56 protein-coding genes and 2 pseudogenes (2 of these 58 only partly in view) are annotated in these 57,280 nt (G+C 65.0%); 26 read left to right on the forward strand and 32 right to left on the reverse strand.

Annotated features, from left to right (window positions below; all coding sequences use genetic code 11):
• Positions 1–41, forward strand: the 3' end of a protein-coding gene (locus P8R42_07820; protein MDG2304553.1) for an acyl-CoA dehydrogenase family protein. The gene continues 1,123 nt to the left of window position 1, outside the view; only the last 41 of its 1,164 coding nucleotides appear in the window; the start codon falls outside the window, past its left edge; it ends in the stop codon at positions 39–41.
• Here the strand turns inward: P8R42_07820 and P8R42_07825 are convergent.
• The 5 genes from P8R42_07825 to P8R42_07845 all read right to left on the reverse strand — a co-directional run bounded on the left by P8R42_07825 (position 38) and on the right by P8R42_07845 (position 2,287).
• Positions 38–181, reverse strand: coding sequence for a hypothetical protein (locus tag P8R42_07825; GenBank protein MDG2304554.1), 144 nt, complete (start codon positions 179–181; stop codon positions 38–40). The two genes, P8R42_07820 and P8R42_07825, sit on opposite strands and share 4 nt — an antisense overlap.
• A gap of 3 nt (positions 182–184) precedes the next feature.
• Entirely contained in the window at positions 185–385 is a 201-nt protein-coding gene (locus P8R42_07830) for a response regulator (protein MDG2304555.1), read from the reverse strand.
• A gap of 170 nt (positions 386–555) precedes the next feature.
• The gene (locus tag P8R42_07835) at positions 556–1,146 is read right to left on the reverse strand and encodes a YceI family protein (protein ID MDG2304556.1); all 591 of its coding nucleotides are present in this window, start codon (positions 1,144–1,146) and stop codon (positions 556–558) included.
• 99 nt (positions 1,147–1,245) lie between these two features.
• Positions 1,246–1,842 (reverse strand): hypothetical protein, encoded by a 597-nt coding sequence (locus P8R42_07840; protein MDG2304557.1) that lies wholly within the window; start codon positions 1,840–1,842, stop codon positions 1,246–1,248.
• Positions 1,796–2,287, reverse strand: coding sequence for a hypothetical protein (locus tag P8R42_07845; protein MDG2304558.1), 492 nt, complete (start codon positions 2,285–2,287; stop codon positions 1,796–1,798). The genes P8R42_07840 and P8R42_07845 overlap by 47 nt, the downstream gene beginning before the upstream one ends.
• Before the next feature lie 115 nt (positions 2,288–2,402).
• Between P8R42_07845 and P8R42_07850 the strand changes: the two genes are divergently transcribed.
• Positions 2,403–3,068, forward strand: a complete 666-nt coding sequence (locus P8R42_07850; protein MDG2304559.1) for a DUF2270 domain-containing protein — start codon at positions 2,403–2,405, stop codon at positions 3,066–3,068.
• A 146-nt stretch (positions 3,069–3,214) separates the two neighbouring features.
• On the opposite strand, the gene P8R42_07855 is transcribed toward P8R42_07850, so the two are convergent.
• Together P8R42_07855 and P8R42_07860 are read right to left on the reverse strand one after the other, a co-directional pair.
• Positions 3,215–3,442: a SlyX family protein gene (locus P8R42_07855; GenBank protein ID MDG2304560.1), complete on the reverse strand. Its 228-nt coding sequence runs from the start codon at positions 3,440–3,442 to the stop codon at positions 3,215–3,217.
• 7 nt (positions 3,443–3,449) lie between these two features.
• Positions 3,450–3,917 carry a hypothetical protein gene (locus tag P8R42_07860; GenBank protein ID MDG2304561.1) on the reverse strand — a complete coding sequence of 156 codons (468 nt, stop codon included), beginning with the start codon at positions 3,915–3,917 and terminating at the stop codon, positions 3,450–3,452.
• A gap of 147 nt (positions 3,918–4,064) precedes the next feature.
• Between P8R42_07860 and P8R42_07865 the strand changes: the two are divergent.
• The 3 genes and pseudogenes from P8R42_07865 (at position 4,065) to P8R42_07875 (ending at position 4,950) form a co-directional block, all read left to right on the forward strand.
• Positions 4,065–4,160 (forward strand): annotated as a pseudogene (locus P8R42_07865) (hypothetical protein).
• Between the two features lie 71 nt (positions 4,161–4,231).
• Positions 4,232–4,498 (forward strand): PhzF family phenazine biosynthesis protein, encoded by a 267-nt coding sequence (locus P8R42_07870; GenBank protein MDG2304562.1) that lies wholly within the window; start codon positions 4,232–4,234, stop codon positions 4,496–4,498.
• 44 nt (positions 4,499–4,542) lie between these two features.
• Positions 4,543–4,950, forward strand: a complete 408-nt coding sequence (locus P8R42_07875) for a hypothetical protein (GenBank protein ID MDG2304563.1) — start codon at positions 4,543–4,545, stop codon at positions 4,948–4,950.
• Positions 4,951–4,966: 16 nt separating this feature from the next.
• Here P8R42_07875 and P8R42_07880 read toward each other — a convergent pair whose 3' ends face one another.
• Positions 4,967–5,149 carry a hypothetical protein gene (locus P8R42_07880; GenBank protein ID MDG2304564.1) on the reverse strand — a complete coding sequence of 61 codons (183 nt, stop codon included), beginning with the start codon at positions 5,147–5,149 and terminating at the stop codon, positions 4,967–4,969.
• Positions 5,150–5,173: 24 nt separating this feature from the next.
• Positions 5,174–5,677, reverse strand: a complete 504-nt coding sequence (locus P8R42_07885; GenBank protein MDG2304565.1) for a hypothetical protein — start codon at positions 5,675–5,677, stop codon at positions 5,174–5,176.
• Between the two features lie 275 nt (positions 5,678–5,952).
• On the opposite strand from P8R42_07885, the gene P8R42_07890 reads away from it, so the two are divergent.
• Positions 5,953–7,500, forward strand: coding sequence for an AMP-binding protein (locus tag P8R42_07890; protein ID MDG2304566.1), 1,548 nt, complete (start codon positions 5,953–5,955; stop codon positions 7,498–7,500).
• A gap of 247 nt (positions 7,501–7,747) precedes the next feature.
• On the opposite strand, the gene P8R42_07895 is transcribed toward P8R42_07890, so the two are convergent.
• The 6 genes from P8R42_07895 to P8R42_07920 all read right to left on the reverse strand — a co-directional run bounded on the left by P8R42_07895 (position 7,748) and on the right by P8R42_07920 (position 14,510).
• Entirely contained in the window at positions 7,748–9,334 is a 1,587-nt protein-coding gene (locus P8R42_07895) for a carboxyl transferase domain-containing protein (protein ID MDG2304567.1), read from the reverse strand.
• A 3-nt stretch (positions 9,335–9,337) separates the two neighbouring features.
• Positions 9,338–10,939, reverse strand: coding sequence for an AMP-binding protein (locus tag P8R42_07900; protein ID MDG2304568.1), 1,602 nt, complete (start codon positions 10,937–10,939; stop codon positions 9,338–9,340).
• A 102-nt stretch (positions 10,940–11,041) separates the two neighbouring features.
• Positions 11,042–11,560, reverse strand: a complete 519-nt coding sequence (locus P8R42_07905; protein MDG2304569.1) for a thrombospondin type 3 repeat-containing protein — start codon at positions 11,558–11,560, stop codon at positions 11,042–11,044.
• Positions 11,561–11,592: 32 nt separating this feature from the next.
• Positions 11,593–11,748, reverse strand: a complete 156-nt coding sequence (locus P8R42_07910; protein MDG2304570.1) for a hypothetical protein — start codon at positions 11,746–11,748, stop codon at positions 11,593–11,595.
• A gap of 21 nt (positions 11,749–11,769) precedes the next feature.
• On the reverse strand, positions 11,770–11,925 hold the full coding sequence (locus tag P8R42_07915; protein MDG2304571.1) for a hypothetical protein: 156 nt from the start codon (positions 11,923–11,925) through the stop codon (positions 11,770–11,772).
• A gap of 200 nt (positions 11,926–12,125) precedes the next feature.
• On the reverse strand, positions 12,126–14,510 hold the full coding sequence (locus P8R42_07920; protein MDG2304572.1) for a TonB-dependent receptor: 2,385 nt from the start codon (positions 14,508–14,510) through the stop codon (positions 12,126–12,128).
• 398 nt (positions 14,511–14,908) lie between these two features.
• Between P8R42_07920 and P8R42_07925 the strand changes: the two genes are divergently transcribed.
• The 4 genes from P8R42_07925 to P8R42_07940 all read left to right on the forward strand — a co-directional run bounded on the left by P8R42_07925 (position 14,909) and on the right by P8R42_07940 (position 21,094).
• On the forward strand, positions 14,909–16,525 hold the full coding sequence (locus P8R42_07925; protein MDG2304573.1) for a hypothetical protein: 1,617 nt from the start codon (positions 14,909–14,911) through the stop codon (positions 16,523–16,525).
• Positions 16,526–16,817: 292 nt separating this feature from the next.
• On the forward strand, positions 16,818–18,791 hold the full coding sequence (locus P8R42_07930) for a sulfatase-like hydrolase/transferase (protein MDG2304574.1): 1,974 nt from the start codon (positions 16,818–16,820) through the stop codon (positions 18,789–18,791).
• A 168-nt stretch (positions 18,792–18,959) separates the two neighbouring features.
• Positions 18,960–20,207, forward strand: a complete 1,248-nt coding sequence (locus P8R42_07935; GenBank protein ID MDG2304575.1) for an LLM class flavin-dependent oxidoreductase — start codon at positions 18,960–18,962, stop codon at positions 20,205–20,207.
• Entirely contained in the window at positions 20,204–21,094 is an 891-nt protein-coding gene (locus P8R42_07940; protein MDG2304576.1) for an SDR family oxidoreductase, read from the forward strand. The genes P8R42_07935 and P8R42_07940 overlap by 4 nt, the downstream gene beginning before the upstream one ends.
• A gap of 109 nt (positions 21,095–21,203) precedes the next feature.
• Here the strand turns inward: P8R42_07940 and hrpB are convergent, their stop codons facing one another.
• On the reverse strand, positions 21,204–23,549 hold the full coding sequence (gene hrpB, locus P8R42_07945; protein MDG2304577.1) for an ATP-dependent helicase HrpB: 2,346 nt from the start codon (positions 23,547–23,549) through the stop codon (positions 21,204–21,206).
• A 77-nt stretch (positions 23,550–23,626) separates the two neighbouring features.
• On the opposite strand from hrpB, the gene P8R42_07950 reads away from it, so the two are divergent.
• The 4 genes from P8R42_07950 to P8R42_07965 are packed head-to-tail and all read left to right on the forward strand — an operon-like array spanning position 23,627 to position 28,055.
• On the forward strand, positions 23,627–25,702 hold the full coding sequence (locus P8R42_07950; GenBank protein ID MDG2304578.1) for a sulfatase: 2,076 nt from the start codon (positions 23,627–23,629) through the stop codon (positions 25,700–25,702).
• 34 nt (positions 25,703–25,736) lie between these two features.
• A complete protein-coding gene (locus tag P8R42_07955; protein MDG2304579.1) occupies positions 25,737–26,216 on the forward strand; it encodes a hypothetical protein in 480 nt (159 codons plus the stop codon).
• Positions 26,217–26,226: 10 nt separating this feature from the next.
• Positions 26,227–27,150 carry a class I SAM-dependent methyltransferase gene (locus tag P8R42_07960; protein MDG2304580.1) on the forward strand — a complete coding sequence of 308 codons (924 nt, stop codon included), beginning with the start codon at positions 26,227–26,229 and terminating at the stop codon, positions 27,148–27,150.
• Positions 27,147–28,055: a fatty acid desaturase gene (locus P8R42_07965; protein ID MDG2304581.1), complete on the forward strand. Its 909-nt coding sequence runs from the start codon at positions 27,147–27,149 to the stop codon at positions 28,053–28,055. The genes P8R42_07960 and P8R42_07965 overlap by 4 nt, the downstream gene beginning before the upstream one ends.
• Before the next feature lie 15 nt (positions 28,056–28,070).
• On the opposite strand, the gene P8R42_07970 is transcribed toward P8R42_07965, so the two are convergent.
• The gene (locus tag P8R42_07970) at positions 28,071–28,670 is read right to left on the reverse strand and encodes an acyltransferase (protein MDG2304582.1); all 600 of its coding nucleotides are present in this window, start codon (positions 28,668–28,670) and stop codon (positions 28,071–28,073) included.
• Positions 28,671–28,793: 123 nt separating this feature from the next.
• Here P8R42_07970 and P8R42_07975 point away from each other — a divergent pair, with 123 nt between their 5' ends.
• Both P8R42_07975 and P8R42_07980 read left to right on the forward strand, forming a co-directional pair.
• A complete protein-coding gene (locus tag P8R42_07975; protein MDG2304583.1) occupies positions 28,794–30,425 on the forward strand; it encodes a glycosyltransferase family 39 protein in 1,632 nt (543 codons plus the stop codon).
• Between the two features lie 452 nt (positions 30,426–30,877).
• Positions 30,878–33,538, forward strand: a complete 2,661-nt coding sequence (locus P8R42_07980) for a CehA/McbA family metallohydrolase (GenBank protein ID MDG2304584.1) — start codon at positions 30,878–30,880, stop codon at positions 33,536–33,538.
• 94 nt (positions 33,539–33,632) lie between these two features.
• Here the strand turns inward: P8R42_07980 and P8R42_07985 are convergent, their stop codons facing one another.
• Together P8R42_07985 and P8R42_07990 are read right to left on the reverse strand one after the other, a co-directional pair.
• Positions 33,633–35,126 carry a GMC family oxidoreductase gene (locus P8R42_07985; protein MDG2304585.1) on the reverse strand — a complete coding sequence of 498 codons (1,494 nt, stop codon included), beginning with the start codon at positions 35,124–35,126 and terminating at the stop codon, positions 33,633–33,635.
• A complete protein-coding gene (locus P8R42_07990) occupies positions 35,120–35,401 on the reverse strand; it encodes a hypothetical protein (protein ID MDG2304586.1) in 282 nt (93 codons plus the stop codon). The genes P8R42_07985 and P8R42_07990 overlap by 7 nt, the downstream gene beginning before the upstream one ends.
• A 322-nt stretch (positions 35,402–35,723) precedes the next feature.
• Between P8R42_07990 and P8R42_07995 the strand changes: the two genes are divergently transcribed.
• Positions 35,724–35,879: a hypothetical protein gene (locus tag P8R42_07995; GenBank protein MDG2304587.1), complete on the forward strand. Its 156-nt coding sequence runs from the start codon at positions 35,724–35,726 to the stop codon at positions 35,877–35,879.
• A 75-nt stretch (positions 35,880–35,954) separates the two neighbouring features.
• Positions 35,955–36,392, forward strand: coding sequence for a DUF4976 domain-containing protein (locus P8R42_08000; GenBank protein MDG2304588.1), 438 nt, complete (start codon positions 35,955–35,957; stop codon positions 36,390–36,392).
• A 15-nt stretch (positions 36,393–36,407) separates the two neighbouring features.
• Here P8R42_08000 and P8R42_08005 read toward each other — a convergent pair whose 3' ends face one another.
• The gene (locus tag P8R42_08005) at positions 36,408–38,018 is read right to left on the reverse strand and encodes an FAD-dependent oxidoreductase (GenBank protein ID MDG2304589.1); all 1,611 of its coding nucleotides are present in this window, start codon (positions 38,016–38,018) and stop codon (positions 36,408–36,410) included.
• 71 nt (positions 38,019–38,089) lie between these two features.
• Here P8R42_08005 and P8R42_08010 point away from each other — a divergent pair, with 71 nt between their 5' ends.
• The gene (locus P8R42_08010; protein ID MDG2304590.1) at positions 38,090–39,388 is read left to right on the forward strand and encodes a pyridoxal phosphate-dependent aminotransferase; all 1,299 of its coding nucleotides are present in this window, start codon (positions 38,090–38,092) and stop codon (positions 39,386–39,388) included.
• On the opposite strand, the gene P8R42_08015 is transcribed toward P8R42_08010, so the two are convergent.
• A complete protein-coding gene (locus P8R42_08015) occupies positions 39,385–39,636 on the reverse strand; it encodes an ATP-binding protein (protein ID MDG2304591.1) in 252 nt (83 codons plus the stop codon). The genes P8R42_08010 and P8R42_08015 overlap by 4 nt on opposite strands.
• Positions 39,637–39,958: 322 nt before the next feature.
• Between P8R42_08015 and P8R42_08020 the strand changes: the two genes are divergently transcribed.
• On the forward strand, positions 39,959–40,759 hold the full coding sequence (locus tag P8R42_08020) for a ZIP family metal transporter (GenBank protein MDG2304592.1): 801 nt from the start codon (positions 39,959–39,961) through the stop codon (positions 40,757–40,759).
• Between the two features lie 10 nt (positions 40,760–40,769).
• Here the strand turns inward: P8R42_08020 and cysK are convergent, their stop codons facing one another.
• Positions 40,770–41,726 carry a cysteine synthase A gene (cysK, locus tag P8R42_08025; protein ID MDG2304593.1) on the reverse strand — a complete coding sequence of 319 codons (957 nt, stop codon included), beginning with the start codon at positions 41,724–41,726 and terminating at the stop codon, positions 40,770–40,772.
• A 143-nt stretch (positions 41,727–41,869) separates the two neighbouring features.
• On the opposite strand from cysK, the gene P8R42_08030 reads away from it, so the two are divergent.
• Positions 41,870–42,292 carry an SDR family oxidoreductase gene (locus P8R42_08030; GenBank protein ID MDG2304594.1) on the forward strand — a complete coding sequence of 141 codons (423 nt, stop codon included), beginning with the start codon at positions 41,870–41,872 and terminating at the stop codon, positions 42,290–42,292.
• Positions 42,293–42,407: 115 nt separating this feature from the next.
• Positions 42,408–43,451, forward strand: a complete 1,044-nt coding sequence (locus P8R42_08035; protein ID MDG2304595.1) for a radical SAM protein — start codon at positions 42,408–42,410, stop codon at positions 43,449–43,451.
• Here the strand turns inward: P8R42_08035 and P8R42_08040 are convergent, their stop codons facing one another.
• The 5 genes from P8R42_08040 to P8R42_08060 all read right to left on the reverse strand — a co-directional run bounded on the left by P8R42_08040 (position 43,452) and on the right by P8R42_08060 (position 48,573).
• Positions 43,452–45,941, reverse strand: coding sequence for a cytochrome C (locus P8R42_08040; protein ID MDG2304596.1), 2,490 nt, complete (start codon positions 45,939–45,941; stop codon positions 43,452–43,454).
• 253 nt (positions 45,942–46,194) lie between these two features.
• Positions 46,195–46,350: a hypothetical protein gene (locus P8R42_08045; GenBank protein ID MDG2304597.1), complete on the reverse strand. Its 156-nt coding sequence runs from the start codon at positions 46,348–46,350 to the stop codon at positions 46,195–46,197.
• 84 nt (positions 46,351–46,434) lie between these two features.
• Positions 46,435–46,638, reverse strand: a complete 204-nt coding sequence (locus P8R42_08050) for a hypothetical protein (protein MDG2304598.1) — start codon at positions 46,636–46,638, stop codon at positions 46,435–46,437.
• Between the two features lie 19 nt (positions 46,639–46,657).
• Positions 46,658–47,506, reverse strand: coding sequence for an alpha/beta hydrolase (locus P8R42_08055; protein MDG2304599.1), 849 nt, complete (start codon positions 47,504–47,506; stop codon positions 46,658–46,660).
• A 56-nt stretch (positions 47,507–47,562) separates the two neighbouring features.
• Positions 47,563–48,573, reverse strand: coding sequence for a hypothetical protein (locus P8R42_08060; GenBank protein ID MDG2304600.1), 1,011 nt, complete (start codon positions 48,571–48,573; stop codon positions 47,563–47,565).
• An 80-nt stretch (positions 48,574–48,653) separates the two neighbouring features.
• Here P8R42_08060 and P8R42_08065 point away from each other — a divergent pair, with 80 nt between their 5' ends.
• Positions 48,654–49,346 (forward strand): hypothetical protein, encoded by a 693-nt coding sequence (locus P8R42_08065; GenBank protein ID MDG2304601.1) that lies wholly within the window; start codon positions 48,654–48,656, stop codon positions 49,344–49,346.
• A 4-nt stretch (positions 49,347–49,350) separates the two neighbouring features.
• Here the strand turns inward: P8R42_08065 and P8R42_08070 are convergent, their stop codons facing one another.
• A complete protein-coding gene (locus P8R42_08070; GenBank protein MDG2304602.1) occupies positions 49,351–50,067 on the reverse strand; it encodes an SDR family oxidoreductase in 717 nt (238 codons plus the stop codon).
• Between the two features lie 98 nt (positions 50,068–50,165).
• Between P8R42_08070 and P8R42_08075 the strand changes: the two genes are divergently transcribed.
• The gene (locus P8R42_08075; GenBank protein MDG2304603.1) at positions 50,166–51,233 is read left to right on the forward strand and encodes a 2OG-Fe(II) oxygenase family protein; all 1,068 of its coding nucleotides are present in this window, start codon (positions 50,166–50,168) and stop codon (positions 51,231–51,233) included.
• 116 nt (positions 51,234–51,349) lie between these two features.
• Positions 51,350–52,201 carry a YiiX/YebB-like N1pC/P60 family cysteine hydrolase gene (locus P8R42_08080; GenBank protein ID MDG2304604.1) on the forward strand — a complete coding sequence of 284 codons (852 nt, stop codon included), beginning with the start codon at positions 51,350–51,352 and terminating at the stop codon, positions 52,199–52,201.
• Positions 52,202–52,211: 10 nt separating this feature from the next.
• Here P8R42_08080 and truA read toward each other — a convergent pair whose 3' ends face one another.
• Positions 52,212–52,952, reverse strand: coding sequence for a tRNA pseudouridine(38-40) synthase TruA (gene truA, locus P8R42_08085; GenBank protein ID MDG2304605.1), 741 nt, complete (start codon positions 52,950–52,952; stop codon positions 52,212–52,214).
• A 71-nt stretch (positions 52,953–53,023) separates the two neighbouring features.
• Between truA and P8R42_08090 the strand changes: the two are divergent.
• Positions 53,024–53,746 (forward strand): annotated as a pseudogene (locus P8R42_08090) (pseudouridine synthase).
• Positions 53,747–54,515: 769 nt separating this feature from the next.
• On the opposite strand, the gene P8R42_08095 reads toward P8R42_08090, so the two are convergent.
• From P8R42_08095 to P8R42_08105, 3 genes are all read right to left on the reverse strand, one after another.
• The gene (locus P8R42_08095) at positions 54,516–55,364 is read right to left on the reverse strand and encodes an SDR family NAD(P)-dependent oxidoreductase (GenBank protein ID MDG2304606.1); all 849 of its coding nucleotides are present in this window, start codon (positions 55,362–55,364) and stop codon (positions 54,516–54,518) included.
• Between the two features lie 12 nt (positions 55,365–55,376).
• A complete protein-coding gene (locus P8R42_08100; protein ID MDG2304607.1) occupies positions 55,377–55,739 on the reverse strand; it encodes a glutathione S-transferase N-terminal domain-containing protein in 363 nt (120 codons plus the stop codon).
• A 555-nt stretch (positions 55,740–56,294) separates the two neighbouring features.
• Positions 56,295–57,280, reverse strand: partial view of an efflux transporter outer membrane subunit gene (locus P8R42_08105; GenBank protein MDG2304608.1) — the 3' portion only. It continues 616 nt past the right edge of the window; the window shows 986 of its 1,602 coding nt (coding positions 617–1,602); its start codon lies beyond the right edge, outside the window; its stop codon occupies positions 56,295–56,297.

The raw sequence follows: 57,280 nt of genomic DNA on the forward strand, positions 1-57,280 counted from the left end.
ACGCGAAGCCCTCGTTGGGGCTCGAACCCGCGCCTTTCTAAGATCCGCAGGAACCAGCGGGCTCTTCGGGTGTGTCCGTCTCCCGACGGCCAAGCACCTCGGTCACCTCCCGCGCAAAGGTCTCGGCCCGGAACGGCTTCACGAGAAATCCACTCACGACGAGTTTGGTGCCGTCCGCCACGGCCTACTTGGTGCCGACCCCGGCGAGCACGATGACGGCGACGTCGGGGCACGCCGAGTCCGCGGTGCGCAACGCCGAGAGAACCTCGGTTCCCGTCATCCCCGGCATGGACAGGGCGAGATCGATGAGATCCTGACCGATTCGTTCCGGGGCCTCGCGGCCATCCCGGGCCTCGATGACCTCAGGCGACCTTTCGCAGCGCACGCTTCACCACTTCAACGCCCTCACTTCACGAGGCGAAGTGCCGCCGGACGTCACCCTGAGTGACGCAATCTCCACCTCTCGTCGCTCGAGTGACGGCTTCGGGCAACGAACCACGGAAGTTCGCGCAAACCGAACTCCGCGCATCCAACGGGCCGCACGTCGGAAACCGCTCAACCGGCCGGCAACTCCGCGCGGAACGTCACCGGGATCTCCTGCCCAATTGACATCGGATTGACCGCGCTGTGGGGCTGGCCCACACCGAAGTCCATGCGGTCGAGGACCAACTTCCCTTCGACGATCGGCGGGCTGGTGGAGACGACAGCGAACTTCCCCTCGACGGACTTCGCGACACCGTGGATCTTCACATCGAACGTCGCATCGTAATCCTTTCCACTGCCTGCCCCGTCGCCCTTTCGCACGTTGTGCACGCGGACGGTCGCCGTCGAGAACTTCTCGACCTCGAAGAAGTCGGGGTTGCGAAGGTGGTCATCCCGCTTCTGGTTGTCGGTATCCAGGCTGGCGACGTCGATCTCGATCTCCACGACGCCTGCCGCGGGATCGTTCGGATCGATCTCGGCCTTAACGATCTTCCACCTCTTGAACTCACCATTCGCCGTGGCGATGGTATTCTCTCCGACGAAGCGGACATATCCCGGAGGGGCATCGTCTGCGGCGCGCACGGCAGACGCCAACCCGAGAACGGCAAACAGCGAAACGAGGAAACACGACAAGGCGCAACGGACGGTGCGAGTTGAGGTCATGACGTCCCGACATATCCGTCCGGAACGCCGCCCGCAAAGTCACCACATCACGCGGCTCACCGATCTCGGCTCGAGAGGTCCGGATCCCCTCCAGGTTCCTTACCCCGCGGGCGGTGCGTGAAACGCGGCAGGGACCTCGTCTGCCGCCACGGCCATCAGATCTGCCGCCGTCGTCGGACCTTCGGAATACGCCTGCTCCCCCGCGCCTAACCCGTCTTCATCGAACGTGAAGAGGACGGCCGTCCGCTTGGTGAGTTGGTAGACCGCGGCCTCGTCGTCCACGTCGATTCCGAGAATCGGCTTCACAAGGTTGCCGGGGTAAAGCTGATGAACGAGGCCCTCGATCAGGAGGGCATCATCCCCCACGATGAGCTTCTCGCACTCGAAGTGGATGAGATAGATGTTCGCGTCGATCAGCCCGCGGTAGTGAACCTCCAATTCCTCGTACGACTGCGGCGCACCGAACGTGGAGCCGTAGGCCGCGTACTCCTGTTTCTTACGCGAGCAGGACTCCATCAAGGCGTCGTAGTTCCCCGCGGCTTCGGCCTCCGCATGCGCGATGAAGTTCTGCAGGACCTGCCGCCGCCGGGGCTCGTGGATCGACTCGAGATGGCGGCGCGCGACCTTCGCGACGGCCATCGTGTCGAACTCACTCATCGGGATCGGCTTGTTCTCGAGGATTTTTCCAACGTACATCACAGGCTCCTTGGGCGGTGAAGGGATGGGGCGAACGGCGACTAATAGATGTCCCCGTCCTGAGACTGGACCACGACGCTTTCGTAACCGAACTTTGCGATCTCCTCACGCCCCACTCCTGATCGCTGACGCTCAGCGGCGTGAACTCCGTATAGTAGTAAAGCACGGTGGCCGTGGGCTTCACCTTCTCGAGGATGCCCGCGAGCTCTTCGGTCGAGGTGTGACACGCCTGCACGTGCTCGGCGCTGACCGGCGCCTTCGCGTCGCACGGATTCGACTTCGGATCGAAGCTGTACGCTTCGTGAAAGAGGATGTAGACCCCCGCGTACGCCTCCTCCATCCCCTCGGTATGATCGAAGTGCCGATGCATGAGAAACAGTCGCGTCAGGTTCTTTGCCTCGAGCTCGGGCACCGGTGTGCCTCCGACGCGTGCGAACTTCTGCATCGACCCTTCCGTTCCGGCCCTACGCCGGCTGCCGCGACCATCGCGCGGGACTAGTCCGAGTACTAAGACGCCTCGCCTCTTTCCCCTCCACCCCCAGAGACGGTATGACGAACGCGTGACGTCGAACGAACCCTACGCGAAGGATCGCGCCATGATCCTAACCCACTACTACCGCGCGATGGTCGGGCGCGCCGACACGTGGCGCATGCGGATGGACGCAACGACCAACTGGGCCATCGTCACGACGGCAGCCGTGATCTCATTCGCCCTCGGCAACGGCGCCGTGCCGCACTACGGTATCTTCATCGCGTCGCTCATGACGATGACCTTCCTGGTCCTCGAGGCGCGACGGCTGACCTTCTACCACCTATGGCAGCAGCGCGTGCTGCTGATCGAGAAGGGAATGATCCGCCCCGCCCTGTTCGCAGGCGCTCCGGAGGACCTGCCCGCGTCGACGATGGGCGACGACGAGTTCCGCCGAGCCCTCGACCCGCACCTCGGGTGCACCATCCCGACCATGCGGCTGTCGAAGGCGGCAGCGCGGAGGATGCGGCGCGTTTACATCTATCTGTTCGGCGTGCAGCTGATCGCGTGGATGCTGAAGCTGGTGTCCGACCCCACGCCCGCGACGTCCTTCAGCCAGATCACCGATCGGGCCCACGTCGCCGGGCTTCCCGGCATCGCGCTGTTCGCGATCGTCGGGGGGTGCTTTGCAACGGCGGTGATCGTCGCCGTAACGCAGGGACGGCGAGACCGGAAGCCTCACACTGCCGCGAGCTGAGCAGCCAGCGTTCAGCCGTATCCAACGCCCTCCCCACCGAAATCGGTGCGACCGGACACGAAAACCTAATTGCCCCTCACGTAGATCGCGTTCGCCCGATCCGACTCGCCGCCATCGGGTGATGCCGACCCCGCTCGAACTAGTGCTCAGTAGTGGGGCGGCGGCGGTTCCTCGTCGGGATCCGCCGTCGTAGGCGACGGAGTATCGAACCCCTCAGCGAGCCTCTTCACCTCCGCCTGCAGCTCGTCGACCTGATTCTGTTGGCGAATCACGACCGAGTTGAGCTCTTCGATGGTCTGCTCCTGGTGCAGGATCTTGCTCTCGAGGATCTGGAACCGCTCGTCGACCTCGTCGGAGATCGGCTGATCGGACACGCTTCGCCTATGCCCCGTCCCCCGGCGTATCGTCGCCGAGGCAGATGCCTTCCTTCTGAACCTGCTGGAGGAACACTCCACCGATCACGAAACACGGTACGCCGTCGGCCTGTGACACCTGGCTGCGCGTTTTCTCGTCTGAGCAGCTCGCCTGGCAACCCTCGAGGACACCAGCCAACTCTTTTTCCGAACACACTTCGGAGATGAGCTCACACTCGCAGATCGCCGCGCACACCTCCTTGCAACGCTCGATCTTGCAGACCGTGGAACGAGAACAATCGCGGTCGTCGCAGTCCGACTTGCCATCGGCATCGTCGTCCTTGCCGTCGTCGCAGACCGTCTCTTCGGTCGGCGGCGCCGGCTTCGCCGGCTCGGCGGGCTCCGCCGCCGGAGGCGATGCCTTTTCCGCGGTCGGCTCCGGGCCGGAGCAACCGACCAGCCCCCCGCTGAGGGAGGCGACCAGGAAGACGAGCATTGTGGACGTGACTAAGCGTGGCATAGGCGGAGATGTCTCAATTCTGGCGCGCCGTGTCCATCCCGGGGCCTCGATCCCGCGCCGGCTACGGACGACCCTGAAAAAGTGTCGGTGGACCGCGGTAATCTGCGGGTCTAGGGCCTTGGGATGGACTTCCAGATCGTCGACGTCTTCGCCGAACGCCGCCGCTACGCGGGCAACCAGCTCGCGGTCGTGTTGAGCGACGAGCTCCCGGACGAAGCCATGCAGGCAATCGCCGCAGAGATGGGTTTCTCGGAGACAAGCTTCATCGGCGAGGCGAACACGGAGGGACAGTGGCCCGTCCACATCACATCCACGCCCGCATGTTCGCGCCCACAAACGGCGTCGGCGAAGACCTCGCGACGGGCAGCACTAATGCCTGCCTCCCGCAGTACATCGGAACGCACTCATTCCTGCCGACTCCCGCGGGGGGCGTGTACCGAGTCGAGCAGGGGTATGAGGTGGGCCGTCCCTCGCTTCTTAGACTACAACTCGCGCCCAGGTTGGAGATTGGCGGACGGGTCTTCAAGACGGCGCGCGGCGCGCTCACGAGGGAATGACTCGAGCTCGCTCCTCGAACGATTCGGCGATATGGTTACGCCCCATGGCGAGACCCGTCCGTCTGATCTGTTCGATCCTGCTGGCCACCTGGATGTCGGTGGGGTGCACCGACTCCACGCCACGAGGCCCGGTCGGCGTTTCCGACGGCGCGACGCCCGTCCCGCACGGCGAGTTCAACGGCACTTTTCTATTCGCCCATGACCCTGGCCAGCCCGGCTTCGAGGTGACGCTCGAGCCCGATGGGAGTGCCTGGTCGACCGCGGCCGGTCCCGGCACGAAGACGCGCGGACGCTGGCGCCTCGTGGACGGCGTTGCACGAATTGAATGGGCCGACGGGTGGCGCAACGAGCTGCTGCGCTCCAGCCACGGCTGGACGCAGATGACCTGGGCGCCGGGCACGGCGGACTCCACTCCTCCGGTGAAAACCACAACCGCCTCCAAACTCCGCTGAGCGCCGCCCCCGGAGGCTATCGCGCGTTCAGGTCGTCGTCCTTCCAGTATTTGGTGCCGGTGAGATCCGCCGCCCCCATCAGGCCCTTCTCGGTGATCTGGAATACCGCGAGGCCGTTCTTAAAGGTGGCGCCAAGATTGGCGCCTACATCGGCAGCCACCAGAGAACCGCCACCGCCGGCATCCCAACCGTCGTTCACGAACTGCTGGAATCGGGCGCGGGTCTAGAAGAGAAACACCACCTGGTACCACTGCGCCCCCATCCCAACGTTGATGCCGCCGGTGGCCATCTGCATGTAGGTCCGCGTCCCCGCGGCCCTCTCGACCGCAACGCCCGCGCCGAACGCGGTCCCGATCATGAAGGACGTCTTGCGACTATCGAACACCGCGTAGCCGAAACTGTCCTCGTAGAGTCGCTTCACCTTCAGCTTGTCGACGATCCGCAAGCCGAATTGATCGACAACCGGGTGATCCGTCGGAAACGATTTCTTACCGGTGAGCTTGTAGCGGAGGTACTCGCTCGAGGCCGCGACGCCTCCGACCGGAAGCGGACCGATTGGGACATTGGGCCGCATCGACACATCGCGCACTTCGCCGAGGAGCTTTCCTGCCGGGACGCAGGGCTCGATACTCTTCTTCGCGATCTTGCCGTCGAAGGAGCCGAACTGCGACGTCTCGACCTGAAGCTGGGCCCTGATCCGGGCGGAATCTCGAATGCCGAAGCACATCAGATGGTCGGCAGCGCCCGAGTTCCGGGAACAGGTCCCGGAAGCACAAAACGGCGCGCCCAAATCGATGCAATCGGCGTGGGAGGCACAGGACGGATTCGTCGCCCCGCAGCTTCCTCATCGTCGGGGCGACCTGGGCCGTAAGTGTCCCGGTCAGTGAGCCGACCTTTTCGGTGGCGGCCCCGAGCGGGGTCGCGATGGAGAATTGGCGCGTTATGATGCCCGGCGTGAGCTCTTCTACGACGCCCAAATCTTCGCTCTTCGATCCCGTGCTGATGCCGCATCTCATCATCAGCGGCCTCGAACGGTATGACGATCGCCCCTGCCTCCACCTCGGCGAGACGACAGCCACCTACGCGGAGGTTCGCGCTCGCGCGAGCCAGTATGCGCAGGCCCTCCAGTCCAAAGGGCTCGGGGTCGGATCCCGCGTCGCGGTGATCTCCGCGAACCGGCCGGAAGTGCTCTACAACATCGCCGCGATGCAGGTGACCGGTTGCTGCGGCACGGCGTTGCACCCGATGGGCTCGCTCGACGATCACGCCTATGTTCTCGAGGACGCGGAAGTCGAAACTCTCATCTTCGATCCGCGACTCTTTGCGGAACGGGCGGCCGAGTTGGCCGAGCGGGTGCCGCGACTGAAGAACCTACTCGCGTTCGGCCCCTCCCAAGTCGGGGAAGACTACGCGGCCCTCGCGGACAGCTTCACGCCGAAGCGACTCGTCGCACCGAACGTCGGCGCCGAGGACGTCGGCTCGATCGCGTTTACCGGTGGGACGACGGGCAGACCGAAGGGCGTGCTCGCGACGTACCGCGGCGCCGCCGCGATGACGATGGCGCAAATGGCCGAGTGGGAGTGGCCCGAAGACTGCCGGGTGTTGATCCCGACGCCCCTCTCGCACGCCGGAGCCGCGCTCTTCGTGCCGACGCTGCAACGCGGCGGTGCTCTCTACGTGATGGAAGGCTTCACACCGGACGAGTTCTTCGACACGATCGAGGAGCACAAGATCACGGCGACTTTCCTCGTACCCGTGATGATTTACTATCTGCTCGATTCCCCACGCGCCGCGACCGCGGACATGTCGAGCATGCAGACGATCTTCTACGGCGCCTCGCCGATGAGCCCCACCCGCCTGAAGGAGGGACTCGAGAAGTGGGGCCACGTATTCTTCCAGATCTACGGCCAGGCCGAAGCGCCGATGGTCCTCAGCCACATGAAGAAGGCCGACCACGACCCCTCCAAGCCGAATCGACTAGCCTCTTGCGGTCGGCCGTCGCCCTGGGTGACGCTCGCCCTACTCGACAACGACAACGAGCACGTCGCGGAGGGCGAAGCCGGTGAGATCTGCGTGCGTGGGCCGCTCGTCATGAAGGGCTACCACGGGATGCCCGAAGCCACGGCCGAAGCGTTCGCAGGCGACTGGCTCCACACCGGAGACGTCGGCCGACTCGACGAAGACGGCTTCCTTCACATCGTCGACCGCAAGAAAGACATGATCGTGAGCGGCGGCTTCAACGTCTTCCCCAAGGAAGTGGAGGACGTGATATCGGCGCACCCCGATGTCGCGCAGGTCGCGGTCATCGGCGTACCCGACGAGCGCTGGGGCGAGTCCGTCAAGGCGGTCGTCGTCGTACGACCCGGAGCCGAAGGTTCCGAAGAGCTCGCGGGCGCGCTTATCGCCGCGGTGAAAGACGCGAAAGGCTCCGTGCAGGCGCCGAAGTCCGTCGACTTCCGCGACTCGATTCCGCTCTCCGCGGTCGGCAAGCCCGACAAGAAGGCGCTGCGAGGCATCTACTGGGGCGACCAGGCGCGCGGCGTGAACTAGTACACCGTAAGCGACATGGCATGTCGCTTACGATGCACTAGACCCCGTGTCTCGCGTTGAGGTCGACCGCGCCGAGATACTCGGCGATCGCGCGGTCGGACCACGAGCCATCCCCGTTCCACCCTTCGTAGAACCCGCAGCGGCCGCCGTGCCTGCGACATTGATGTTCTCCTTCGCGGTCAGAGGGAACGCCGCACAGTGGCCCCCAGGTCGTCGCCGGAGGCGATCGGCAGTTTCGGCCGGTGGCTCAGATCGGCGAGATCGGCCGGACGCGGGGCGGGCTGCGGTCCGCTCGGCGGCGCGGGCACGAGTCGAACGTCTCGATCAACAGGCGCCGCGTGTCCCGCGGATCGATGACGTCATCGATGCCGAAGCCGCCGGCCGCACCCAAGGCGTCGGTCTGACTGCGAATGCGATCGACCATCGCCTGACGCGCCACCTCGGGATCTTCCGCGGCCGCGTACTCCTTCTTGTACGCGACGTCGACTGCACCTTCGATCGACATCGCGCAGATCTCGGCCGTCGGCCACGCAAACGCGGCGTCCGCATCGAACGCTCGACCGCCGCCCATCGCGTAATACCCACCGCCGTATCCTTTGCGAAGAACGACCGAGACGCGAGGCACGGTTGCGATTCCCATCTCGAAGAACAACCGACCACTTCGACGACCGAGGCCGGTGTCTTCTGCCGCGGAACCGATCGACATGCCAGGAATGTCGATCAGCGACACCAACGGCAATCCGAACGCGTCGCAGAGCCCGACGAAGTGCGCGGCCTTCTCGCAAGCCGCCGCATCGAGGACGCCGGCCTTATGAAAGGGCTGATTCGCGAGGATGCCGACCGGTCGTCCACCCAGCCGCGCGAAGCAGGTGAGGATGTTCTTCGCGAAGCCGGGCTTCAACTCGAAGACACTTTCCGCATCCGTGAGGATCGAGACGACCTTCCGCATGTCGTAGACCTTGCGGCCGTTCGCCGGAACGATGTCGAAGAGCCGGTCGTCGCGACGGTCCGCGGGGTCGTCGCACGCAAGGATCGGTAACGGGTCGCCGGCGTTCTTCGGCAAGTAGGAGAGAAACTTTCGGATCGCCGCGAAGCACTCTTCCTCGGTGTCGACGGCGAGATCGGCGATGCCCCGTTGGTCCGCTTGCCGTGCGGCGCCACCGAGGTCCTCCTTCGAGATCTCCTCACCAATCCCGGCCTTCACCAACGCCGGGCCGGCGATGCCCATCGTGGACTTCCCGCGGATCATCACGACGAAGTCGGCCAACGCCGCGTACGCCGTCGGACCGGCGAAGCCCTGCCCCATCACGGCGACGACGTTCGGAACCCAACCCGAGAGTCGGCTCAGGTCATGAAAAACCGGGGACGCCGCGGCGAAATGCGCAGCGTTCATACCGTCCTGGATGCGATGGCCACCGCCCTCGAGGAGCATGACCATCGGCAGACCGCGATCGGTGGCGCGCGCGATGAGCCGCCCCATCTTCCGGTCGGCCACCGCGCCGATGCTGCCTCCGTAGACGGTGAAGTCTTGCGCGAGCACACACGCCTCGCGCCCATCCAGCATACCCGTGCCTGCAATGGCCCCGTCCGCCGGTGCGATGAGATCGCGATTGAGCTCGTTGCTGCGATCGGGTTGGACGAGGGCACCGACCTCGCGAAAAGTACCCTCATCGACAAGGGCGCCCAGCCGCTCGCGCGCGGTCGCCAACTCCTGCGTGCGCCGTTTCGCGACGGCCTCGGGGCGCGCGTCATCCATCAACGCCGCTCTCGTGTCTTCGACCTTCTGCCGCAGGTCCTGAGGCGACGGCCCCGGGGCGCTTCGTTCCTTGTTCAATCTCTACCTACCGATCCGCTCGCGCTTGACAGCAATTCCGGCGGCCTCCCGGTCCCACGTATCGGAAGTGACGCCCGCAGCCTTTAATATGTGCTTCTGCACCTTCTGCGTTGGCGTCTTCGGGAGTTCATCGACGATGCGGATGAACCGCGGCAGCATGAAGTGAGCCATGCGCGGCTCCAGGAAGTGAAACAACTCCGTCGGCTCGAGAGTCTTTCCCTCGACGGCCGCGACGACGACCATTACTTCATCCTCACCGAGATCGCTCGGCACGGGAACGGCCGCCGCTTCCCGCACGGACTCGAAGGCGGTGACTTCGTTCTCCACTTCGAAGGACGAGATGTTCTCGCCGCGGCGACGAATCGCATCCTTGATTCGGTCGACGAAGTAGAAATAGCCGTCTTCGTCGTACTTAAAACCGTCCCCCGTATGGAACCAGCCGTTGCGCCACGCCCGCGCCGTGGCTTCCGGGTTCTTGTAGTAGCCGTGGTTCATCCCCCACGGGCGCTCGGTGCGCAGAATCAGTTCACCCGCCTCGCCCGGCGAGACCTCGCAGTCGTTCTGGTCGACCACCCGTGCTTCCACACCCGCTCGGACCTTGCCACACGTTCCGCTCTTCGGCGGGAACGGATCCGAAACCATCGGCGAAGAGATCTCGGTCATGTTGAACGTCGTCCGCATCTCGATGCCGTAGCGACGCCCCACTGCCATCGCGTCCTCGTTCCATGGGACGCAGACGGCCTTCTTCAGTGGATGATCTTTCTCGCCGCTGCTCGGCGGCAGTTTCAAGAGGAACGGGATCATGGCGGCGAGAAGACAGGCCGAGGTCAGCTCGTTGTCCCGCACAGTCTGCCAGAACTCGTCCGTCTTGAAGTAGGCGTCGAGGAAGCACGAGCCCCCGCAGGCGACCGTCATGATGAAGTAGATCGTCCCGCCGGCATGAAACAGCGGCAGGTTGATTAGCGAGCGGTCGTTCGCGTCGACATACCCGTGGGCCTCGGGACCCATCGCGTAACCCTGCAGGTAGGAGGAGAGAACTGCCTTGGACGGCCCCGTCGTTCCCGACGTGAAGATGATGTACTGCGTGTCCCACGGCTCGACGACACAGGGCATCTCGCTCAGACCAACCTCCGGCAGAAGCGTGGCTCCTGGATGAACGGCCAGACCGGGCAGCGATGCTTCGCCGTGCGTGACGATCACTTCGCGCAAGGAGCCGCAATCGATCTCTTCCAGCCGGGGCGCGAGATCCGCGTGGCAGATCATCAGCGTCGCGTCCGAGAGTTGGACGACGTGCTGCAGCAGGTTGGCGCGGTAGGCCGTGTTGAGAGGGACGTAGACGGCGCCGAGATAGTTCAAACCGAACCAGGTGAGGACGGCCTCCCTATTGTTGGGCTGCCACGACAAAACGTGGTCGCCCGGTTGGACGCCTCGGTCCTGAAGCCCCTTCGCCGCACGACGCGTGAGCTCGAGCGTCTCGCGCCAGGTCCACTTCTCACCTCCGCAGAAGAGGATCGCGACATCGTCGGGCTTATCCCGTGCCCAGCGCTCGAGTTGATACGGAAGGACGCAGATCTCTCGTTCGGGTACTCGTGGATCGAAGACCATCGGTGGACAATGAAGGATTCGCCGGGGACCCGCCAGGGCGGATCGTCCCCCACGTGCAGTTCCCGGCTCTTGTGTCCTCCGCCGATGCGTGCGGCTTACGGCTTACAAACCATCTTCCCGGTCGTGTGCACCCGGCAGTTCGTGTTCTCCGCGGTGATGTTCACGTTTTCCTTCATCGTGTAGAAACGAAGCGGCGCCTGGACCGGTCCCGTGAAGCCCTTGTTCTTGAGGCGGATCTTGAAGAGGTAGTCGTCGGGGTTCCGGCTTGAGGGTCCAGATCGTTCCCTTCTTCACGAAGGCCGGCACTTCGATCAGGTCGCATACGTCGCCCTCACCGTCGCCGTCGTAATCTTCCTGACCCGGGTTCGGCGTGAGCGGGCAGTTGTCGTCGGCGTCGGGGATACCATCCAGATCGGTGTCGACGATCGGCGTCTGCGACGTCACCATGACGGTCGCGAGGTGGCCGAGCGTGCTCAAGTCGTCCGTGCTGGTGCCGTATAAGAACCCGGCGTAGTGGATCGGCCCGCCGCCATCGTTCGCGTCGAGGCGCCCCAGGAGAAGGCCCGCGCCGGCCTGAACGGCTATCGGCTCGTCGCGCCGGACGGTGATGCGGCCGCGCATCACGTGATCGACGCTGATCTGGTACCCCTCGTTCAGGGGATCATCGACCGGAACTCCATCTCGTACCCGACGTTGTGCCGGTAGATCAGAGCGAAGTTGGGCGCCCCCGGCTGGACGACCCGCATGTCCTGGAAAAACGCGAAATGGTTCGAGAACTCCGTGACGGCGCCTGCCGTGACCGGGGCCATGGTGGCAAGGACGGCCGAGCTTTACTGCCGAAGGATCCCGTTGCCCGTGTTCTGAGTGACATCGGGATCGCTGAAGTTCGTGACCGACACATTCGTGACCGACAGGGCGACCGAGAGAGACGGAACGGCCAGCACGGCGAGCACCAGAGCGGAGCGGACTGCGGCTCGAGTGGTCATATCGGATTCCCCCTCGGCCGCGTTCGCCGTACGTCATGGATCAGGAGTATCGCAAGTCCGATTCCAGTACCCCCACAGAAGGAAAATCTAATAAAATCAGAGCCCTAGGGCACCCGAGGAGCTATCCCGACGGTCACCGCCGGGTGACCGTCCGAAACGCCGTGCAACAAGCTGTTGCGCCGCACGGGGCCCCGAGGAGGTTAGAACTGGTAGGTCAGCTCGGCCCCCCAGAGCCGAGGAGCCGCGTAGGTCCTCTGGAGGGTTCCGATCGAACCGGCGAGATTGAAGGCCGAATTGAAGTAGGTCTCGTCCGTCAGATTCCGGCCCCAGAGAGCGACCTGCGCCCGGTCGTCCAGGAAGTCGTAGCTCAGCCGCGCGTTCAGCAGGCTGTACCCTGGCTGCGTGGCCTGCTCGAGTTCCGGGCCGACGAACATGTCCCGATCCCGGTAGGCCCACTCGACGCGGGGGGTGAGGAAGCCCGAGAGCCAGCCCTCCACCTCGACCGGAATCGAGTACTGAGCAGCCACGAACGAGTTGTACTCGGGCGAGTTGGGAAGCCGCTCGCCCGAGCGATCCAGGGGCTCCGACCCCCCGAGCGAGTTCGTGGAGTTCGGGAAGGAATCGTACTTCGCATCGAGGAAGCCGAAGTTCGCGGTGATCATCAGGCCGTCGATCGGAATCGCCCGGAGCTCCGCCTCGACGCCCCGGATCCTCGCCTTCGCCGCGTTGAGGGTGAGGGCGCGAACCTCGAGTTCCCCCTCGTCGCCGATCTCCGATTCGAGCTGCGTCCTCTGAATGCCGTCGTACTTGCTTTCGAACACCGCCAGATTCAACGTGACGCGCTGATCGAACCCGATGATCTTGGCACCGATCTCGAAGTTATCGAGCGTCTCCGGCTCGAACGGGAGCAGTCCGAGATCGGCATCACCACCCAGAACCGCATTCAAGCCGCCCCCTTTGAAGCCGCGCGAGTACGTGAAGTAGCCCATCAGGTGATCGAGCTGCGCCGGCGCGAGCCACTCCTCGGGAGCGAAGAGCGCGAGACTCGCCATCGGCGTCCAAGCCGTGAAGATCTTGTCCCCCGTCACGTTGACGAAAACCTGATCCTCTTCGGGAAGGTTCACGTTCCGATTGATTTGCTGACTACCCTTCTTGTCTTCGGTGTACCGGATCCCGCCCGTGACGCTGAGCCAGTCGAGCGGGCTCACCGTGCCTTGAGCGAACAGGGCCCAGTTCCAGTTGTCCGAGATCACCCGGGTGACGTTGTTCTGATTGACGAGGGGAACCTGCACACCGTTGCGGCGATCCGACTTCTCCCAGAAGAGGAAGGCGCCGGTCACGAAGCTGATCTTCTCCTCCCACGCGGACGCCGCGAGCTGCAGCTCTTGCTGAACCTGCTGCGCCGTCCCGGCCCGCCCGTCGATCGGGTCCGCGCCGCCAATGTTCGCGATCTGGATTACCGGGAGCGCCGTTCCGTCTACGTCCCCCGCCGTCGGACTCTTCTGCTGACGCCAACTCGTGATCGACTTCGCCGTGATCTCCTGCAGCGGGCCAAGATCCCCGACGTCGTACGCAATCGTTCCCCAGGCACCCCAAGACGACGTCGCTGCGATCTGGTCGACGTTCGTCGAAATCACACGCGGGCTCGTCTGGCGACAACGGTTGTAGTAGTCCTCGCTGCCCAGCCCTCCCGGCTGGATGAAGACACACTCGCCGCTCGCGCTGTGAGTTTGATCCTTGAACCAGCTGCCGCTCACGTCGATCGTGAGATCACTCGTCGGCACGAAACGCAGTGCGCCGATGAACGAGAGGCCGTTCTCCTCACCCCAGAACTCGTCGAAGTTCTTGTTGTACACGTAGCCGTCGCGATTACGTGAGGCGAAGGTGAACCGCGAGAACAACATCCCATCGATGACCGGAACGTCGAGACTCATGCGCGTGCGGATCTGCCCCATGTTTCCGGGGCGCACCGAAAACAGCGCCTTCAACTCGTCGCCGGGCTTCACCGTCGTGACACTCACGGCGCCGCCCACAGTGTTCTTTCCGAACAAGGTCCCCTGCGGACCGCGCAAGACTTCGACCGACTGGATGTCGACCACGTCGAAGATCGAGCCCTGCGCGCGCGGCAAGTACACGCCGTCGATGTAGAGACCCACTCCCGGATCGAACGACACGCCGACGCCGGAGCTACCGACACCACGAATGACGATCTGGGCGACCTGCGCGGATCCGCCACTCTGGATCGTGAGGTTAGGGACGAGCTGCTGGATCTGGTCGATCCGCGTGACGTTGGAGTTCTGCAACGACGCCATGCTGAGGGCCGTCACGGCAATCGGAGTGTCTTCGAGGAACTCTTCGCGACGCCGCGCCGTAACCGTGATCTCCTCGATCTTCGAGATCGCCTGAAGCGCGCGTCCTTCCTCACGAGCGCCGCTATCGATCTCGCCCAACGCGGTCTCCTCGACCGGAGGCGGCGTGGCCGGCAGCGATCCTTCCACTGCGGCGGGCTGCGCCCCCGCGCGGCCCCCAAGAACCAGGACGAGCGTGAAGGCGAAAGCTCTCAGAGCGCTGTGGAAACGATTCACGAGTCAGATTAATGGCTGATCCCTTGCTGGAATGTAAGCGACAGGAAGCCGCGACGCGGCCGACGCTGAAAAACTCACGCCCGTGGCCTGCGCAACTTCGACCGGCGCTCGATGATCATCACGACGGGCCGCGGTACGATTCTCGATGCCCCACACCTGCCGCTCACCGCGCCAACCGGCGTCACGGTCCAACTCCACGATGTCGCGTCGGGGAATTGCTGGGGCGGCTACTTCCCTGAGACGGCGATCGAACGAAACCAGTCCGGAGGTCTTCCGAGCCACCCCAAGGGGGCCGGGTGCAGTCGTTCCAGCGCTGCGATAGGCTCGGCGGATGAAGGAGGCCGCCCGGATCAACGAAGCCCCGCTCCGTGTCGTCAATGGCAGCCTGCGTGTCTCGGATGAGCGCTAGTCGCTCGGCGCGTTGGGTCGGCGGTTCGCTCGTTTTCCTGTTCGTGCTGGCGCGAGCGCTGATGCTGTTCGAGCCGGCTCTTCTCATCCTGACGCCGGACGTCAAGGAGCACGTATCGATCGCCAACGCCTTCACGCTCGGACAGGGCTTCGTCAACCCGATCCAGTGGTACTTCGCGCTCCCGGGCCCACCGCCGATCCCAGCTGCGGCCACGCGGGCACCCGTGGTGCCCTTGTTGTTGACCGGCGCGTTCAGCACCGGGGCCAACCTTGCGCAGGCGATGTATGCGCACATCGTCTTGGCAGGGTTCGTGGCCATAGGGATGTTCCTGGTCACGTGTCGGTTCACGCGGCCACCGTTGGCCGCGGCGGCAGTCCTCCTGATCGTGACCACCTCGTCCTGGACCGTCGTAACCAATACCGCACTCACGGAGATCACCGGACTCGCAGTCTCCATGCTCGTGATCGCGACGGCCGCTGGCGTCGGTCGCTCGTGGTCCGGCGCGATCCTCTGCGCCGTGGTCACCGTTCTGGCCTGGCTCACACGACCGAATCTTGCACCGCTCGGGTTGGCGGTTGCGGTCGCCGTCGCCTGGGATGTCCGCCGGCCGTCGGCGTTCATTCGTTCCCCCGTACCCGTCTACCTGGTCACGGTGATCAGCTCGATGAGCCTCGTATCCTGGCTGATCACGGCCGGCACGGGACTCCCCCCCTACGACGGCTATCGACATGCGTTCGAACACTTCCCCGAGGCCCGAGCCTTCCGCTACGGGCTCGAGTACGTCGGGGCAGCGACCTTCATCGAGGCCCATTTCGACAAAATCGTTGCGGCCTGCCTCGCGAATGCACGCTCGTTGTCGGCAACGCTCTTCGAATCCGGTCAGTTCCAGTTCGCCGGATGGTGGCTTCTCGCGGGAACGATCTCCGTCCTGAGTGCGCCGTCTCGCTCGACCGTAGAGCAACGAATCCTCGTGCTCGGCGGGCTCGGCTTCAGCACAATGATCGTGCTTTCGTATCCGACGTTCGACCGACTCCGCTACCCGCTGTTCCCGGCGACGTTCGGAATTCTTGCTGGGGCGGGAGCCCTCGAGCAAGCGATCACCTGGTGCGAGAAGCGCCTCCCCGCGTTTCAGCCAGACATGCTGAACCATGGAGCTTGGGCCTGTGTTCTTGCGCCCTCCGTCTGGGTTCTGTTGACCCTCCCGTCGCTGCCGCCCACCATCGTTAGCCCGAACAAATCGCGATCGGTGGACTGCTCGCTGTTCGAACCCGGCACGCTAATCATGAGCGACGAGCCATGGCGCGTCCATTGGATGTGCGGAAACCCGGCGGTGCGGGTGCCGAGTAATTTCCCTTCTGAGGAAGTCCGGCTGCGCTTCCTGGCCGACTACGCACCTCGCTACTTCATTACCTACAGGAAAGTGCTCACGAGCCGTGCGAAAGAAGACCCGGAGCTCCGATTCCTCGGACCGTTCGGCATCGGTTTCGCGTTCGAGTTCACGAACGCCCCCCTCGCGAAGAAGCCAGGGCTCATCGTACGGCCGCCAAGGTGCCGCCTCACCCCATCGGCGCCGGGCTGCGAAGACCCGCCGCCCGCAGAGCCTTGAAACCCGATCCGAGCTAGCTCGAAAAGTGGAAGGACGCATTCCATCCGAACAGCATTGAATTCGTCTCGACCCGCCAGCGGGACTCGAGGACTCCGACCTCCTGATCAGCCTGCGCAATCTCGACCGGATCGCTCTCATCGACAGCAAGCGCGGGAAGGTGCTGTGGAGTTGGGGAGGGCAGCCTGTTCTGGACAGGCAACGTCCTGATCACCGAGAGCGCCAAGGGTCGTGTGTTCGAAGTCACGCCCGCCTGCCGGATGACACCGTAGGTCGGGTTGGCTAGGCTCCTCCGGTGTCCCGACCCGCCCTCAACCCGACGACCCGCACCGTCCGGTTCGTCGGTGCGGTACTGGTATTCGCCGTCGCGGTGACTGTCTCGACGATCGCGCTCGACCCCGCGCGGATCCTGCTCAGCCCCGACGTGATCGAGCACGTCTCAATCGCCAACGCCCTGTCGCTCGGACATGGCTTCGTGAACCCGGTCCAGTGGTACTACTCGCTGCCGGGGCCGCCTCCACTTCCTGCGGCGGCATCGCGCGCCCCTGTGCTCCCCCTGCTCCTCGCCGGGGCGTTCAGCGCCGGAGCCGACCTTCGCGAAACGGTGTACGCGCATATTCTCTTCTCGGCTCTGGTCGCCGTCGGGATGTTTCTGCTCACATGTCGCTTTGCGAGACCCGTTCTGGCCGCCGCGGCTACGATCCTCGTGGTGACGTCTCCGATCTGGGCGATGGTGAGCACCAGCCTGCTCTCGGAAGTCACAGGGCTCGCAGCCTGTCTTCTGATCGTCGCGACGGCGGCCGGCGCCGGCCGCGCTCGAAGCGGCGCGATCGTCTGTGCGCTCGCGACGGTGCTCGCGTGGCTCACCCGTCCGAACCTCGCGCCCATTGCCTTGGCCGTCGCCGTGGCAATCGCCTGGGACGTCCGGCGACCCAGGGCGCTGCTTCGGTCTCCGGTCGCGCTCTACGTTCTCGCGGTCGTCGCCGGAACGGCCGTCGTGTCCTGGTTCTCGACGATCATGACCGGCCTTCCGCCGTATGACGGATACCGTCACGTCTTCGAACACTTCCCGGAGGCGCGCGCCTACCGCTACGGGACCGAGTACGTCGGCACCTTCACCTTCATCCAAGCGCACTTCGACAAGGTCGTGGAGGCCTGTCTCTCCCACGCCAGCCAGCTGTCGTCGGAATTCTTCACGTCGAGCCGGTATCGCTTCGCCGGCTGGTGGCTCCTCGCCGGCGTTCTCTGCGTTGCGCGCTCGCCGTCGCGCGCCACGGTCGAGGAGCGCGTCCTCGCTTTGTCTGGACTCGGCTTCAGCCTGATGATCGTGCTCACGTATCCGGCCTTCGACCACCTGCGATACCCGCTGTTTCCGGCCATCTTCGGAATTCTGGTTGGAATCGGCGCGGTCGAAAGAACACTGCAATGGGTGGAAGCGCGGCGGCCCACGTTCCGCTGGGCGAATTTCGAGCGCCCCTTATGGGCCGGCCTGATCGTACTCTCCGCGGGACTCACATGGACGATCGCCGCGGGATCGCGAAGCATCGCCGCCGCGCCCGAAACGATGAGCCTGGATTGCTCGGTCCTCGCCCCCGGTGAGCTCGTCATGACCGACGAGCCGTGGAGCGTTCACTGGATGTGTGGCAACCCGGTGATCCGCGTTCCGGCCGACCTAATGCTCGATGGGATACGGGATCAGTTCCTCGGTGACTTCGACCCCCAGTACTTCATCGCGTATCGAAAACTCTGGGGACAACGCGCGATGCGCGATCCCGAGATGCGACTCATCCCCACGGCCGGTCCGGAAAAGGTCTTCGAGATCGCTCGCGAGTCACCCCCCGCAACACGAGGACCGATCATCCACCCGCCGGCGTGTCGTCTCGACCCCTCCCCTGCGCCCTGTACGGATCTCGCTGCAGCACCGCCGGCGACATCCCCCAACGTCGTACTCGTCGTGATCGACGCTCTTCGGCGCGATCACCTCGGCATGTTCGGCGACACGCGCCCCACGAGTCCCAATCTCGACGCGCTCGCGCGTGAGGGTGTTTTGTTCACGAACCTCTCGAGCGTCTCTGCCCAGACGGCCCCCGCAGTCTCCAGCCTCTTCACCGGCCGGTACCCATCGGAGAGCGGCGTCCAGCTCTACGCGCGCGACCTGTCCTTCGGAAACGGACGAAAGCGGCCCGTGCTGGACGACTCACTCACGGTCCTTGCCGAATCGATGCCCGACGCGGGATACGCGACCGCCGCGGTCGTATCGAACCCATAGCTCTCTCCAGAGAACGGGTTCGCTCAGGGGTTCGACGAGTTCATCGAAATCGAATGCGGTGGACTGCGGCCGAAGAAGAAGCCCCCGTGCCAGGCCGACCAGGTCTTCGATGCCGCGTGGCCCTTCCTCGAGAAAGGCAAGCAGCCCTTCTTCCTCTACCTCCACCTGATGGACGTCCATAGTCCGTACATCAAGCCGGGAATCACCACTCGAATGTTCGTCACGGAGAAGGGGCGCGACCGCTACCAGAACGGACCCGCGGCGGAGCTGAGCGACGTCGATCGCGAATTCATGATCGCCCTCTACGACGAACTGACGGGGTCGTTCCTCCTTCTTTCCCGACCCGGCGCGATCGGCGCAGCCCGCATCGGCGAGCGACGTTGCTGGCATACGGCGCGTCGATCTGAGAGAGAGCCCCCCATGCATGTCGGATTTGGAACGGTCTTTCAGAGCCAACCCGGAGTCGAGGACCACGTCGTCTACCAGAGAGAGATTGCGGACGCCGTCCGCGCCGAAGCGCTCGGCTTCGATTCGGCGTGGTGCACGGAACACCACTTCGGCGATTACATGCTGAGTCCGGACCCGTTCCAGTGGCTCTCGTTCATGGCCGCGGCAACGACGAAGCTCGATCTCGGCACGATGGTCTCGGTCCTCCCGTGGCACGACCCGATGTGGGTGACCGAAAAAATCGCAATGCTGGACGCGATCTCCGGCGGGCGGGTCATTCTCGGCGTAGGGCGGGGAACCGCTCCGAAGGAGTACGGGCTCTACGGCGTCGACGTCGAGACCAGTCGTGCGCGCTTTGCCGAGTCCGCAAAGATGGTGATCAACGGACTCGAACAGGGCTACTGCGAGTTCGATGGGACCTACATCCAACAGAAACGGGCCGACATTCGCCCGCGACCGTTCAAGTCGTTCCGAGGTCGAACGTACGCGTCGGCCGTTTCACCTGAGTCGTTCCCCCTCTGTGCCGAGCTCGACGTGGGCCTCCTCTTTATTCCGCAGAAACCGCTCGAGCAGCATCAAATCGATCACGAAGCGTATCGCGAGCACTTTCTTCGGCTCCACCAGCGCGAGCCAATCCCGGCGATCTACGTCGGCTGGGTCGTGTGTGACGAGAACGAGAACCGCGCCCGCGAGCTCGCCTACGAACACATCGGCCGGTACTGGGACAGCGCCGTCCAGCACTACGGGATGCAGGTACCCGAATCGATGACCGAGGTCTTCGTGAACGCGCACCCGTGGGGGACCCCCGAGCAGGTAGCCGAGAAGATCGCCGCGACGTGTCGGCAGCTCCGCGCCGACCGCTTCGTGGGCGTGTTCAACATGGTGGGCATGGAGCCCGAGTTCGCGCGGGCCAATCTCGAGCTGTTCTCGGAACGAGCTCTTCCCCTCCTCGAGCAGGAGCAGCTTTGAGCACCAGCGAGACCATCCTCGTTGCCGGCAGTACCGGATACGTCGGGCGCTACATCGTGCAGGAGTTGGCCACGCGCGGCTACAGCGTGCGGGCGCTCACGCGAAGCGAGGAGCGCCTCGGAGAGATCGGCCCCTTCGGCGCGCCGGCCGTTCGCCAGGCATGTGCTGAAGTCGCCGTCGCCGAGGTCACTCGGCCCGAGGTGCTGCCCGGCGCATTCGACGGCGTCGACGCAGTCATATCCAGCGTCGGCATCTCTCGGCAGCGTGACGGCCTGACGTTCGACCAAGTCGACCACCTGGCGAACAAGAACCTCATCGAAGCCGCGACGGCCGCCGGAGTTCGCAAGTTCGTCTACGTATCGCTGTGGGATCCCAACGTGGTCGCACATCTCGAGATTGTTCGCGCGCACGAGAAGGTCGTCGCCGCCCTCGAATCGAGCGGGCTCGAACACACCATCGTCCGGCCCTCGGGCTACTTTTCCGACATGGGCGCCCTTCTCGACATGGCACGCCGCGGGCGCTCCTTCGTGATCGGCGACGGGACCAATTGCATGAACCCGATCCACGGCGCCGATGTCGGTCGCGTCTGCGCCGATGCACTCGATAGCCCAGAGCGAGAACTGGGCGCAGGCGGCCCCGACATCTACACCCAGCGCGAAGCGGCCGAGCTCGCCTTCGAGGTCCTCGGACGTGAGCCGAAGATCACCGCCGTGCCGATCTGGCTGTGCAACCTGCTCGCCCGCGGAATCGGGCTTCTCAGCACGCAGTTCGGAGACCTCGCCGAGTTTCTCGTAACGGCGGGACAGGTGAGCGCCGTCGCGCCGCAAGTCGGGCGGATCTCGTTGCGGGAGTACTTCGAGCAGCTCCTTACCGACGAGAAGAAGTAGGCAACCCCGGGCGATTCGCCCAACGGGGCGTTTCGGACGGGGCCCTACTCCACAGCCGTCTGCCAGACGCCGTTGCGCTCGCCCGTCGCTTCGAAGCGCGCGCCGACCCTCAGGAAAGCCGGCTGCGTCTCTTCGTCCGTGCCGTGGGCGGCGCCGTCCACGGATCTTCGGGCCAGGGATGCTTCGCGTAGCGGCCGCGCATCTCTTTGCGAACTTCGGGGTAGGTCTGCTCCCAGAAGTTTCGCAGGTCTCGCGTCGTCTGAACGGGGCGGCCATTGGGTGCCAGGAGCGAGAGTGTGATCGCCCGCGCTGGATTGCCCACCTGCGGACTGTCCGCAAGACCGAAGAGCTCCTGGAGCTTCACCGCAAGAACGATCTCGCCGTCGTCCCGGTACTCGAGGCGATGGCGGCATCCGCTCGGCACTTCCAGGGTCTCGGGGGCATGCCGATCCAGGGCTTTGCGTACCGCGTGCGGAAGCATCGCATGAAAGTCAATCTTCGGGAGCGACGTGGCGCCCATCAGCGAGGCCTCAACGAGCGCATTCAGATCCAGCTCGACACCAGCAATATCTGCGCGCGTCTGCAGCTGCCGCTCGGGCGCGGACGGCTTGCGTGCCGCGAAGGCGTCGCGAAGAAGCGAAAGCGCCGCGTCTGGATCGACCTCCGCGGCGCGCTCTTCCACGAGGAGAGTTCCGATCCGGCGACGACGGAAAGCGCGGACGCGCCCCTGCCGAGAGTCGAACTCGTGCTCGACCCGCTCTTCGGGCAGAGGAAGCCACTCCTTCTCTACCCGGCTGGCGACTTCGACCAGCGCTTCCGCTCCCGTACCGCGCTGCGCGGCGCGCAACGCGATGGCGACCAACCACTCGCCATCTCGCACACCGCTCTCGTTCGCGAGGCGAGCACCGTGGCCATTCGCGAGAACGAGGCGGTCGGAGCCCGGCGCACGTCTTCGAGCCAGACGATCGGCGAACCCCGCGAGCAGTGCACGGCGCAACTCGTCGTCGCTCACCTCGCCCGGGCTATGGCGTGCCGGCAGGATCCGATCCGCGACGCGTTCGATCTGCTCCGCGGCGCGACGCACCGCGAACGGGGCCCGGCTAAAGTCGGCGAGGCGAGAGAGAACGTCGCTCGCAGTCGTCGCAGCGATGCCACGCGGTACGGACGCCGGGTCGGACAGTCCCGCGCAAAGTTCCGCCGCTCGGCGGCCACCGCCCGCCTCGATCAAGACGCGGGCGAGCCGCGGCGGCATCGGGAGCCGGCGCATCGTTCGGCCAATGTCTACGAGCACCCCCCTTCGCGTCGCACCGAGACTTTCGAGAAGGGTGAGACCGGCCTCCAGCGCTTCGGCCGCCGGCCGCTCGAGCCAGGCGAACGTCCGCGGGTCCTCCGACCAGGCCAAGAGCTCGAGGAGGATCGGCGCGAGGTCGATGCGATGAATCTCGGGCTCGCGTGCGGGGCGAAGCTGCTGGGCGGGATGCCAGAGGCGTACCGCGCGTCCAGGTCTCGTTCGGCCGGCGCGACCCGCCCGCTGCTCGGCCGAATCCGCGGCGATGCGCTCGGTGCTGAGGCGATCGAGACCGATCCGACGGTCCTGACGCATGACCTTCTGAAGCCCCGAGTCCACGACGGTCGTCACACCGTCGACCGTGATGCTGGTCTCGGCAACGTTCGTCGCGAGGATGACCTTCCGCTCGCGACTGCCCGCAAGCGCGGCGTCTTGCTCCTCAGGCGACAGCGATCCATGCAATCGGTGGATGCGCGCTCCGGGCACGCCGCCCTCGAGTGCGCGCGCGGTGCGGTCGATGTCCGCCATGCCCGGCAAGAAACAGAGGAGGTGCCCGTCGCCGACCGAGAAGGCCTCACGCACGGCATCGGCCGGCGCGACGCCGTCGCGGTACTCGACCTCGACGGGGTGGAGCCGCGCCTCGGCGCGCACAATCGGGCAACCACCGAGTGCCCCCGAGTAGAGGTCGGCGTCGAGCGTGGCCGACATCACGACGACGCGGAAATCATCTCGCGCGGCAAGCACCTGACGTGCGAGCGCAAAGCCCAGGTCCATTTGCGCACTTCGCTCGTGTATCTCGTCGAGCACGAGAGTCTGGAAGTCGGTCAGAAAGGGATCGTCCTGCAATCGAGCGAGCAGAATGCCCTCCGTCACGACGAGCAGCTTCGTGCGCTTGGAGAATTTCCGCTCGAAGCGGACCTGCCAGCCCACCTCGTCACCGACCTTGCAACCGGCTTCGAAGGCAATCCGGCGCGCGACACTCCGGGCCGCCACTCGCCGAGGCTGGACCAGCAATACCGAGCCGTTCGGCGTCAAGGCCGGTGGAACACGCGTCGTCTTGCCAGATCCGGGCGGTGCCGTGACCACCACGGCGCGCGCCGCCTCGAGGCCGGCCCGGACAGCCGGGAGGATCGCATCGACCGGGAGTTCTCTACGATTGCGGGACACGGTTCCGATTCACGAGCGGTGCCGCGGAAGCACGCGCTACCTCGCGGGGCCAACGGGGTCATGCTAGCACAGCCCGCGTGGCTCCACCGGTCTGTCGTCGCATCCGTCTCTCGCCGACCCGCAGGCGACGACGCCTTCTGCTCTCCGGATTCTCCCTCGTTGCGCTGGCCTTCCTCACGACGCCCCGGGCACATGGCATCGACGAAGCAGGACCCAAGACGCTCTCCCCCGTCGTGCATTTCGTCGCGGCGCAGAACACACCTCGCGTGACGATCCAGGAGGTCTCCCGACCCGTTCTGAATGCGCTCCCGCGGACTGCCGCTCAACTCGTGTGCCCGTCGGCCGCAACGTGTTCCGTACGTGCGGCAGCCCACACGGGGGCCGGCTCTCGAACGGTCGTCGGATGGCCGGAGAAGCCCGCGCCGGCCGTCCCCGCTCCCTCCCTCGAAGAGTTGATTCGTGGACCGCAACCACCTCCCGAACAGTGGACCTACGAGCTTTTGCCGAAGACGAAGGACACCGACCCTCCGGCGGGCATCGCAACCACGAAGAAAGTCGGCAAGCTCGCGCAGAGTTGGGCCCTCCCGCCCGTAGCGGATCGAACCGTCTCCACGCCCCCGACGCGCATCGAACCCGGCGCCGTGCTGCAGTTCGCCTATGGCGTCGAGGAGCCGGCCTGGTCGATCGACTCGGCCCCGGTCACGTTCGAGGTTGTCGCCCTGTTCGGCGAGAAGCAGATCTCGCTATTTCGACGCGTACTCGACCCGGCGCGCAACGAGTCGGAGCGACGATGGTTCGAGCAGCAGATATCGCTCGATCCCGTCGCGGGGAAATCGGTGCAGTTCCGCTTCTCGGCGACCACGGTCGACCCTGCCGACCTCCGACCGCAGGCACCGGTCTGGGCGGACCCGTCGATTCTCGAACCACGCGCGGACACCCGACCTTCGATCGTTCTGGTCTCACTCGACACTCTGCGGGCCCGCAGCCTGAGTGCCTACGGATACGAACACGAGACCACGCCGTTCCTCGCGAGCCTGGCCAAGCGCGGAGCGTTGTTCACGCGCGCGTTCACCACGTTCTCGAACACGGTGGGGTCCCACGTGAGCATGTTCACCGGGCTGTACCCCGCATCCCACCAAGCCATCCAGCTCGAGAAGATCATTCCGCCGGAGGTTCCGAACCTCGCGCAGTCGCTCCGCAAGGCCGGCTACGTGACCGCCGCGTTTACAGAGAACGGCAACGTCAAAGGCCCAAGCGGCTTCTGGCGGGGCTTCGAGTACTACAACGAGTTCAAGCGCATCATCGCGGACGGGGGCGGCGCCACAGGGACGTTTGGCCGCGCACTCGATTGGGTCCAACACAATCGAGATCGCCCCTTCTTCTTGTTCGTGCACACCTATGCCGTGCATTTCCCGTACGTTCCGCCAAAGAAGTACGCCGAGCTCCTCAAGCAGGACGCGTCGGAAACGATCGAGCCGCGACGGAGCCTGCTGAACTACGAGGCGGAGATTCGTTTCCTCGATGACGAGGTCTCCCGGCTGATCGAAGGAATCTCGAAGCACGTCGACCCCAAGCACCTCCTTCTCGTCATCACCTCGGATCACGGCGAGGAGTTCAAAGAGCATGGGTTCCTCCAGCACCGGCAGCTGTACGACGAGGTGCTGAACGTCCCGCTTCTCTTCGTCTGGTCCGACGTCATCCCCGCCGGGGAGCGTCACGGTCAAGCGGTCTCGCTCGTGGACATCGTCCCCACGGTCCTGGATCTCGCCAGCGTTTCCGAGTCGGCAAGCACCGAAGGGCAGAGCCTCGCCCCTCTCCTCACCGGGAAGGCCACACCATCGGCGGACCGGATGGTTTACGCCCAGGGATGGCCGTCGGTCGGGCGGCAGTTCGCATCCCGGCAGCAGAGCAAGAAGTGCATCATCGTCGACCGGGAGCCTACGGCCGAGTGCTTCGATCTGGCGACCGACCCCGACGAGAAAGCTCCGCTTCCCGAATCGTCCGGCCCCGCGTTCAAGCGCTTGGCCACGGCCGTACGCGCATACCGAGACCAGTTCTACGAGAACGCCCAGAACCAGACACCCACACCGGCTTCGTCGCAGATCGACCTCGAACGCGAGCGGAACCTGCGAGCCCTCGGCTACATCGAGTAGGCGGGACTTCGGGACGGGCTTCCTCGGAACCTCAGTGACACCGAACACCGTGCTCCTCCCCGACATCAACCAGACCGACAGCGGCACCGTGACCCTTCAGGCGTTCTGTGACGGAGCCGAGTCCTCCGCCGCGGTCTTCCGCGCAGTCGACGGCGGTGGCCACACGATTTCCAGCATCGCGAGTTGCATCGGCCCGACGCTCGAGGGGCTCTTCGGAAAGCAGAACCGGGACTTCGAAACCGCGGAAGGAGACTGGGCGGTCCTCCCACACCAGCACCTCGCCGGGACCGATGCGGCCTGCTGCAATTGGTGCGTCGAAGCCGTCGAGGAATGCGACGACGGCAACCCAATCGACGGCGACGGGTGCCCCGCGACGTGCGTGGCCGGAGGTTCCGCCCTACCGATCGTCTCGTTCGGAGGGCTGGCCGCGCTGGTACTCGGGCTCCTCGGCGCCGGAGTCCCGCCGAATAGCCTGCGCAAGCGCCATCTGGTGGTCGTTCACCGCTACGTGTAGAGAAAGACCGTTGTCCACTCCCCCGATGAACGCCGAAAACCTGTCGGCTTGTCCGGCTTGCGGCAGCAACGCAACCGACGGCCGTACGCGTGTCCCCGACCACGAGTACGGCGTCGAATTTGTTGCCACCTACGTGCGGTGCTCGGCGTGCGGGTCGGAGACGCAGGCGCCGATGCCCGAGGACGAGCAGCTCGCGTCGTTCTACCCAGCCACCTACCACAGCAAGCAGGCCGATGGCGCTCTCGTGCGCATGCGCAACGACGTTCGGTGGAAACGACTCGCGTCGTTGCTCGACCCCGCCGGGGGCAAAGGCGTCATCCTCGACTATGGCTGTGGTGACGGTCAGTTCCTTCGTCACGTCGCGGAGCGGGACGCGTCGGCGCGTCTCTTCGGATACGAGATCGGTGCGACCCGCGAGATCATCGAGCAGGTCGACGGCCGCGTCACGATCGTGCGCGGGAGTGTCGACGATCTCCTCGGTGCGCTCCCTCCGTGCCGGATGATCACGATGAACCACGTGATCGAGCACCTTCCCGACCCGGTGAAGACCCTGTCGCAGCTCGCCCGCCACCTCGAGCCGGGCGGCGTATTCGAGGGACAGACACCGGCCGCCGGTTCCCTCGAGCATCGCGTGTTCGGAACGCGGTGGAGCGGCTACCACGCACCTCGCCATACCGTCGTGTTCTCGCCCGGTGGTCTCGAATCGGCTCTCGAGCGCGCCGGGCTTACGCGTCCCAACGTAATCGGCGCGTTCAACCCCGCGGGCCTCGCGCTGAGCCTGGCCTCCGTGCGGCATGACGACGCGCCCAGCGTTCTTCGCCGCGAAGGATTGCCCTGGCTCGTGTGGCTCGGACTCGCCAGCGGCCTGTCCCTCGTCGACAAGCTCTCGGGAGCGCCGGCCGTCATCGACTTCGACGCCAAGAAGGCGGCATGAACGGCCGGCAGCGGCCCCAGTTCGAACGGCGATCCGACGCCGTATCCCTGCTGGTGGTCGCCGCGCATCTCGCGTTCGTGTTGTGTCCGGTCTTCCTCGGAGCATGGGTCGGCGTGAGTCCGTGGCTCGTGCCGCTGTGGTTCTGGTTCGGGCTTGCGTTCCACGGGATGTTGAACCTGTGGCACGAGTCCTCGCACGCGCTCGTGTTCCAGGAACGCGCGAGGAACGAGGTACTCGGTCGATGGGTTCTGGCCCCGCTCATCCTCGGCGAGTTCGATACCTACAAGCAACGCCACTGGGACCACCACCGGTTTGTCGGTGAAGAGAACGACACCAAGGATGCGTACCTGCTCGACCTGCACGGCTCCCGCGTTCTCGGGTTCCTGGTTCGCTGCCTGACGCTGCAGGAGGCCATTCAGAAACTGAAGCGGACCGGAGACACCTCCGCTGCGACGCCCCCCTCCTCCACTTGGCTGGCACGCGCCGCGGTCGTCCACGGAGCGCTCTTCGCGTCGCTGTTTTTCGTCGCGCTCTCGAACGATCGAGGCCCGCTCCTCGCGTTTTTCGCAGCCGGGTTCGCGTGGGGCGGGATCTTCATTTACGGGATGGCCGGACTCACGCTCTTCGTCGCATCGCTCCGCACCCTGTGTGAACACGGCGTGGCGGACGACGGCACGGCCCGGGTCGGCAGAGCCGCACTGCGAAACTTCGCATGCGGACCGATCGAACGGCTTCTCATGGGCTCGTACGGGTTCGCGGAACACGCGACACATCACCGCGAGCCGGCAGTCCCCTCGTATCGCCTGCGCGAAGCAACCGCTCAGTTGGTCGAGCAAGGCGCTGCCGAGCTTCGCCCGTGCGAAGGCGGATACCACGCACGCCTCCGGGAGATCGTCGCCGGCTGAACGCCGACGGATGCTCTATCCCGCCTGCTTCTCGGCCTGTGGCCGTGCCCCGATGACGCGGGCCGGTGCGCCGGTCACGATCGTGTAGGGCTCAGTCGAACGCGTCACCACAGACCCGGCTCCGACGACGGTCCCTGTCGCCAGGGTCACGCCCGGGGTCACGACGGAGTTCGCGCCAATCCAGACGTCATCACCAATCGTAATCGGTGCGCTCTGATGCCCCTGTTGAATCATCGGGAGGTCGGGGCTCAGGTCCCATCGATGCTGTGAACTCACGACCACGACGTTTGGCCCGACGAGAACATTGTCGCCCATCGTCAGCCCGCCCCGGCCGTCGAACGTACACCCGGTGTTGATGTGGCAATTACGCCCCATCCGGATTCCGTACGAGTGGATGAAGTGAACGCTCCGCGAGATGTAGCCGAAACCACCGAGTTCGGCGAAGAGCATGCGGTAGAACACGTACCGTAGGCCGAACCCGAGCAAGCTGGGGATCCACCGCAACAGCGTCCCGACCACCTCTTCCAGATAGACCGTAATCGCCTGGCGCGCCGTCATGCTGCCGAGGAGTCGACGCAACTGGCCAAGGGCGGTGACTTTGACGTCTTCGGACATTCGATCGGAATCGGCTCCCACGGCGGACCACGCCACGAAGCCAGCAAGAGACGAGTCTACCGGTTATGCACATCTAGGCCACTCGAATAGCGCCCGCCGGACTCGGAGTGTTACACGGTCGCCATGTCGATCCCCCAGCGGATCTTCGTTCCCATCTTCCTGTTCCTCCTCGCCCTCGCGGCGTTTCTCCGCTTCTGGGCCTTGGATGCCGGACTGCCGCACCTGATGACGCGGCCCGACGAGGAGCTCATCCTCTTCCAGACCCGCGATCCGGCAAGCGGGATCTTCCATCTGCAGTGGGTTGTGATGCACCCCGGAATCCCGAGCGCCTACATCTATCTTCTCTGGGTCTGGGGCGAGCTCGGACTCAATCTACTCCAGGCCGTCGGCGCCGCGCCGGCCGGCGACTACCTCCATCTACTGAACGCCGCTCCCGACCGGTTGCTGCTGATCGAACGGGCGTTCTCCGCATGCGCCGGCGTTGCGACCGTCGCAGTCGTGGCCCTCGGCGCCCGACGAGAACTCGGAGGCGGTGCCGCGCTAGTCGCCGGCCTGCTCGTCGCAACGGCGTTCCTGCACGTAAGGGATTCGCACTCTGCCAAACCGGACATCGCAATGGGACTCGGCTTCGCGGCCGCACTGGTCGTGATGGCGCCACTCTGGAACGGAGTGCGACTCGGCCGCGTGATCGCCACCGGCGTCGTCATCGGCGCTGGCATGGCAATGAAGCCTCCGGCCGTTCTTCTATTCGTACCCGCGTGGCTCGCGCTCTTCATGGGTTCCGAACAGAAGGGTTGGCGGCGGCTCTCGATCAGTCGAACGTTGCTGCTCGCACTCAGCGCTGCGGTCGTGTTTACGGCGACGTCGCCGTTCTTCGTTCTGAGTGGAGAGACGTTCGAGCGCGTCGTGAAGATCGTCGGCATCGTCTTCCCGGAGATCGCACCGGCGGAGGTCGCGCCGGCGATTCCCGTAATTCCGGGGCTCGAGAAGGATCCGTCCCGCCTAGCCGGTATCGGCTACCACGTTCGCTTTTCCCTGCGCTACGGCGTCGGGCTCGTGATGACGCTGCTCCTGCCGTTCGCCGTCGCGCGCGCGTTCCTCGTTCGCTCTCCACTGCTCGTTTCGAGCGCCGTGTTGTTCCTCCTCGGCGTGGTCGTCTTTGGCCTCTCGCCCGCCCTCCTCTCGCGCTACATCACACCGCTCGTGCCCGCAGCTGCGCTGCTCGTCGGCGGCTTGCTCGCCGGGATCGCCGAGAGGCTTCCGATGCGATCTCGAGCGACCGCACTCGCTGCACTCGCTCTGATCGTCGCCGCCGAGCCCACAATTGCCTCCGTGCGGTTCGATCGGCTCGCGACCCTAACGGATACGCGCGTGTACGCCGCGCGCTGGCTCGACGAGAACACCGAAGACGACGCGACCATCGCCGTCGCCGGAACGGTGCTCTGGTCCTGGGGAGAACCGACGCCGCCCACCGGCCGTGACTGGGTCCGAATCGAGCTCGACGATGGGGAACTCGATCGCTCCGGGGCGTCGATCCTTGTCACCCACGACCACACCTTGTTCTCTTCGACGATCGACCCGGGCAGCCTGACCGCGCTCCGGCCCCGCCTGGATCTCCTCGCCGAGTTCGACCCTTTCTCCGCCGACGGCCCCGAACCGATGTTCGAGACCCTCGACGCCTACTACATCCCCACTCGCGGCTTCGCCGGCCTCGAACGCCCCGGCCCTGTCGTACGAATCTACGCGGTCCGTTGAAGCGCAATGACATTTCGCCCCAGTCTCGCTGCGTTCCGGGGGGCGTTAGCAACCGCTCCGCGCTGAGGCGTTCCGCCTCGACGGGCCTGTGATAGCGTCCCCGTCATGCATGATTTGGTGATTCGAGGGGGAACGGTCGTCGATGGGACCAGCGCGCTGGCGCGGACGATGCGGCCGACATTCTGTCCCCCGATCTTGGAGATCACTCCGTAGCGCCCGCAGCAGGCCGCGCATCATGGCACTGCTTTCTTCCCGAACTCCACGCCGGCGCGAACATGCCACGTCGTATCGAGCGAGGAAACGGCCCGCCGACCGGGCCGTTGTCAGCGACCTCGCCGGCGTGGTTGTATCGGGTCAGGATGCGATTCGACCTGCTCGACAATGAAACTCGTCGGGTATCGCCGCCTTCCCGTCGTCCTAAACTGACGACACGACTGCCGACCTCCTCGAGAATGGACTTTACTTTGCCGCGTCTCCTGCTCGCCCTAGTGACCGCCGTGTTGCTGATCCCCGCCACCTCGCACGCGGATGGATTCTACGCCGGCCAGATCACGGAGGAGAACCTGGAACGGCTTCCACCGGGGGGTTTGGATGCGATCGGTGGAACCGGAGATTGGTTCCTCACGAACGGCGCTCTTTGTGCCGTCGTCTCCTCGCGTGAACACCCGACGTATCTCTCGCTCCACGGCGGCGTCCTGGTCGACCTCTGGCACTGCGCGAAAGCCAACGACCAATGGAGCACGATCCACCCGGTGTACAACCTGGATAAGGAGAAGATCCCACCGGCCGGCGAGATCCTCGCCGGCAGCAGCGACGAGGAGGCCTGGGTCGAAACCCGCGCGCCCGCGCACGGACTCGACACCGTCACGCGATACGCGTTCACCGACACGTCCCCGGGCGCACTCTCCGTAACCACGACGATCACGCGCACCGAAGACGGCGAGCCCTTACAGATCTTCGGAAACATCATTCTGCACCCCCGAGGTTCGCTCACGCCCTTCACCGTCGACACCGTCGATGGCGCGTTCTCACGGGGCTTCGATCAGCCCGAGGTCGATACCTCCGACCCCACTTCGATCGTCTCGACCGTGAGCGCGGCCGATCTGCAGCTCCTTCTGGGAAGCCGCCACATCGAACCCCCCATCAGCTACGGGGTCCAGACGCTCGAGACGACACACACGGATGCCGAGGGCGGCCGGGACTCCGTGATGCCTTTTCTCATGGGCGGCCAGTACTTCACCATTCTCGGAATCTTCTCCGAGCCTTTCTACACCTGGGGCCGCGCACCCGGCTTGCTGAGCTTTCTTCGCAGCCGCTTCTTCGAGCTCGAGGTGGGCGAGAGCCTCACGGTGCGACAGTCCATTCACGTCGGCGACCGCGCCGACGCCGCCTCCATCACCGACCGGATCTACCGCGGGCCCTTCGTCACGGGACAGCTCGACACGGGCGAGGCGGCAATCACCGTCAAAGATGCGGAAGGAGTCGATCTGACGTTCGTGCGCCCGAGCGCCGACGGCCGGTTTCGGTTTCGCCTCCCCGCTCACGCCACGAGCGCGACGCTGGTCGTCACCACGCCGTGGAGCGAGACCCGCCGAACCCTCGAGACACTCGACGAAGCGGCCGATCTGGGCCGAATGTCGACCGGCGCTGTCGCGACCTTACGCCTCCCCCGCGGCACACCGATGAACCTAATCTTCACGAAGGAGAATCAGCCGCAGATCTTCCGAAACGAGCTCACGAACAGCCGGATCGGCGGCGTGCGAGCGTTGACCGGGCCCGAAGGCCGCCGACTCAGCCTCGCGGGAAGCCATCGAGATCCCCGAAGCGTACGGTTGGCGCCGGGCCGCTACCGCGTCGTAGCGGGCCGCGGGCCGGAGTACTCGATGCAAGAAACCACGATCGAGCTCACCGCAGGAGACACGGTCGACCTCGAGATCGAAGCGCCAGCGCGGGCGGTCGATTCGGATGGTCTGATCGGTGCGGACTTCCACGTGCATAGCGGCGTCAGTTTCGATTCCAGTCTGCTCCCGGAGCACCGCATCCTCGACTTCGTCGCCCAGGGTGCGGAGATCCTCGTGCCGACCGAGCACAACATCACGACCGACCTGCAGCCGACGATCGAAGCCCTCGGTCTCGCAGATAGCGTCGTAAGCTTTCCCGGCGTCGAGTTGACGGGGATGGTGCGCACTCCTCAGGCACCGACCACCATCGGCCACAGCAACGTGTTCCCGGTGACGGCGGACTCCACCGCCTTCATGGGGGGCACCCTGCCCTTCGAGGCGAAGCGACTCGGGCAGGTGATCGACAGCTACAAGAGAGAGTTTCCCAACAGCATCTTCCAGCTCAATCACCCTCGCGTCAGCACCGCGGATGACGACATCGCGTTTCTGGATCACCTTTCGGTCGGTCGGGAGTTCGACCCCGATACGCCGCTGACCTCCGAGTCGAACAAGAGTCTTGTGCAAACGCATCCCGGGAGCGAGCATCGCGACATCGACTTCGATGCGATCGAGATCCTCAGCGGCGAGGCGATGGACGGCTATGAAGCCACCCGCCGAGACTGGTTCTCCTTGCTGAACCAGGGCGTCTACAAAGTGGCGATGGCCAACAGCGACTCCCACGGCAGCCAACAACTGGTCGCATTGCCCCGAACCTATCTCGCCGTAACGGACGACGATCCGATGACCGTGACGCCCGCGGACATCGTCGGCGCCATCCGCAGCGGACACGTGTACGGGACGACCGGTCCGATCCTCCGCGTCGCGCTCGGAGAAACCTCGCCGGGCGGCGTTCACGAGGGCCGAAGCGGTGTCCTGAACGTCCGGGTCGACAGCGCCCCGTGGGTTCCCGTAGACGAGGTTCGGATCTGGATCGACGGACAGCTCTGGAATACCGTGTCCATCCGCTCCGGCGAAAGCGTGTCCGTGAACATCACCGCCGACCACGACAGTTTCGTGTTCGTAGAGGCCGCAGGCTCTCCTTCGGCTGCTTACGAAGAACTCGCGCCCGGCTTCACCCCCTTCGCGTTCGCCAACCCGATCTTCATCGACGTGGACGGGAACGGCTGGTCGCCTCCGAACCAAACGTTGACCGGCCATTCGTCCGGGAGATAGCCTGCGATCGCCTCTCGAAGCCCTGGGTGGCGCGGTCGCCGAGCGGAGCGTGTTGCTTCTCTAGTCCACCCCGACTCGAAGCACGCTTCTCGACTCAGAGCACCTCTCTCCTCAGGTGATCTGCCAAGCGCAGCGCGAACGCCACAAGATTCATCGTGGGATTCGCGATTCCTGCGGTGGCGAAGATGGAACTGCCGGCAACGTAGAGGTTCGCGAGGCCGTGTACGCGACAATCCGCATCGACAACTCCGTCCTCCGGGCGGCGACTCATTCGCGTGGTGCCGATATGATGATTCCCGATACCGGGTAGGAGTGGACGCTCGAAACGCGGGACCCACGATCGAAGCTGTGAGCGGGCCCAACCGAGACGGGCGAGTTCTTCCCCCACCACGAGGGCGCCACGGTACAACGAGTAGCGATCGAGTTCTCCCAGCTTCCAATCCAGAACCGCCCGCCGATTTCCGAGCTCGTCGCGCTCCGCGGACAGTCGAACGCGGCTGTCCCGGTTCGGCGCCTGCTCGAGCACCGTGGTCGCCGAGATCTCACGCACCTTGGGGGTGTCGCCCCTCCAGAGCCCCGCGCGCATGGCCCGCCCGACCCCCGACACTTCGTCGTCGTCCGGACCCAAGACCCGATCGCGGCCGAAGAAGATCAGCATGGACCGCAGAAGGCCGTGCTCGCGTTCGGCCGCATCCGAGGGACTGAGCGCGCGAATCGCCACGCCCGGACCTTCCCCGTCTTCTGCCGGTGTCCAGTTCAACCCCTGCACGGGGAACGTCGCCGACGCCAAGAGTCGCTGCGCGGAATATGCCGGATGCTCCATGAAGTATCGGCCCACATTGTCGAACTCATTGCCGAGCCCACCGGGGCTCACGGAATCAGATGCGAGGAGTAGCCGCGGATTCTCGATGCCGCCGCAGGCGAGGACGTAGGCTCGGGCCCGGACAACGACGGGCTCCACGCCATCGAACGACCGAAATCGAATCCCAGTGACCTGCCGACCCGCCTCGTCCGAGAGGATCTCGGACGCGTTCGCCCCAACCGCAACGAAGACGTTCTCCGCGCTGCGCAACTCGTCGCCGTAGGCAGATGCGAATCGAACGATCGGCGAGCTGAGCTGGAAGATCTTGCTCTCCAGCACCGGGCTCCCGGAGAGGAAGTCGGGACCAAGAGTCCTCTCCCACCCTTCGGGGGAGTAATCGAGTGGGCCGAGGCCACAAATTTCGTGGGCCTCCGCGAGCCAGGGTTCGAGGTCACCGAACGAGATCGGCCAACCACTTCCAGGCACCCATCCACGCTCCTCGAAATCAATCACATCGAGAGCGCGGGACTGTCCCGACCAGTGGTTGGTCGTGCCGCCGAAGAAGCGAAGTCGCGAACCGGCGATGGGATACGGCGTGCCTACGATTTCCGTGTCGTACAGCCGCTGCGTTCGCGAGTCGCCGGTTTCGCCGCCCGACTCGAGCAGCAAGACACGACGACCCGTCCCCACGAGGGAGCGCGCGAGGGTGATCCCGGCGGCGCCCCCACCTACGATGCAGAGGTCGACGGAACCGACGTCCGGCAGATCCCTGACCTCGATCAGCACGTCGGCTCGGGCGCGAGCGCCGACGCAACCAGCTGCGCCTCGGTAATCGATACGATCCAACCGTCAATCAACACCGAACCGCCTGTGCGCCAGTCCTCGTCGATCGCCTCCTCGAGAGCCGCCGCGACTTCATCGGGCGACGCCGCTTCGAGATCCACACCGTGTTCGCTCAAGGAGCCGAGGAGCTCTTCACGTTCGCGCTCAGCCGACGAACCGCTCTCCGCCAGATATCGATCGACCAACGGAACGAGTCGGGCCGAATCCGGTTCGAGCATACGCAAAGCGCATGACGCAGAGAGGCCCGCGGACGCATCTGCAGAATTCGAGTCCCCTCCGCCGCCGCCACACCCTGCAACGGCGACCAGAAGCGCTCCCGACGACAGCCGAACAAAGGCCCGTCGATTGATGTTCGTCTTCCTCACGCTATGACGCTACGCTTGCAAGGCTCTCGCCTCCACCCCTACGACGCGAAATAGCGATCTTCTGTTGGGCGCTCGTCCGAGTTCAGGGGCGAACCGTGGCAGGAACGTAGCCTACCAATCGAAGGCCAAGTACGAATGGAGCTCGATGAGAGGCCTCCGCTCTGCAGCAATTATTATGTTGAGCGTTTTCGTCGCCGACGTCTCGCTCGCCTGCGGGACGCCCGCGCAAGCGCGACAGCTCTGGGGGGATCTCTCGCGACGCCTGATCTGCGAGAGCAAGAACGCACCCGGGTGGGACGAGTGGCACGTCTACTTCAATGACGGCGGGTAGGGCGCCACACACGGCCTGTATTACAACTATCGGCTCTCCACCAACGGCAAGGTCCGTCGCTACGCACCGCTCGACATGGCTGGAGAACCAACCCGCCGCCACGAGTATTCGACGAACCTCCTGCGCGACCGCACGCTCGCGCTCATCGATACGTGGAGTGGAGAGCCCTTCTTCCTCGAGTACTCACCATTCGCACCACACACGCGGGCCGTGGCCGTCGACGAAGCCATCGCGGCGATCTCCGATGCGCTCGAGGCCCAGGGCAACGCCGGCAGCTGGCGCCAGTCGATTCTCATCGAGCACTTCAGCCACGCCGCCGGCGTCGACACCTCGCACGGAATTCGCACGCACCAGTGGAAACTCATCCGTACCGATGCTGCCTCCGGTGTGACCCTCGAGCTCTACGACATAAAGAACGATCCCTTCGAGCTGAACAACGTTGCCGACGAGCCGGGGAAGGCTGAGGTGGTCGCGAGCCTCGTCGCGCAGCTCGACCTGCTCGAACTGGAGTAGTCGGGAGCTCCGTCGCTAGTCGGGCCGCCTCCCCGAACGCCCGAGCCGCTCGGCGACGGCGCGTCCCACCCGAATCCCGTCAAGCGCCGCGCTGACGATCCCGCCCGCGTAGCCCGCTCCCTCGCCGCAGGGGTGGAGGCCGGGAAGATCCGGGCTCTCGAGTCCCTCGGGCGTTCGTGGGATCCGGACGGGAGAACTCGTGCGAGACTCGACTCCGATCAGCACGCCTTCTTCGGTCACATACCCCCGCATTCGACGATCGAAGCGCGAGAGAGCCTCTCGCAAACGAGAGGCGACCTGGAGTCCCGTGCCATCGAGAAGGCCGTCGAGGTCCGCGCTTCCAATCCCGGGCCGGTAGCTGGTCTTCGGCAGCGTGCTCGAAGATCGCCCTGCGAGAAAGTCGGTTACGCGGACAGCGGGCGCAACGAGGCGACCTCCACCCTGCCGTGCCGCTTCCTGCTCCAATGCGCGCTGCAACGCGATGCCGCCGAGCGGGCCAGGGAAACCCGCGGCAGCGACGTCCTCCGGTGTCACGCTCACCACCAATCCGGAGTTCGCGTACGGCGAGTTCCGGCGGGAGAGACTCATGCCATTCACGACGACGCCGTCGGGCTCTGTCGCCGCCGGCACGATGAATCCGCCCGGGCACATGCAGAAGGAGAAGACGCCGCGCCCCTCCACCTCGTGCGCCAAGCGGTACGGCGCGCTCGGGAGCCGCGCGTGTCCGGCCGCGCGGCCATACTGGATCGAGTCGATCAACGGCTGCGGGTGTTCGATTCGGGCTCCGAGGGCGAAGCCCTTGGGCTCCAGCCGAACACCCCGGCGCTCCAGCCCTTCGAGAACGTCGCGCGCGGAATGGCCGGTCGCCAACACCACTGCCTCGGCGGAGACTCCGCCGCCGTGAGCGAGTTCGACACCGCGCACCCGCCCGCCATCGACGTGTAGGTCGGATACGTGCGCATCAAACCTAAACCGGACGCCAACCGCCTCGAGTCTCTCCCGAAGCGCCGTCACCACCTGCGGTAGCCGGTTCGACCCGATGTGCGGACGCGCATCTGTCAGAATCCCGTCGGGAGCCCCGTGCTGCGCGAGGATCTCGATGACGTCGCGCACGTCGCCACGTTTGTGGGAACGCGTGTAGAGCTTCCCGTCACTATAGGTTCCTGCGCCACCCTCGCCGAAGCAGTAGTTGCTGTCCGGATCGACGTGCCCCTCCACCGTTAGACCTCGGAGATCGCGACGGCGCGGCCGCACCGGCTTCCCCCGCTCGAGAATCGTCGAGCCGATGCCCGCCCGGGCGAGCTCGTAGGCGCACCACAGCCCCGCCGGCCCTGCACCGACGATCGCGACCCTGCCCGGATCGTCCACGGGCCGCGGGGATTTTCCAGCGAAGACGCGCGCCAGAGCCGGGTCTGTCCCGGTCGCGGCTCCCTCGATTCCGACCGTGAGCCGGAACCGGACCCGCCCCTGGCGAGCATCGATCGAGCTTTTCAGGAGCCGGATCGGCGGGAGTTCTCCGGAGCTCACTCCGACCGCACGCCCCACCCGGGCGCGGAGCGCCTCGTCATCATCGGGATCATCCAGACCGAGGATGATCTCGACGTCCGAGGGGAGCGTGCGAGCCATGGGACCAGAGTAGCGGAGGAGACTCCGGGTTTCTGGTTGATCCTCCGCCGCCCAGACCCGATACATCCCAGGTGCGCAAAAACCTGATCAAACAAGGCGACGAGCATCTACGGTACGAAATCCGGGAGATCGTCGAGATTGCGGGCGAGATCGTAAAGCGGGGCGTCCCGATGATCTGGGAGAACATCGGTGACCCGGTCGCCAAGGGCGAGCGCCTGCCCGCCTGGATGAAGGAGGTCGTCCAGCGCGCGGCCGGTGAGGACCAGACGTACGCCTACTCGCCCAGCAAGGGCGACCTCGCGGCCCGGCAGTTCATCCTCGAGCACTACAGCAATCCCGAGGTCTGCACAGTCGAAGACGTCATCTTCTTCAACGGACTCGGGGAGGCAATCAACAAGATCTTCTCGAACCTGCCTGCGACCGCACGCGTGCTCGGCCCGAACCCGACCTACCCGTCGCATGCCACCGCCGAAGCGATGCACCACGGCGGCGAACACCTGACGTACCCACTCGACCTCTCCCGCAATGGTCGCATCGCGCTCGACGCGTTGGAGGAGTCGGTCCGAACGAACACCGACGTCGTGGGGATCCTGGTCATCAATCCGAACAACCCTCTCGGGGTGGTCCACCCCCGCGAGGACCTCGAGGCCGTAGTGCGGATCGCGCGTGACCACGACTGCTTCCTGATCTTCGACGAAATCTACCAGAACCTGGTGTTCGACCGATCGAGGATCGCACGCCTCGCCGATATCGTCGGCGACGTGCCGGCGATTTCGATGAAGGGCGTCAGCAAAGAGCTGCCCTGGCCGGGAAGCCGCTGCGGTTGGATCGAGGTTTACAATGCAGACCGCGACGAGAATTTCCGCGGCTATCTCAACACGATCGTCATCAGCAAGATGCTCGAAGTCTGCTCGACGACGTTGCCGCAGGTGGTCTTCCCCAAGATCGTCACGCATCCGGAGTTCGAGCATTTTCTTACGGGGCGAATCGAGAAGTACCGAACGCGCACGCGCCAAGCGCTGGAAATCTTCGAGGGCTGCGACGCCATCTGCCCGATCGTTCCCGACGGCGTCTTCTATCTGACGGCGACCTTCGACACGGACCGGTTCCCCAACGTCGAGAAGCTCCGCTCGAAGAACGCGGAGGTGCGCAGCTACCTCGACATGCTGGAGGAGAGCAATCACCTCGAGAAAGACAAGCTGTTCGCCTACGAACTGATGGGCAGCGAGGGCGTGTGCGTCGTCCCGCTCTCGGGGTTTTCGAGCCCCCACCCCGGTTTTCGCATGACGCTGCTCGAAGAGGACTCCGACCTGTTCGTCGAGACCTGTCGGCGGATCTGCCGCGGCGCCGACGCGTTCTTCCGGAACTAGTCCGCGAGGGTAAGGGAGACGCAGACGGTCGTTCCCTGTCCTGGAGCGCTCTCGATCCGGAATGCACCGACGCCGGCTCCGAAGAGTCCCTGCGCGACCGTCACCCCGAGGCCCATGCCCTCGGCTGCCGGCCCCGGGCCGCCGAAACGAACGAAGGGCCCGAGACGGGACAGTTCCTCGTCCGACATGCCCCATCTGCGATCCGAGATCTCGAGATGCACCCGGCCATCGGTACTCGTCGCCGCGATCTCGCTCCGAGTGCGCGAACGCGTTGTCTAGGATCTCTCCGAGGATCTTCTCGAGCTGCTTCTCTTGAGCTTCGAGATATCTCTGCAAGGTCTCGAGCGCTCGTACACACTTGTCGAGATCACCAAGGAGCTCCGAATCTGCCGACCCCTGAGCCCCTGCCGTCGTGGCGAGCAACCACGGATAGACCGCTACTTGACGACGATCGAAACGGGCGTGAGAGAGTAGGATCGGGAGTCCGCGCGGACTGAGGCGTTGTCGACAGGGCTTCGTCCACGCATCGACTGGGATCGAACGAAGATCAGAGTAGGATGGGGCACGCCCATGCCCACACCTTTCCAGTGGTTCTCCCTGTTCGTGATCGTGCTCGCGACGATGGGTGGCGGATGGGCCCCTCTGTCACGTCCCCGGGATCAGACGAAGGAAGCGGAGGGCTATCCCCTCGGGGAAGCATTCGCGGCCGGCATCTTCCTCGCGCTCTCGCTCACGATGATGCTGCCCGCCTCCTACACACTCCTGGCGCGAGCCCTTCCGGGACTGAACTTTCCGATCGCGTCGTTGATCGCGATCGTCTCGATGCTCGTCCTCCTCGGACTGACTCATATGATTCGGCATCTCGAAGAAGACCTGGAGACCGACGCTTCCCAGGGTGCGAGCCCGATCGTGCCCGTGATCATGACAGTGATGATCGCAATCCCCTCCTTCTTCCTCGGTGCGGTCCTTGGCGTGAGTGACACAAAACAGGCCCTGCTCATCCTGATCGCGATCCTGCTTCACAAGACGTCGGCGGCCTTCGCGTTGGCGCTGAAGCTATCCGAGAGCTCGCTCGCGAGATCTCGCGCCCGGATCGTCTTCGGCTTCTTCGTCTCCGCAACGCCCATCGGCATCCTCGCCGGCAGCTTCGCCGGATCCGAGCTCGCCGCAAATGCCGTGATTCTCGCCCGCGGTGTCTTGCTCGCCATGGCGGCGGGCACTTTTCTGTTCATGGGCACGTTGAACGAGCTCCAGAGCACGCCGATGATCCGTCGATGCCGTCACTGGCGCGGATTCACGGCGATGCTCCTCGGGCTCGGACTCACCACTGCGGCTCGGTGGCTTCTCGGGGAAGCCCACTCTCTGGGATGAACGAGACGCCTTAGCCGAGCGACGCGAGCCACTCGTCGTCCGAACCCTCCTCGATGTCGTCGAAGAGGTAGGTCGAGAGATACCGCTCGCCAGTGTCCGGCAGCATCGTCAGGATGGTCGAGCCCTCCGGGGCGGTATCGGCGACCTTGAGCGCCGTTGCGAACGTCGCACCGGCGGAGAGCCCGACGAAGATCCCTTCTTCGCAGGCGAGCCGACGCGCCATGGCCTTGCCCTCTTCATCGGTGACCGTATGCAGCTCGTCGAAGATCTCGCGGTTGAGAACATCCGGCACGAAGTCCGGCGTCCAACCCTGGATCTTGTGAGGCATCCACTCTCCCCCAGCCAGCAGAGCCGCGGCCGCCGGTTCGGTCGCAATGATCTTCACGCCGTGCCGCGCCGCCTTGAGGATCTCGCCTACACCGGTGAGCGTCCCGCCCGTGCCCCAACCCGTGACCCAGTAGTCCAAGCGACGATTCGCAAAGTCGCTCAGGATCTCCGGCCCGGTCGTGCTTCGGTGATACGCGGGATTCGCCGGGTTCTTGAACTGCCGAGCCAGGAACCAGCCGTGCTTCGCCGCGAGTTCCTCCGCCTTCTTCACCATTCCAGTGCCCTTCGCGGCCGCCGGAGTGAGGATCACACGCGCGCCAAGGCCGCGCATGATCTTGCGCCTCTCGATCGAGAACGACTCCGCCATCGTCGCGACGAACGGATAGCCCTTCGCGGCACACACCATCGCGAGCGCGATGCCCGTGTTGCCCGAGGTCGCCTCGACCACGGTCTGGCCGGGGGCAATGGCACCGCGCTCTTCGGCGTCGAGCATGATTGCGAGCGCGAGCCGATCCTTCACCGATCCCATCGGATTGAAGGACTCGACCTTCACGAACATGTCGACGCCCTTCGGCGCGAGCCGGTTGATTCTGACCACCGGCGTGCGGCCGATCGTATCCAAGATGCTGTCGTAAATCATAGATTGCTCCCGCGACTAGATAAGAGGTAGCCTGCCTCTCGCAGCGCAGGTTGGCAAGAGCCGACGCTGCGGCCCAACCGGCACCGCGGTAGCTCTAGGCCATCGCTACTCATGCAGCGTTCGAGAAGAGCAACGTCGCCGTAGTGAACGGCACGGCCGACGGGATTGGCCTGGCGGCATGCAAACGATTCGCCGAGCTCGGCATCAAGGTCTGCATGACCGACATCAACGAGGAAAAACTCCAGAGCCCTGCGGAAGCCAAGATCCTGCCCGTGGTGGGGGGTAGCGCTGCGAACCTCCTGCGGGCCCTCGTCGACGTCTCCGACCGCGCGCAGCTCGAGGCGCTCTGCACACAGGTGTACGACCGCTTCGGACAGGTCGTCGATCTCATGTTCGAGCGGATCGCGGCGGAACGATTTTACATCCTATGCCCGGACAACGACGTGACCGCGGAGGTCGACAACAAGCGAATACAGTGGGGGATCGACGACCTCATCGAGGATAGGCCTGCGCTTTCCCGCTGGCATCCGAAATGGAAGGACACGTTCGAGCGGTTCATGTCGTGACCGACGGCGTAGCGGGCGTCCACCTCGGAAAGCTCGCGCACAATTCCTCCCCACCGGGCCCCGTGAACTTTCGTTGATCTACTGCGCCGCTCCACATCTGTGATACGCCACGGGCATGGCCCCCCACGAAGTTCTCGAGCTTTCTCACGATCCGAAGCCGCGGCCACAGTGGCCCGCACGGCGCGGCCCCAGTCCCTACGACTTCGCGAAGATCGGCTTTGCCCTCTTCGGACTCCCGCGCAACGCGTTCGGCTCCATCGACGTGACCAACCGCTGCAATCTCCGGTGCACGCACTGCTACTACTACGCTGGCGACGACAGCTCCTTGCCGCCCGAACTGAGCGCAGACGAATGGGTCGAGCATCTCGAAGAGCTCAAGCGCTCGTCGGGCCTGAAGCTGCCGTTCTTCAACGCCACGTGGGTCGGCGGCGACCCGCTCGTCCGGCGGGACGTCATCGAACGTTGCAAGCCGTTCTTCAAGTACAACACGATCGTCACCAACGGCACGATGCCGCTCCCCGACTGGCCGGACGTGAATTGGTACGTGTCTGTCGACGGCGACGAGCGGGCGCACGAGGCGATGCGCGATCCGCAGGGGCACTACCGAAAGAACGGCGGGCGAGGCATCTACCACCGCGTGCGCGAGAACGTACGCGCCAACCAGCACCTGCGGATCACTATCTGCTGCGTCATCACCCGCGAGAACGTCTCTTCGATCGAGAGTGTCGTCCGCGATTGGTACGAGGCCGGAGCCCGCAACATCACGTTCGACTTTTTTACGCCGATCAAAGGCCTTGCGAACGCGGACCTGTGGCTGAACCCACAAGAGCGTGACGATGCGATCGACAAGCTCCTCGCGCTCCGCGAGATTTACGGCGACTTCTTCGTGATTCCCGAGCGTGCTCTCCGCCTCATGCGATCCGAGCACTGCATGGACGTCACGACGAATTGCCTCCTGCGCGACCGCTCGTTCAGCCTCAATGCGAGCGGCAAGACCAAGGGCAAGTGCGTGATGGGCAACAACGCGGACTGCGACCGCTGTGGGTGCATCGCACCGTTCTATCTCCGCTCGCTGACACACCGCCCGATGATCCTCGAGGACCTCGGACGTTCGGCACTCCGCTCCCTGCGGGCCGCGATGACCCTGGCGTCGAACTAGTCAACGCACGGCCGCTGGGATCCGGTTCAGCGTGTACCAGGCTTCTGTGGTCCACAAAGAGTCGCCACTCTCGCTCCGGATCTCATCCGGGTCCGCTCGGAGGTGGACGACGGAACCCGGCCGGAGTCCCGGAATCTCGAGACGAACGCGACGGCGGTCCTCCGAGACCTGCACCGAAGTCACCTCGAGGGTTTCTAGATTCACCTTCGGTCCGCCATACGCTGCCGTCGGCTCGTAACTCCAATGCCGGATGCGATACGCGCTCTCGTCCTCACCCGCCCCCTCGGCCAACGGCTCGGTCCACTCGACTTCGAAGCCAGCGGGAAGGGCACGCATCGCGAGCATCTCGAATGTCGACTCTCCGTTGTACGCGAGCCGCTCCAATCCGAACCACTGGCCGCCACTGTGGCTCCAATTCCCCGGATTCCCGATGCCTCCGACGTAGAGCTTCCCATCGGGCCCCCACCGAAGTCGGTTCACTCCCGCTTGGAGTCCCTGACTGAAGCGGAAGACCGCGCCCTGATACGCACCGTCGACTCTCTCGGCGAACACCCGCTTGATTCCACCATGGGTCACGTCGCCGTGGATCATCTGTCCGCGGTACGGACCCAGATCGAGAGGTACCGGCTCGGTCGGGGAGTTGCCGATGTCATCCTGGGGAAGCCAGACGACAGGCGGCGTCTCGATCCGATCGGCATCCCCCTCGGGATCGACGTCGCGAAAGCCGTAGAAGGCGTCCCGCTGAACGTGCACGATCTTGCTCGCCGGAAGCCAAGCGCCCTGGTTGTCGGCCACGAACAGCTCACCGTCGATGCCTGTACCGATACCGTTGGGCGTTCGGAGTCCCCGAGCGAGACGTTCCGCGTTCCCGTCCATGGAGATCCGGATGACAGCCCCACGATCGACGGGCTGTGAGGGAGCCGAATCGCCGCCGGGAACGACGCCCGAAGAGAGGGTCGCGACGAAACCGTCGGGTTCGGCGACGAGACCGAACGCGAACTCGTGAAAGTTGCCGGAGGATTCCCAATCATTGGAGACCGTTTGGTACTCGTCGGTCACGCCATCACCGTCGTTGTCCACCAGACGCGTGAGCTCGTGCTTCTGCAGAACGTAGATCTTGTCGTCCACGACCCGAAGCCCGAGGGGCTCGGCGAGCCCCCAGGCGATTCGGCGAACCCGCGCATCGCCTGCGTCGTCTCCGCCCAATCCAGAGATCCGGTAGACCGCTCCCTGGGTGTCCCAGGTCGAGATCACGAGGTCACCGTTCGAGAGGAAGTCCATCCCGCCCACCTTCGGCTCGAAGTCGCGCACCCGGATCTCCTCGCGATCGAAACTCGGATGAAGCCCCTCGAGCGGCTCACGATCTCCCGGCTGCTTCCCGCTCGGTTCGAACCACCCGCCGACGGTACTGCCGAACCAGTCGGCGATTAGCCCGGGCCCATGCGTAACCGCGAGCACCCAGAGCGATGGCTGCGTGCCTTCCGTGAGGCGCTCGCCCGCAGCGCGCCGCGCGGCCGCGTCGTTCCCATCCAGTGCGAGAATGAACGTGACGAGGTCCTCCGCCTCGACCGGATCGAGGAAGTCGTTCGCGGGCATGACGGTCTCACCCCACACCCCACTTCCACCGCTGCGAACCTTGGCCCCGAGACGCTCAATCGTCTCGTCGTCGGCGTCGTACTTCTCGGCGATCTCGACGAACGGGGGGCCGACCGTCCGCGCCTCCGTCGCGTGACACGACGGACACCCACTCGCCTCGAGCTTCTGCCAACCGGCATCGATCTCCGGAACCGCGCTCGCCTCAATGCGGGGCTCGCCGAACCGAGCACGCAGCACCGTGTCGGCGTTCGAGGCGAGGACGAGACGCGCACGGAAGTCAGCCCCACTGTCGGCCCGCACGTCCTGAAGGGCACCATCGGTCTGCGGGGACTCTCGCAGGGAGTCCAATTCCACGAGGTACTCGACCGTGACCTCGGACGGGACATCGGATGTGTGAAAGCGCCACTCGATCGCCGGGCCATCACCCGAGAGTCGCGCGATGCGCTCCTCGACGGGAATCACGACGCCGTCGTGTTCCAGGTCCGAGGACACGATAAATGCGCCGCTATCTTCGCGATGCCCGCGAAACCGAACCTTCGGCCGCACGAGCTCACCGGACACACGAAGCCTCCAGGGTGTTCGCCCCGCGCGAAGGACGTAGGCCGGCCCGGTCGCACGCGGCTGCGGGCCGTGTCGATAGTCGTAGACCGCTCCTTCCAACTCGACGCCATCGCGCCAGACTTTGTAGAGCGAGGACGTCTTCGCGTCATACGCCGCCCACACGCCGCCACCGAGATCCAGAGTCAGCATGCGGGGTCGGCCGTCGAGGACGGAACGAAACGCCGGGGGCATCACGTGGGTCGACGGGAGCGACCGTTCCGTCTGGATCGCTGCGCACGAGGAGATCAGAACCGCGATTGCGATCGTCGCGAAGGAAGACGAGCGGCTTCTCACTGTGCGGCCTCGATAGGCTCGCAGTGCGTCGCCACGAAGATACTCTCGCCCATCTTCTCGTCGAGCGTCATCGCTCAGGAGTACCTCGATTTGCGACATCCCCCTGCCTCTCTTAGCACCGCTGTGGCAGCGGCGAACCGGCACCCTGATCGAAAACGGTGCTACCCACCAGCGAGCGAGTTCACGATCGTAACCACGTCGCCAGCATCGAGCGGACGATCCAGCGCCGCGCGACCGCGGGCGCCATCCTCGTTCAGGAAACAAAGAACGTGGCGGAGCGCGGCGCCAGGCAGCCGAGGAACGTGCTGCCGAGCATCTCGGTACCGGAGAGATCGACGATGAGACGAGCGTCCGGGCCCTTATCCATCAGACGACAGACCACCCGCTTGAACGCCGGACTCTCGCCCACTCGTCGCTTCCTAGACTATCGGGGGGACTTCAACGTCGCTTGAAAGCCTACGCAGTGCTCCATCGAGGTCATCTCGGGGCGGCCTTAGATCGTCGGAATATGCATGCGCATGATGCCGGCGTCACGGATCTCCTGAACGACCTCCGCGGGGAGCTGCCGCAGTCGATCGTACTCCGAAGCGAGGTCCTTCTCGCGGCCCCCCAAGACGAGTGCGCGCGCGTTCCGCAGGATGTCGCTCGCCGAGAGATACGACCCCGCTCGCGGCTTCATTTCGTTCGACGCGCTCATCGATCGGTACTCCTCGGGGTCAAACCGCAGTCGCGAGTCGCGGCGTGAAATCGGCTCGTCGCGCGACATCTCGGCACGCTCGAACCAGAGTGGGCGCAAACACGTTGGCCTTCGCGATGCAGGCGGCGTGGTTGCCGTGGACTTCGAACGCGGACGCGTTCGGGATCGAAGCCGCGAGCTTACGTTGGCGCGCCGGGGGCACCAGCTCGTCCTTGGTCGTGACGATCACCGACGTCGGCACGTCGACCCGACCGATCCAGTCATGCGACGAGAACCGCGCAACGGCGCCCGCCGCTTGGATCACGGTCGACGGTTCGTGCCCCGACAGCTCGGAGACGATCCGCTCGCGCAGCTGCGGATGTTCGACCCGCGCCAGCATCCGCGCGAGAAAGCGATCCTGCGCCGCACCCGGAACGAGTCGAGCTATCATCGCGGCCGACGCAAGAACCATCCGCGCCCCGCGGGCCAGCTTACGGGTCATGAAGTGACGTGCGGTTGCACAAAGCACCAGTCCGGCAACGTGCTCCGGGTGCCGGTGCCACGTGAGCGAGGCAATCGGCCCGCCCATCGAGTAACCGACGGCGAGAAAGCGCCCGAGGTCCAGCTGCTCCGCAATCAGAACCGCGTCGTCTGCACAGTCCGCTAGGCGGAAACGAGACGTGCGTAGGCCCTGGCCGTGGCCGCGATGATCGACGCATACTACGCGGAAGTGCTCGGAAAGCGGGCGGAGACACGGCCCCCAGTTGAGGCGACCCGTCGCGCCGAGCCCATGAAGCAGTACGACCGCTGGGGCGCCCGCGGGTCCGGGGATGTCGCGTACCTGCGTTCGGCCACGCCCCGGGAGTTCGATCTCTCTGTCGATCGACATGACGTTCTTGTGCCACCCCGCAGGAGCCCCCGCCAGTCGGCAATCGAACGCGTGCCTCAGCCCACCGGACTGCGTCGCTTGTCACCCAAAGCGTTCGGGGAGTCGAGCCATACGTCGGCTGCGCCCACGATCCCGAGTTCCTCGCGAACGTCGACGATCGGGCGCTCGAACGCCGCCCAGTAGTCCCAGCCGTCCATCAGATCCCGAGTCATCACGGCTCCGCACGCCAAACCCTGCATCATGAGGTCCGGATCCATCTGCCCTCGTGCGGCCCGAATATCGAGCGGCGGATCGAGCATGATGCCGAGATGAAATGCCGCGATGCCATCGAGGAGAACCTCACTCGCGTGACGTCCGGCGTAGCCCGCAGTGAATGCGCCGACAGCGATCTCCCCGGCGGGATCCGTGTTAAAGCCGCCGAGCAGGTGAGAGGCGTCGTGCACGGTAAAGAGGGCTTCCGGGTAGGCGCCCTTCTCGCCCGGGAGGAGAAACCCACGCGTTTCGTAGAACTGAAAGTAGGACTTTCCCAACGTTCCGTCGGGTAGCTTCTCCAGCGCGCGGAATCGGCTTGCGACCGCCTCGTCCCCACGCGTCTCCAGGTACGCGTCGACGACCGCCTTCAGCGTACCGAGAATACCGTCGCCAGGCAGGAAGCCGGCCGCCAACAGCTTTCGACCGTAGTCCAGCTTCAACCGGAGGATCTGGCCGTCACGAAGTCGGCGCATGTTCGTCACCGCGTCGGATGCGATTCCAAACTCGGCCGCGTACCGGTCGACCACACAAGCCCGCGCCGCTTCGACTTCCATCTCGATGTAGACGGCCAGCGTCAGAAACAGCAACGCCCGCGCCCGCTCGTCCTGTTGCGACAGAGCATTTGCGAGCGCGCGGGGTGAGACCTCCGGAAGGCGAGGCGGTACTCCCTCGAGGCCGAAGACGTGTCGCGCCGTGGCGTCGAGGAGAGTCTTGTCGAGTTCGCTCGGAGGATGCTCATCCTCGAGCCACATCACCTGCGCCATCGCAGCCAAGACGAGAAGCTGCTGCTCGCGGTTCCACACGACGACTTCCATGACGGCATCTAAGGCCCTACTCCTAGGCCACGCAAATTCGGGCGCTTCCCCTCCGAGCGGGCCTCCGGTACCTCCCCGAGATGGATGTCGCCTCGAAGTCGCGCCTGCTTCTGATCGAAGGCATCGTCGGCTCGGGCAAATCGTCCACCGCAAAGGAGCTGGCACGGCGGCTGCACAAGAACGGGCGCCCGGCTCGGTGGGTCCGCGAGGAAGCGGCGGACCACCCTGTCACTGCGAAGTCTGAAGACCGACCCGAGCCGATCGTGACCCGGATCGAGTGGTGGCTACGGCATTGGACCAACATCGCGGCGCGAAACGACGATATGGATCTCGTACTCGAAGGCACCGCGTTTCAGAGCACGGTCCGCATGCTGTTCGCGGAACGGGTGCCGCGGTCCCGGATCGACGAGTACGTGGATCAGTTCATCGTAGCCCTACGGCCAGCGGACGCGCGGATGATCTACCTGCGCCGCCTCCACCCAGAACGAGATTTGCGGGAACGGGTTCTTCCGCTACGAGGAGAAGATTGGACAGCGCGCGTCGCCCGATACTGTGAATCGACGCCGATCGGTCGCGGCCGTGGGTGGCGCGGCGCCGACGGGCTCGTTGCGTTCTGGTGCGAGTACCGGGCGCTCTGTGACGAACTGGTCGACCGGATGGACATCCCCGCCCTCTCGATCGATCCCACCGGCCGCGCGTGGAGCGCGATCCACGATGAGATCGAGGCATGGGTGCTGCAGAGCCGTGACGAGATCTCGAGCCTCACCGCTTGAGTACTCAGATCGGTCGGACCGGCGAAGCCGGATCGTAGAACGAGTAGAGCTTCACGAGCTCCGCGATCTGCCGCTTCGACGCGTTCAGCGTCTCGGCGTTCACGTTGAATATCTGTCCGGCCATCTCGGCTGCGTGTTCCAACGCGAAGACGTAACCGGCGGCGCAATCCTCGACGTGCAAGAACGTTCGGCGAGAGTCCCCCGCAAACAGAACGACAGTGCCTTCCTGGACCGCCTTCTGCACGAAGTCGTGGATCAGAAGTCCAGTCCGCATCCGCGGACTCACGCCGAAGATGGTCGGCCAGCGCAACGAGATCGACTGCTCGTGCGAAAGGAAGACCTGCTCGGCCTGGAGCTTCGCCACGCCGTAGTGACTGACCGGACAGACCTCCGTCTCCTCGCTGCTCACACCACCGCCCGCGCCATACAGGGACGTGGTCGACGCATACACGAGCAACTGCTCCTTCGAGAGGGCGCGGCAGATCTCGCGCGTCGCGGTCACGTTGATGCTGTCAGTGACGTACGTACCTCGATTCCAGAATGCGTTCGCGAGTAGGTTGAAGGCGTTGTTCGCCCACTTCCCCCAACGCAGGAACTCGGCGCCCTCTTCGTTGACCGCGGTCTCCATCATCCGAGAGGCGATGACCATCGCCGTGTCGGTGATGTACGTGCGTTCGTCGACGTCGCGGAAGACCGGGGTGAAAATCGAAACGGCACCCATCGGGAGACCCAAGTTACCGAACCCACGCAGGATCCGCACGAGGCGGCACCCGGCTCTACCCCCTTGAAGACCTCGGGCCGAATTCGCATCATCCACCCATGCCACCGACACAAGCGCCCCCGTCCAGCGACGAAATACCGGAGATCGACGTCACGCCGCTTTTCGGCGACCGTGGGTCCGCCCGAGACGAGATCGACCGCAAGATCTGCGAAGCGGCGTCCCGCGTCGGATTCATGACGATTGCCGGAGCGCCGCTCGGCGACGACGCCGGCAGGCAGGCGCGAGACTCACTGCTGCGGCTCTTCCGGCTCCCCGAAGGCGAGCGGCGAAAGCTCTGGAAGAAGAATTTCGCCCCGGAGAACCCGAACCTCTATCGCGGCTGGTTTCCACTTGAGTCTGCCGAGCCGCGGAGCCGGGAGGGCTTCGAGATCGGGCCGGACGTGGTTCGGGAGCTTCCGGACTCGGACGACGATCTTCTCTTCGAGCCCTCCGTGTTTCCGCCAGAGGAACAGATTCCGGGTTGGCGGCGGGACGCCGTTGCGTACTACCGAGCGATGGAGTCGATCGGCTACGCCCTCCTCGCGTCGATCTCACGCGGGATCGGCATTTCGGAGGACATCTTCCGCGGCGCGTTCGACGACGGAATCTCGACGCTGCGCCTTCTGCGCTACCCCGGCCGCCCAGCGGGCGAACCTCTCGCGCCCGAGCTCGAGAAATACTTCATGAGGTGGGCAGGCGAGCGCGTCGAAGTCGTTTGCGGTGGCCATGTGGACTCGGGGCTCGTGACGATTCTCGCCCAATGCGACGCGGCCGGCCTCCAGGCCCGAACCGACGACGGTCACTGGATCGACGTACCCCCGACCGAGAACGGGCTCATCATCAACTTTGGTGGTCTACTGGCTCGCTGGACCGGCGGTCGTGTGCGCGCGACGATGCACCGCGTGTTGTCCTCGGGCACGGAGCGCTTCTCGATTCCGTTCTTCTTCGAGCCTCGTCCGAACACGGTGATTGCGCCGCTCCCACTCGATGGGATCGAACCCTTCGCGCCATTCCAGTTCGGGGATTACCTCTGGGCGACCACGACGAAGTTCCCCGAAAACCACGGTTTGGGCCATCTGAGGCCGGCCCGCGCGCCGTACCGCGACCCGTTCGAGAAGCAGAGCTGAACGCACCCTGGAACCCGCACCCCGATCACCCCTCACGCGCAGCGACGGCCGCCGCAGTCGCGGCCCAACCCCCACGGTAGACTTGTTCCCGCTCGACCCGCATTGCATGGTGCAGCATGCCGATCCCGTGGCTGCGGCACCGTCTTTTTCGTTGGGGTGCGGACTACCTCACGAAGCCGCTCGGCGAGCACCGAGGGCCAACGTGGCACGACCCCGATATCCTTCGGCAGACACTTCGCCCCGGAGACATCGTCCTTGTCGAAGGGGACCAGCGAGTGAGCGAGATCATCAAGTTTCTCACGCAGAGCTCGTGGTCTCACGCTGCCATCTACGTCGGCGACGCTCTCCAGAACCGATCCCCGGAGCAACGAGCCAGCCTCGAAGGAGGGGTCGAGGCCGACACGGCGCACATGGTCATCGAGGCGCTCCTCGAGGAGGGCGTGACTGCGAACCCCATCGCGAAGTACACGGACTTCAACCTACGCATCTGCCGTCCTCTCGGCCTCCAAGCGGAAGACCTCGCGAAGATTGTCTCCGAGATCAGTGGGCAGATGGGATCACGCTACAACGTCCGTCACGTCTTCGATCTCGCGCGCTACTTCTTCCCCGTGAGCCTCATCCCGCGGCGCTTCCGCCGCACGGCCCTCGAGTTGGGAAGCGACCTCACCCACGAAGTGATCTGCTCGACTCTCATCGCCCAGGCCTTCCAGAACGTGGGCTTCCCAATCCGCCCGACGATCACGCCCGACGGGGCGGCCCCGCCCTCGCCGTGGTACACGCGGCTCGTCCGACGACGGACTCCGTACCCCGCTCGGTTTCGCCACAAGCGCACGAGCCTCGTCACCCCGCGGGACTTCGACCTCTCGCCCTACTTCGAGATCATCAAGCCCAACCTCGTCGCAGCGGAGGCGTTCGACTACCGTCGCATCCGATGGGACGACATCGGCAAAGAGTCGGAACCGGGCTGAAGGCCCACCGTCACTCGTACTGAACGGCGTCTAGGAACAAGCCCGAGGCCGGAGCAGTCCCCGGGGCCACCTTCCGGTCGCACGCTGCGAGCAGCGCACGCAGATCTTCGGGCTTCGTGCGACCCTCGCCCACTTTCACGATCGCGCGCACGAGGTTCCGCACCATCTTGTAGAGGAAGCCGTCGGCCTCGAAGACGATCGAGATCCGCTCGAGATCGTGGCTGAGCGTCACCCGCTTCAGGTTGCGGCGCGTCGACTTCTGTTTGTAGTTCGTCTTCGTCGCGAAGGTCGCGAAATCACGTTCTCCGACGAGTTCTGCGCAAGCGGCGCGCATCGGATCGACCGCGAGCGGGCCCGGAATGTGCCACACCCGTCCCTTCATCTGGCCCGGACACTTCGGCGCGTTCCAGATCTCGTATCGGTAGATCTTACCGATCGAGGCCGTCCGGGCGTGAAAACCCTCATCCGCTTGCTCGATGTCCAGAATGCGGACCGCGGGAACGAGAGCCAGGTCGAGCGCGCGCTTCGTCTCAGCGAGGTCCGGCTCGCCGGGCAGATCGGCGTTGAAGACCTGGCCCTGCGCGTGGGCGCCACCGTCCGTCCGACCGGAGCCGAAGATGGCGACCGGAGATCCGAAAACCCCGGAGAGCGCCTCCTCAATGGCCCCCTGGATCGTCGCCTTGTTCTGGTGGCGCTGCCAGCCGGAGAACTCCCTGCCGTCGTATCGGACTGTGAACTTGTGGTTGGACATGAAGGCGGAACCCTAGCTGATGCGACGGGCCTTTTGTGCCATAGCCCATGGGCCGGAGCACGCGCAGCCCGATGCAGAGACGTAGCCTAGACCGCATCCTGAACTCCCAGGGGTTCGGCACCCGACGGGAATGCCGAGCGCTCGTACGCCGCGGGCTCGTGACGGCCGACGGCCGACCCGCGAGGGACGATGCAGCGGAGTACGAGATGGAAGATCTCGAGATCGCCGTAGAGGGCGTGATGACCTGGCGCTGTCGCGAGCGGCTCAACCTCGCCCTGCACAAGCCGCAGGGCTACGAGTGCTCTCGCAGCCCGTCGCACCATCCAAGTATCCTCAGCCTCCTTCCCGCACCGTTCGTCACTCGCGGGGTTCAGCCCATCGGCCGACTCGATTAGAACACTTCCGGGCTGCTCCTGCTGTCCGACGACGGTGGCTTCAACCACACCATCTCCTCTCCGAAGCGACACATCCCTAAGACCTACGTCGCGACGACGCGCGCACCGGCAACCGCCGACCTCGCAGCCGCGCTACGCGACGGCGTGCTTCTCCGTGGCGAGACCGAGCCGAACGCGGCGCTCGACTGCGCGGTCGTCGGAACCCACCGGCTCGAGCTTCGGATTGATCAAGGCAAGTACCATCAGGTGAAGAGGATGCTGGCGGCCGCGGGAGCGGAGTGTGTGGCGCTCGAACGAACTGCGATCGGGAACCTCACACTCGCCGCGCTTGGGCTCGAGTCCGCGCAGTGGTGCGTACTCGGCGCCGCCGAAATCCGGCTTCTGGCCCCGGAGGTCTGATTCAACCCTCGAGCGCCGGGCGAGTCTCTTCCGGCGCCGTGCCGGCTACCGGCGGGTACCAAATCGGCACCGTCGCCAATGCTCGGCGCCTCGCCCAGTCCCTCTTGACGGTCCACCCCCAAGCGCAGGCTCTCGTCGACGGGCAAGAAGCGACCGGCGACCAGATCCTCGTGGCCGGCCGACGCACTCCATCTGGGCTTCCTCGCGAACTTCGATTGGTGACCGAACCGACACGGGCTCGATTGGTTTGCTCGCCAGATGCTCCCGAAATTCGCGTTGATGGTGCAGCCGCCGCCCAGGCAACAGTGAGAGGAACGTTACACCCGGGCCGGAGAGCTTTCGATGCGCAGCAAACAGACGAGCAACGGCACGCCAGAGCAGCCCCCGCAGGTCCCACCGCGACGAAGGAATCAATCGCGCCACCCCGCAGCCACCACGGGCTCGCTCGGAGTACACAGAGCCCTGTAATGAAGAACACATCTCAGATGTTCAAGACGACCGTCATCGGCAGCCAGCTCTTCCTCATTCCTCTCGCCGTGGTCATCGTCGTCGTCGGCAAGGTCGTCGTGGTGATGAGGACGGCCAAGGGCAATGCCGAAGTCTACCGCCCCGGGACGATCACAAGCCCGCGTTCGTGGTCGAGGACGGGAGCTACGCCTCGGCCCGCTGGCCGGGGGACAGCTATCTCTTTGCGCAGAGGTATGTGGAACTGCTGGAGCGAGCGCTCAGAGCCGCGCCAGCGAACACACCGGGCGTCTAGCGCGGCGCGCTAGCCCTCCCCCGACTCCACGTCGAAGTCCGCGTACGGATTGCTGGGATTGCGGTCGGCCGCGATGTCCGCGGCGCGCGCGCCGGCGCGCGCCGCCGTGCCGGGGTGGGTAAACACCCAGAACCGGTCCTCGCGAATTGCTTCAACGACCTTGTCGGCGACATCGGACGGCTGGATGCCCATGCTGACCAGGGTCTCGCGCAGGAAGCCCATCACGGCCACGTCCTTGGGGTTCTCCGGAGCGCCGTCGTCGCGGTTGCGCTCGGAGTGGAAGATCCCGGTCCGCACGAGATTCGGGCAGACGACCGAGACGCCGACGGGCGTGCTTTCGAGCTCGCGGTACAGCGACTCGGTAAGACCAACCACCGCGTGCTTGCTCGCACAATACATCCCAAGCGAGTCGTTCGTCATGAGCCCCGCTTCGGAAGCCGTGTTGACGATGTGCCCCTCGCCCGCCTCGACCATCAAGGGCCCGAATGTGCTAACTCCATGCGCGACGCCGAGCACGTTCACGTCCATCACCCAACGCCAGTCTTCGGGTTTTGTATCGAGCATCTTGCCGCCGGGAGCGACGCCGGCGTTGTTGCAGAGAACGTGGACGGCGCCAAATCGCGCGAGGGTTCGATCGGCGAGTGCCGCGACCTCCTCCGGCTTGCGAACATCGGTGGCAACCGCAAGAACCCGCTCGCCCGACTCGTCCAGCAGACCAGCCTGCTCCTCGAGAGCACCGGCCTCAACGTCGGCCATCACGACGTTCATGCCTTCGGCGAGAAACCGCTTTGACAGCGCGAGCCCGATACCGCTCGCGGCACCGGTGACCACGGCGACCTTCTTCGTCAGTTCGCGCATGAGGCCCACCGCCTAGACTGAGAAACGCGTCTCGAGATACTGGTCGATCGCGCTCGACTCGTAGAGCCAGCGCACGGCACCCTCCTCCTCGATCCGCAGGCACGGGACCTTGGGCGAGCCGCCCTCACGGAGAAGCTCCTCCCGCCAGGTCTCGTTGCGCTTTACGTCACGGGTCTCGATCGGCAGGATCAGACGCTTCATCTGGCGGCGAACCTTCACGCAGAACGGGCAGGCGAGGAATTGGTACAGCTTGAGGCTCTCGACTTCCGAATCGACGGTCGCCTGCTGGGCGGCCTCGCGGGTTACCGGCGTGGGCTGAAAGACCTTGTCCCACAGGAGGATGATAGGGCCGAGGAAGGCCCGGATCGCGCGCATGAGGTACTTCATCCATTCATCTCTACCATCCCGCGCCGAAGAGAATCACCTTCGATTCTGCCGACCGGCCTTTTCAGCCCAGAAATCGTCCGGTCGACCCGGGGCCGGCTTGCCACGGAGGGGTCGGGCCGGCCGATGTGCCGGGAGGGAGTGCTCCGAGGAGCACTCTCTAGCCTGCCAACGGTCAGAAATCGCAGACCTCGATCTCACAACTCAGAGGATTGCAGTCCTCCCCGAGCGGGTCGCACGCTCACTCCTGCGGGCACGTCCTCGGAGCCTCGCAGGTGTACGGCGAAAACTAGGATGTAGACACATGACTTCCTCCCATGGGGGCTCGGCGGGCGACAGGACGACCGCGGGTTGTAGATCCGCGGTGAACTGCACAAGCGCGATGCCAGGGAGGTGAGGAGAGAAAATTCCTACGCTATTCGACGAATCGCGCGCCGCGCCGCTAAGTCGGATTGGCGTCGAGCTGTGGCCGTCGGAAAGTTTACTTGTCGCACCTTTATGCGATGTGGGGCCGTGCGAATGTATCCGCGGACGGCGCCTACCGCATCACCAGAGAGGCCAGGACCAACCGGTCGGATCTTTCTCTTCGGCCTCGCCGATCTGCTCGTCCTGATCGACCGTGTCGAGCAGATCGCCCCAGTTCGTGCGCTGTTTCATCTCGGCACTCATCTCGGTCGGCACGAACGGCTGCCCGTCTCGCAGCTCCCAACCACCACCCAGTGCCTTGTAGACCGCGATGAGCTCCACACCGATCGATCCACGCGTCACGACCAGCAGCTCCTGTGACCGGAGGAGCGCACGCTGAGCATCGAGAACGCGGATGTAGTCCGACTCGCCCTCCTTGTATCGCAATTCCGAGAGTCGAACGGCGCGCTGGGCCGCCACCGTCCCCTCGGTGAGGTACCCCACCTGGGCGGTCGCACCGAGGTACCCGGCGATCGAGTTCTCGACCTCCTGCTGGGCCAGAAGAACCGTGTTCTCGTACGCGACGATCTGCTCTTGGAAGAGAGCGTCCTGCACGCGAACGTTGTTCCGAATCTGGCCGTAGTTGAGGATGTTCCACCGCAACGACGGACCACCAAACGCCTCAAGGCTATTCCCCTCCCAGATTTGCCCGAAGCTGTTCGCAGCGAGACCGATCTGCCCGACCAGTGAGAGACTCGGGTACAGATCGCCCAACGCAACACCAATGCGCGCGCTCTGCGCCGCAACGGCCCGCTCCGCCCGCCGGATGTCCGGCCGCCGGCGCAGCAGGTCTGCGGGGATTCCGACGACCAACTTCTGTGACGTCGCCGGAATCGGCTTCGGAGCGCCGAGGAGGTCCCCAAGGGCCTGCGGCGGCATTCCGAGAAGGACAGCCAGTGAGTTCTGCGCCTGCTCCAGATTTGCCTGGAGCCCCGGAATCGAGGCCTGCGTCTCACGCAGTAGGGTCTTCGCCTGGACGACATCGAGCTCGCTGACGAACCCGTTGTCGAAACGCCCCTGCGCGATCTGAAGACTGCGCGCCTGGATCGACTCATTCGTTCGCGCGA

It is taken from the genome of Candidatus Binatia bacterium (genome assembly GCA_029243485.1).
Taxonomy (GTDB): Bacteria; Desulfobacterota; Binatia; order UBA12015; family UBA12015; genus VGTG01.

Excerpts from the sequence above, each read along its gene's own strand:
- P8R42_07970 (MDG2304582.1), bottom strand. The coding sequence starts at position 28,670 with ATGTCCGAAGACGTCAAAGTCACCGCCCTTGGCCAGTTGCGTCGACTC.
- P8R42_08005 (MDG2304589.1), bottom strand. The coding sequence starts at position 38,018 with ATGGCTCGCACGCTCCCCTCGGACGTCGAGATCATCCTCGGTCTGGAT.
- P8R42_08000 (MDG2304588.1), top strand. The coding sequence starts at position 35,955 with ATGGCTGGAGAACCAACCCGCCGCCACGAGTATTCGACGAACCTCCTG.
- P8R42_08020 (MDG2304592.1), top strand. The coding sequence starts at position 39,959 with ATGCCCACACCTTTCCAGTGGTTCTCCCTGTTCGTGATCGTGCTCGCG.
- P8R42_07980 (MDG2304584.1), top strand. The coding sequence starts at position 30,878 with ATGGACTTTACTTTGCCGCGTCTCCTGCTCGCCCTAGTGACCGCCGTG.
- P8R42_08065 (MDG2304601.1), top strand. The coding sequence starts at position 48,654 with ATGGATGTCGCCTCGAAGTCGCGCCTGCTTCTGATCGAAGGCATCGTC.
- P8R42_08075 (MDG2304603.1), top strand. The coding sequence starts at position 50,166 with ATGCCACCGACACAAGCGCCCCCGTCCAGCGACGAAATACCGGAGATC.
- P8R42_07890 (MDG2304566.1), top strand. The coding sequence starts at position 5,953 with ATGCCGCATCTCATCATCAGCGGCCTCGAACGGTATGACGATCGCCCC.
- P8R42_07935 (MDG2304575.1), top strand. The coding sequence starts at position 18,960 with ATGGACGTCCATAGTCCGTACATCAAGCCGGGAATCACCACTCGAATG.
- P8R42_07910 (MDG2304570.1), bottom strand. The coding sequence starts at position 11,748 with ATGGCCCCGGTCACGGCAGGCGCCGTCACGGAGTTCTCGAACCATTTC.
- P8R42_08070 (MDG2304602.1), bottom strand. The coding sequence starts at position 50,067 with ATGGGTGCCGTTTCGATTTTCACCCCGGTCTTCCGCGACGTCGACGAA.
- P8R42_08095 (MDG2304606.1), bottom strand. The coding sequence starts at position 55,364 with ATGCGCGAACTGACGAAGAAGGTCGCCGTGGTCACCGGTGCCGCGAGC.
- P8R42_07875 (MDG2304563.1), top strand. The coding sequence starts at position 4,543 with ATGGCGAGACCCGTCCGTCTGATCTGTTCGATCCTGCTGGCCACCTGG.
- P8R42_07835 (MDG2304556.1), bottom strand. The coding sequence starts at position 1,146 with ATGACCTCAACTCGCACCGTCCGTTGCGCCTTGTCGTGTTTCCTCGTT.
- P8R42_07900 (MDG2304568.1), bottom strand. The coding sequence starts at position 10,939 with ATGGTCTTCGATCCACGAGTACCCGAACGAGAGATCTGCGTCCTTCCG.
- P8R42_08080 (MDG2304604.1), top strand. The coding sequence starts at position 51,350 with ATGCCGATCCCGTGGCTGCGGCACCGTCTTTTTCGTTGGGGTGCGGAC.
- P8R42_07925 (MDG2304573.1), top strand. The coding sequence starts at position 14,909 with ATGAGCGCTAGTCGCTCGGCGCGTTGGGTCGGCGGTTCGCTCGTTTTC.
- P8R42_07905 (MDG2304569.1), bottom strand. The coding sequence starts at position 11,560 with ATGCGCGGCCGCATCACCGTCCGGCGCGACGAGCCGATAGCCGTTCAG.
- cysK (MDG2304593.1), bottom strand. The coding sequence starts at position 41,726 with ATGATTTACGACAGCATCTTGGATACGATCGGCCGCACGCCGGTGGTC.
- P8R42_08100 (MDG2304607.1), bottom strand. The coding sequence starts at position 55,739 with ATGCGCGCGATCCGGGCCTTCCTCGGCCCTATCATCCTCCTGTGGGAC.
- P8R42_08055 (MDG2304599.1), bottom strand. The coding sequence starts at position 47,506 with ATGTCGATCGACAGAGAGATCGAACTCCCGGGGCGTGGCCGAACGCAG.
- P8R42_07860 (MDG2304561.1), bottom strand. The coding sequence starts at position 3,917 with ATGCTCGTCTTCCTGGTCGCCTCCCTCAGCGGGGGGCTGGTCGGTTGC.
- P8R42_07975 (MDG2304583.1), top strand. The coding sequence starts at position 28,794 with ATGTCGATCCCCCAGCGGATCTTCGTTCCCATCTTCCTGTTCCTCCTC.
- P8R42_07915 (MDG2304571.1), bottom strand. The coding sequence starts at position 11,925 with ATGACCACTCGAGCCGCAGTCCGCTCCGCTCTGGTGCTCGCCGTGCTG.
- P8R42_07840 (MDG2304557.1), bottom strand. The coding sequence starts at position 1,842 with ATGTACGTTGGAAAAATCCTCGAGAACAAGCCGATCCCGATGAGTGAG.
- P8R42_07995 (MDG2304587.1), top strand. The coding sequence starts at position 35,724 with ATGTTGAGCGTTTTCGTCGCCGACGTCTCGCTCGCCTGCGGGACGCCC.
- P8R42_07990 (MDG2304586.1), bottom strand. The coding sequence starts at position 35,401 with ATGCTCGAACCGGATTCGGCCCGACTCGTTCCGTTGGTCGATCGATAT.
- P8R42_07885 (MDG2304565.1), bottom strand. The coding sequence starts at position 5,677 with ATGTGCTTCGGCATTCGAGATTCCGCCCGGATCAGGGCCCAGCTTCAG.
- P8R42_08060 (MDG2304600.1), bottom strand. The coding sequence starts at position 48,573 with ATGGAAGTCGTCGTGTGGAACCGCGAGCAGCAGCTTCTCGTCTTGGCT.
- P8R42_08050 (MDG2304598.1), bottom strand. The coding sequence starts at position 46,638 with ATGAGCGCGTCGAACGAAATGAAGCCGCGAGCGGGGTCGTATCTCTCG.
- P8R42_08035 (MDG2304595.1), top strand. The coding sequence starts at position 42,408 with ATGGCCCCCCACGAAGTTCTCGAGCTTTCTCACGATCCGAAGCCGCGG.
- truA (MDG2304605.1), bottom strand. The coding sequence starts at position 52,952 with ATGTCCAACCACAAGTTCACAGTCCGATACGACGGCAGGGAGTTCTCC.
- P8R42_07965 (MDG2304581.1), top strand. The coding sequence starts at position 27,147 with ATGAACGGCCGGCAGCGGCCCCAGTTCGAACGGCGATCCGACGCCGTA.
- P8R42_07845 (MDG2304558.1), bottom strand. The coding sequence starts at position 2,287 with ATGCAGAAGTTCGCACGCGTCGGAGGCACACCGGTGCCCGAGCTCGAG.